Raw genomic sequence first — 57,671 nt, 5'->3', positions numbered from 1 at the left:
TGATCGCCAGGGCTTCAGCGCGACTCCGCCGAGGGCAAGACCGGCAGACTTGATCGTGTTGCCTTCGAGTTCAAGGCCCGCAGCCACTGAAACGAGCGCGAAGGCATAGCTCTGGCGGTCGCGCACCTTGAGGTAATAGGAGTGCTTCGCAAACTTCGGTGCGGGCAGCTCGACGGCGGTGATGAGTTCGTCGGGCTTGAGCGAGGTTTCAATGTGCGGCGTGCTGCCGGGAAGCAGATGGAAGTCGGCAATCGGAATGGCACGCTTGCCGCTCGGCCCTTCCACATGAACCGTGGCTTCAAGCGCGGCAAGGGCCACGTTCATGTCTGAGGGGTTTGTTGCGATGCACGAGTCGCTTGCGCCGAGGATGGCATGGATGCGGTTGAAGCCCTGAATGGCCGCGCAGCCTGAGCCGGGTTCGCGCTTGTTGCAGGCAGGGAAGGCGGTGTCCATGAAGTAGTAGCAGCGGGTGCGCTGCATCAGGTTGCCCGCGGTGGTGGCCATGTTGCGGAGCTGCGGCGACGCGCCGTTGAGCAGCGCCTGCGAGAGCAACGGGTAGTGCGCGCGGATGATCTCGTGGTTGGCGAGGTCGCTGTTGCGCACGCTGGCTCCGACGCGCACGCCGCCGTTGGGCAGGCGCGTGACCTCGTCGAGGTGCAGGTGGTTGACGTCGATGAGCCGGGTCGGGTTCTCCACGCCGTCGCGCATCAGATCGACGAGGTTGGTGCCTCCGCCGAGAAACTTGGCACCGTGCGCAGAGACGGCGCGGACGGCGGCGCTGGAATCGCTGGCGCGTTCATAGCTGAAGGGATTCATGCGCGTGCTCCTTTCGCAACGGCGCGAACAGCGGCGACGATGTTGGGGTAGGCGGCGCAGCGGCAGATGTTGCCGCTCATGCGCTCGCGGATCTCGTTGTCGGTCAGCTCGGGCGTGGTGGTTTGGCCGGTGTTGAACGAGACGGCGCTGAGGTCGTGCCGCTTGTGCTCTTCGAGCAGCGCCGTCGCCGAGCAGATTTGTCCCGGCGTGCAGTAGCCGCACTGGAAGGCGTCGTGTTCGAGGAACGCTTCCTGTACCGGGCTCAGCGTTTCGCCCTGGGCAAAGCCTTCGACCGTTGTAATCTCCGTGCCTTCGACTGTGGCGGCCAGCGTCAGACAGGAGTTGACGCGGCGGCCATCGACCAGCACCGTACAGGCGCCGCACTGGCCGTGGTCGCAGCCTTTCTTGCTGCCGGTCAGGTCGAGGTGTTCGCGTAATGCGTCCAGCAGCGACGTGCGCGTGTCGAGCGCGGGCAGGGAATAGGTGTGCCCGTTGATCTTGAGCGTCAGATCAATCGTGTGGGGTTCGGTGGCGGCTGCCGCCTGCGCGTCTTCGGCGTGGGCCAGACGCGGTAGGCCGGTGACGGCGGCGGCACTCAGAAGTCCAGCAGCCTTAACAAACGAGCGGCGGGAAAATTCACCTTCGGCAAGAGGTGTCGTTTGATCGGAGGATGACGTGGCAAGTTCTTCTTCAGTTTCGATGCAGAGAGGGGAACTCATTGCTGCTCCTCATTTGTTTGGGCTCAAAACATTGGGATGAAAGAACGGCTTGTTGGAATAGACGGATTGGCTCTCTAAAAAGATGCCCTTGACGCTTCTTCGGTTCGGACTGCAATCAGCGTAGAATCCCGGCGGCGCGGATTTTCGATTCCGACGGAAGTGTACAGGAGGAACCCTTGAGGATGTTCACGGTTCAGGTGTCTGGGCAATCTGCATCACGATGGGCGGGTCTGGTTCTGGCGTTGGGAATGGTGGCGCTTTCCGGGGCGATTACGAGGCAGGCGATAGCGCAAACTCCAGCAAATCAGCAAAAAACTCCGGACGACGCCGCGAAGAAGGAAGAGGCGGCCATCCCGATTCCTCCTGAATCCACCGCCGTAACGAAGCATGACCTGACACTGAATGGACAGGTGATCCATTACACGGCCACTGCGGGGAACCTGCTGATTCGGGACGACAAGGACAAACCGAACGCCAGTATCTTCTATGTCGCCTATACGGAGGATGGGGTGGAAGCAAAGACGCGGCCCGTGACATTCTTGTACAACGGCGGGCCAGGGTCGGCGTCGATCTTACTGCACATGGGGTCGTTTGGGCCGGTGCGCGTGGTGACACAAAGCCCGGATGCTACCGCTCCCGCGCCGTTCGAGTACATGCCGAACCAGTACAGTCTGCTGGACAAGAGCGATCTGGTCTTCATCGACGCTCCCATGTGCGGCTTTTCACGGCTGGTCGGCAAGGGAACCATCGAGGACTTTGCCGGGACAGACCCGGACATCAAGGCGTTTGAAAAGTTTATCGTTCGCTATCTCACCGTGAACCAGCGATGGAACTCGCCCAAGTTTTTGATTGGCGAATCGTATGGCACGACCCGGTCGGCAGGTCTGGTGGACGCGCTCCAGAACGGCGGCATCCCGTTCAACGGGGTTGTGCTGCTGTCGTCCATCCTGGACTTCAAGGTATGGGGCGCGGATTACGACTCCGACAGAGCAGTTGGCTACCTTCCTTCGTATGCCGCGATTGCGCTCCACTACGGCAAGGTGAAGACCTCCCTGAGCATGGCTGACTGGGTGCAGCAGGCGCGGGTATTTGCGCGCGGCCCTTATGCTGAAGCGCTGTGGCAAGGGGACAAGTTGCCTCCGGCGGAGTTCGATGCGATGGCGGCGAAGGTGGCGGCCATCACTGGCCTGAGCGTGGGTTATGTAAAAGAGGCGAAGTTGAAGGTTTCGCCCTGGCGATTCAGGAAGGAGTTGCTGCGCGGCGATGAGCGGACGCTGGGGGAGTACGATGCGCGCTCTATGGGTTGGGACCCGGATGCGGCTGGGGAATATCCAGGGTACGATCCATCCATTACTGGCATTATCGGAGCGTATGTTGGCGCCTTCCACGACTACCTCCAGAGAGACCTGAAGTACACCAGCCAGGAGACGTATTATCCCAGGGGGCCAGGGGTCTTCGAGGCTTGGGACTTCAAGCACAAAGCGCCGGGCACCTCAGTCCCACACCGGTCTCCGCAGGCGATGGCCGATGTTGTTCTCGACCTGTCGGATGCGATACGAAAGAATCCCCACCTACGGGTATTTTCGGCGAACGGGTACTTCGATCTGGCGACGCCGTTTTTCAGAACCGAGCATGACCTCGATCATATGGATTTGCCCGCAAAGCTCGTAGGGAACGTGGAATTTGGCTACTACCCGGCAGGTCACATGCTGTACCTGAACGTGGATGCTCTGAAGCAACTCAAGGCGGACCTGGTGAAGTTCTACGCTGAAGCGCAGCATCCCTAAGTTAACGTTGGAGTTACGGCGAGGACGGGGTTTTGAGGCGCAGCGCATTCAAAAGCCCATCCTTGCTTTTGGGCCATAACTGCCTTAGAATGTATGCTGAAGTCTTTCTCCCAGAGTCATCTTCCCCTGAGCATCCGGGGCAGCTTCATGTAAGTCAATCCTTTAGAAGAGGTACAGACCATATATGGCAAAGCGCCGTGGCAATCCCAACTGGGGCAAGCCGGAGCCGATTGGGCCGGTTGTCCCCACGGTAACTTCGTTTGAACAGGTCGTGAAGGAGTACAAGCTGACTCCCGACCAGTATGTGCGCTCGACCAGACTGCGCGAATGGGCGCGTCGGAACAAGAACTCCAAGTACATCCCCGAGGCGCTGCTGGAAGCCTGGGGCTTTGAGATTGAGTCCACGCTATAGCTTTCTGCCTGAATCATGAATCGCCGCCCGACGAGGCGGCGTTTCTTTTTGCACCGCACGTATGATGGAGGTGCATCGAAACAGATGCACCACTGGAGCCGAAAGCCATGTTTGCCGATGTGAAGGAAGCCGTTGCCGAGATACAGGCCGGGCGGATGGTGGTGGTCGTCGATGACGAGGACCGCGAGAACGAAGGCGACCTGACGCTGGCTGCCGAACACGTCACGCCCGAGGCCATCAACTTCATGGCACGGTTCGGCAGGGGACTCATCTGCCTGACGCTCACCGAGGAGCGCGCCGACTATCTGCGGCTGGGCCCGATGACGCAGGAAAATACCTCACGCTTTGGCACCGCCTTCACCGAAAGCATTGAGGCGCGCGAAGGCGTGACGACCGGCATCTCCGCCGCCGACCGCGCCCACACCATCATGGTTGCCATCGATCCGAAGTCCACCTCACGCGACCTGGCGCGGCCGGGACACGTCTTTCCGCTGCGTGCCCGCAAGGGCGGCGTGCTGGTGCGCGCAGGCCAGACGGAGGCTTCGGTCGATCTGGCTCGCATGGCAGGATTGGTTCCGGCGGGCGTCATCTGCGAAGTGATGAACGAAGACGGGACCATGGCCCGCGTTCCCGACCTGGTGAAGTTCTGCGAGACGCACGGCCTGAAGATGGTCACGGTGGCCGACCTGATCCGCTACCGGCTCCAGAACGAGCGGTACATCCACCGCGTGGCCGAGTCGGTGATGCCTACCTCCTATGGTGACTTCCGCATGATCGCCTACGAGAGCGAAGTCGAAGGCGACGAGTCGCATATCGCGCTCGTGCTGGGCGATGTCAGCGGAGACGAGCCGGTGACGGTGCGCGTCCACACGCACTGCCTGGCAGGCGACGTTTTCTCGACCACGCTCTGCGATTGCCGCTCGGTCGTCGAAAACTCGCTCAGGATGATCGCCGAGGCGGGACGTGGAGCCCTGGTCTATTTGCACAATGGGACGAAGGGCTTTGGCCTGGACAAAGGAGTGGCCCCGGCCCGGATTGTCCTCCATCGGGAGCAGCGCGCTCGTGAGGGCAGCGACGACCGCGCCCACAGAACGCTCCGGCAAGTCGGACTGGGCGGACAGATACTGTCCGATCTGGGAATCCACAAGATCAAGCTTCTCTCGAATACTCCAACGCATGTGCCTGCGTTACAAGGGTTTGGTATCGAGATCGTCGAGCAGAAGCCGATCACCTTTCAGCCCGCGACTCAATCGTAAATCCTCCATCATCGAGAGGCAGTGACCGGATTTCAGCCACGCTAGAGCGCCGGAGTGCATAGCCGATAGGGATTTGGACGGAGGATTCAGGTCCATGTCCACAGCTCCCTTTCCTCAGCCGGCACAGCCTTTTCCTGTAACGGCAGCTCGACGCACACCCACCGGTCTCCCGCTCGACGCAGGGCGAGTGAACCTGACGATTCGCCGGATGAGCAAGACTCATCATGGCCGGACCCTGCAGATGCTGGGCCATGCCGCGGAGTATCTGGTCCACAGCCGAGGCTTTCTTGACCGCCCCCCCAGCACTGCCGACGACGAGGCCGTTCATATCCTGATGCGTCTGAGCAGCGAGGTTTTCCGTGATTATGCCGACACCTCCCGAGTGCGGCGGCCTGTCGAAGACTTCGTCATGGGATGCGCCAACTGGCTGTTCGAGTAGAAGTTTTAAGTTGTCAGTTCACAGTTGTCAGTAATCCGTGCGTGGAACATTCTGCGAACAGACAACGGCAAACTGCTACTCTGGATGAGCATGGCGCTTACGATCATTCTGAATGGGCAGTCGCGTTTATTTGAAGGGCTTTCCGATTCTGCCAGTGTGGACGCGCTGGTGGCCGAACTCGGGTTGAAGGGCGACCGCGTCGCCGTCGAACTGAATGGCGAGATCGTGCCCCGCAGTGGGTGGGCCACCACCGGAGTGAATGATTCGGACAGAATCGAAGTCGTTCATTTTGTGGGTGGTGGCACAGTATGTTTAAGCTGATTCTTTAGATGTAATAACCTTCAGAAGTCGCTCCCACTCGTCGCCATAACTGCCCCAGCCGCCGAGCGCACGGACGCGATCCATGGCCGCCTGGCTCATGCGCTGCTGAAGCGCAGGGTCATCGGCAAGCTGCTGCATTCGATCGGTCAGCGCAGCGGCGTCGCGTATGGGAACGATGAAGCCTTCGACGCCATCGGTAAAGAGATCTTCGCCGCCTGTATTGGTCGAGCAGAGCACCGGACAACCGCAGGCCAGTGCCTGTCCTTGTACCAGGGCAAGGCCCTCCTCGATGCTGGGCAGAACCATCACGTGGCTGGAACTCATCAGTTCCGCCAGCCGGGGTTGTGTGACGGACCCCAGAAATTCGACATCTTCGCGCGGCAGCCGCCCGAGAACCGATTGGATGTCGGGATGGACGGCGCCGGCAAAACGAAGACGTTTGGCCGGATGCCGGAGCGCGGCAAACGCCTCAAGCAGATAGGGAACTCCTTTGCGCAGGCCCGCCGATCCGGCGAAGAGCACCTCGAAGCGGCCGTCAGGCGGCTCCACTGTCCGGCGAAAATTTTCCAGCCGGACGCCATACGGGATGACATGAATCTTTTCCGCAGGCACGCCCATTTGAACAAAGGACCTGGCGGCGGCGCGGGAGGGTACGGTGATGGCGTTCGCCGTCTGATAAATCTCTTCTTCGCGGGCAATGTCGCGGGGGTCGGAGATGGGCCGGGACACGCCCCAGCGACGATATTCCTCAGCGACGATTTGCTCCTGATAGCGTTGGTGGGTCGAACCGCGGTCACAGATGAAGATCCCCCCACGTTGCTGAACGCGAACGCCGGTACGAAGACCGGCCCCGGAGATCGCAACAAAGGCGTCGCACGCCGGGATGCGGCGGTCTGTCCAGCGGTCGAAGGAGAGCGCGGTGGTATAGCCGAGGTGGTCGGAGAGCCAGCGTGGGTTTAGGCGGGCGCGATTGAGCAGGTACTCCGTGGTATGGAGCCAGGGAAAGGTCTCGACTTTTTCTCGGGGCAGACCTTCGCGCTTGAGCCGCTGCCACGGCCAGGTGGAATAGATCTTTTCCAGATGGCCCCGGCGGTCGAGTTCACGGGCAAGCTCAAAGTGGTGGAAGACGCCGAAGACGGCCTGGACAATTTTCATTCGCGGACAAGTCAGGAGGACGCTGATGGGATGGTATCAAATGGGCCCGTGTCGCCGGGGAAACGCATGAAGAGCGAAGGCGGGCCGCGCGGCAGCTCTAACTATACATAATATGTGTTATCAGACATAACGGAACTACCTGTACTCTGAACCACTGGGCCACTTTCCCTCCACGCGGTGTCTCACCTCTATAGTGATCGGAGCGTCTCTATGGATGCCCTGACATACGAGGTACGGTCTGTGCTGTCAGCTTCGATGAAGTCGCTCCTGCGGAGTTCCGGTGTGGTATTGGCTCTACTGCTTGCTGTCCTCGTCGGTGTAACGAATCTCCGGGCGCAGCAGGACGTCGGCTTCTCGTTGCACACGCCCTCGATTGCGCACCCGGAACCCATGACCATCTCCGGCGTCGTGGTCAACGCGGTCAGCGGCACTCCGGTCGCCCGCGCGCTGGTGCAGATAGGCGGACGGGCCACGCTGACGGGCCCCGACGGCAAATTCGAGTTCGACCAGTTCACCGCCTCCCGGCCCAATGTTCAGGTGACGAAGCCGGGCTACTACAGCTCGCTCGAAGCGAACGGCTTCGGTGGGTTCAACCTGAATCCGAGCCAGTTGGACAAGCCGCTGCACCTCAGGCTCTACCCCGAGGCCCTGCTGACCGGGACGGTCACGTCAGCGGCGGATGATGAACCCCTTGAACGAATCACAGTGACTGCGATGCGGAGCGTCCCGAACGAGAGCGGCCGCACCTGGCAGCAGGTGGCAATGGCGCAGACTAATGTACGCGGAGAGTTTCGGCTTCCCGTCCCCGCAGGTGAATACAGGCTGGAGACGCAGTATCAGATGCGCAATCTTGATGATGGCGATGTCACGATGCCTCTTATATTTCCAGCTAATACTTCCACTGAACGATTAGATTCCATCACCATCCACAGCGGCGAGCAACAGCACATCGACCTTCACCCTTCTGAGGGGATGGGCTACAAAGTTATCGTGACGCAGGAACCTGCCACAGGGTTCGCCCTCATACGCGCTCGAAAGGCAAACGGTCCCTGGTTTCAGATCAGCGAGATGAGGCTGACTGGGGATGGTCAATATCGACTGAGTCTGCCCAACGGCAGCTACACGCTGGCCGCGACCAGGTACAGTCCAGACGGACAGGAAACAGCGGAGACAAGCGTGACCGTAGCTGGTCATGATGTCTCGGGCATTCTCCTGCGATTCGTGCCAGCGCAGACGGTGCCGGTGGAGCTGCGGATGGACTCCGCAATGTCCGATAATGCGCCAGGCGCCGCGTACCGCCGTGCTGTGATGCCGGCACCCAACCCGCTATCGCTCGGGCTGATGCTGCGCAGTACGGACTCCAGCATGGATCAGCGCGTAGACAATATTGGCCCTACCCGGCAGAAAGACGGATCGATGGTGTTTCGCGTCCACCCCGGGAGCTACCGTCTGTGGGCCCGCAGCTTCGGGACATGGTACGTCGAGTCGGCCACCTACGGCGACCGCGACCTGCTGCGGCAGGAGATGACCATTGCGCCGGGCGGGGGCGGCCTGCCGATTGAGCTGATGGTCAGCAACCAGACGGGGAGCCTCGAAGGCGCAGTGAGCGTGAAGGACGAACCCTGCTCCTGCCTGGTCGCTCTGATTCCCACCACTCCGAGCCTGGCGCCGGTTATCAACTCCGGAAGCGACGATAAGGGCAACTTCTGGCTCACCCTGGCTCCGGGAACGTATCAGGCGGTAGCGTTCGAGCGGTATCACGCGCTCGATTTCAGAGACCCGGCGGCGCTGGCTCCGTTTGCCAGCCACGTGCAGACGGTGGTGATTCATGCAGGAGAGAAGGCTACGCTCCATCTGGATGCCGTGACGGAAGAGGAGATTGCGCCATGATGCGCTCCTGCACCCGACTTGCAGGGTGCTCTTCCCTGCTCTGTCTCGCGCTGTTCCTGTTTCTGGCGTGCGGCGCGATCACGTCCGGCCAGTCCGTTGCATCGAAGCCTGCGCCGCAGCAGTATCGGATTACAGGCGTGCTGGTCAACAGCGTGGACGGCTCGCCAGTAAGAAAGGGGCATCTGGAGGCGGCGCTGTCCGGCAGAGGGAGACAAGCCGGGCAGCGGCTCGGCACCGGCGAGAACACAGCCGACACCGATGACCGGAGCCGATTCGTACTTTCTCTGCCTTCGGCGGGCATGTGGAACGTCACCGCCTGGGCACGCGGGTTTGTACGTCAGGGCTATCAGCAACACGAAGAGTACACGACCGGACTCGTCCTGACCCGCGCAGAACCGTCGATGGACGTCCGTTTCGCGCTAAGCCCCGATGCCGAGATCAGCGGCACCGTGACGAATGAGGCAGGCGAGAGCATCCGCGGGGCGCAGGTATCGCTGGTGCGCGTGCGGACGTCTACGCTGGGGCTCGCCGAGCGTGCAGTCGTGGGAGCGCGAGTCACCATGACAGACGATCGCGGAATCTATGAGTTCGACGATCTGGAACCGGGGAGCTATCGTGTGCGCGTCGTGGCCCAGCCATGGTACGCGGTGGCGGCCAGACAACGACGCTCAACGACGGGGAATGATCCTCCGCTGGATCCGTCGCTCGACGTGGCCTACCAGCCCACGTGGTTCCCGGGAGTCGCTGATCCCGATGCGGCAGAGACGCTGGTCCTGAAGGGCGGCGACTCTCAGGAAGCAGATGTGGGCCTGACGCCCGTTCCGGCAATTCATCTGCTGGTCGATCCTCCTTCGAGCACGACTTCCAACGCGGGACGGAACGCGCAGCCCTGGCCCATCATCCAGCAGGTGAACCAGGCAGCTTTGCCCGGCGGCTTTATGCAGGAGTCGATCCACAGAAACGCACAGGGGCAGTTTGATGTGGATGGACTGACGCCTGGGTTATATCAGGTGCGCATCAACGGGCCCGACGGGCAAGTCCGGATGAGCCTCGTTCACGTGACAGCGGATGGTTCCCCGACCGTGAACTTCGACACAGCTTCGAGCGCGGCCAGAGTCAGCTTTCATGTAGACGGCCTGCGCGATGCCCTGCCGAACCTGCTGATCGCGGCGTTGGTCGACCCGGAGAACCAGCGCGTCGTGGCATCGACTAATCTGGGAGGCGGGCCACGCCCGATCGCCAGGTTGAACAACCCTCCGGGCACCCCCGGCAACGGGGCAACCACTCCGGAGGAGCATGTCCCATCCATCGATGTTCCTGCGGGACAATACGAGGTCGTGATGATGGGGCAGCCCGATCTTTATCTCGCCGGTGTGACGGCACAGGGAGCGCAAGCGACTGGGCGTGCGGTCACATTGCCCGCCGGCGAATCGAGCCTGACGCTGCATGTCGTCAAAGGTCGCGCGACGTTGACGGGCTTCGCCAGCTTCAAGGGCAAACCTGCCGTCGGCGCAGCCATCATGCTGGTGCCTGCAACGCTGGGCCAGACAGGTGCGCTCCAGATGGTGCGACGCGACCAGTCCAACAGCGACGGCAGCTTCAATATCGCGCAGGTTATCCCGGGACAATACATTCTGATCGCAATCAACGATGGCTGGAATATCAACTGGAAAGACAACGAGACACTTGAACGTTATCTGGCGGGCGGCGTAGCGGTCGATCTTTCCGGTGGCAACGCTGTAGCGGAAAACGTTGCTGCGCAGGCGCCGTAATGCCTCCAGCAACGATTTAATCCAGCGTGCAAATGTGTTAGATTCAAATGAGCCTGCAATACCGCGGAGAGATGGCCGAGTGGCTGAAGGCGCACGCTTGGAAAGCGTGTATACCGCAAGGTATCCAGGGTTCGAATCCCTGTCTCTCCGCCAGCAAACCCCACCCTGAAATTCAATGTTGTTGCGGACTGGCCGTTTTCGCGGGACCAGCCGAGACATGACCTGCACCCTCTGTCAGGTCGATGATGCGATCAATCTTTGCAGGAGGGGCAAACGCTTCAGTCACGCCGGAAGGCCAGCGGACCTCGAGACTGGTCAGGTGTGTCTCCTGCCCGAGGCCGAAGTGGATGCGCAGATCATTCGACGAATCATAGCTGGAGCCGCTCCGCACTTCATCCACCCAGATCCGTTTCGCTGAGTGCAGAGTGACGCGCGCGCCGATAGCATCGCGGTTCGAGACTGTGCCGGCGAGATGAAATTCAATCCAGTGATTCTCATTCTTTGCGACGTTGACCAGCAGCATCGGGCGGTCGCTAAGATTGTTGATCACGGCTTCAAGCCGCCCATCATTAAAGAGGTCGCCAATGGCAAGCCCGCGGCTGGAGCGAGGTTCAGTAACCCCGGGGCCGGAGGTCTTCGAGAGATCGCGGAACTTTCCGTTGCCGAGGTTGTAGTAGAGAAGACGCGGCTCGCGGTAGGTCGAGCCGAGCTTCGCTGAATCAACCTCAGGATAAACGTGCCCGTTGACAACAAGCAGGTCGGGCCAGCCGTCGTTATCGACATCGGCAAACATCGTCCCCCAGCCAAGGGCGTCCGTGTTCGTGCCAAGACCCGCCGGAAAGGTCATGTCCGTAAACGAGCCGTCACCGTTGTTGTGGTAGAGGGTGGAGGTGTCGTCGGAGAAGTTGGTCTTGAAGAGATCGAGATGACCGTCGCCATCGTAGTCGGCTGAAGTAGAACCCATGCCCGCCTGCTCGCGTCCGTCTTCGTTGAAGGCCACGCCCGCGTCGGCGGCCACATCGGTGAAGGTGCCGTTGCGATTGTTCCGGTAGAGGATCGCGGGAGTCGAGTCGCATGCAACGTAAAGATCGGGCCAGCCATCGTCGTTGTAGTCGAGCGTGGTGATCGAAAAGCAGTAATGGCCGTAGGTCTTTTGAAAGCCGCTCACTTTGCTGACGTCTTCAAACGTCCCATTGCCGAGATTGTGATAAAGGATGTTGCTGGTGAACGCGAGGCCGCGCGGGCCGCACATCACAGGCACTCCCTTCCAGATGCAGCTCGGATTCTCGCCGGGCGCGGGTGTATTCGCCAAATCGAAGTGAACGTAGTTGGCAACGGCGAGATCGAGTTTGCCGTCGCGGTCGTAGTCGATGAAGGCGCAGCCGGTTCCCCACTCTTTGCCAGTGCCCGCGACTCCCGCCTGCTCGGCCACCTCTTTGAACGTGCCATTGCCCTGATTGTGATAGAGGCGATTTTTTCCATAGCCGGTGACGTAGAGGTCGTCGTAACCGTCGTTGTCGTAGTCGCCCACGCAAGCGCCCTGCCCCCACGCTGTCGAAACGAGCCCAGCCTTCGCGGTCACGTCGGTAAAGGTGCCATCGTGATTATTGTGGAAGAGGTGGCTCGTCGGTGCAGGCCCCGCCGTCTTCTCACCTGGAAGCGTCGTGCCGTTGACGATGAAGATGTCGGGCCAGCCATCGCGGTCATAGTCGAGAAGAGCGACGCCGGAGCCGGTGGACTCGATGATGTAGTGCTTGGCTTCAAAGTTGCCGTTTACATCGAGCACCGTGATGCCAGCCTTCGCCGCGACGTCGACAAACCACGCCGGAGAAGGATGGTCCGTCATCGCCGGATACGGCTGCTGCGCAGCGGCGCACGCGACCAGAAGCACGAGCACGCCTGCGAAGATGAGGACTTGACGTTTCATGGCTTGGTCGCGGACGACGCTGCTTTGGCTGCCGATGATACCTGACTCCCCATCGCCATGGTCTTCAGAATCTTGCCGCCCTCCTGAATCACATAGAGATGGTTCGCCGCGAGGCCGACGAGTTTGTCGGCTGCGCCTGAGGGCCAGTTGATCTCGACATCGGCCTTCGTTGCGCGGTCAAGACCAAAGTGAATCCGAAGGTCACTCTGCGAGTAATAGCTGCCTCCGCTACGCACCTCCTCCACCTGTACAAAGGGCTTGGCCGCGCCGGGCGGCGTTGTCCTCACGCTGATCTTTGCGCCGATTCCGGTTCGGTTCGATTTCGTTCCGACGGTGCGAATCTTGATCCAGTTGCGTCCCGTCGTCGAATCGCAGCGAAGCAGTTGCGGAAGTGCGTTCATGCAGTTGACCACCACGTCGATGTCGCCGTCGTTGTCGTAGTCGCCGAAGGCGCAGCCGCGTGCAGGCGCACGTTCGGTAATGCCCGGCCCGCCCTTCGTCGTCACCTCTTCAAACTGCCCATTGCGCAGATTGCGGTAGAGATACTTATGCTCCGCGTAGGGGGCTTCTACCGGAGTGCCATCGACTTCGGGATAAACATGGCCATTGCAAATCAGAATGTCGAGCCAGCCATCGTTATCCATATCGAAGAAGCCAACGCCCCAGCCAAGCAGGCGCGTGTTGACTCCGAGGCCAGCCTGGTAGGTGCGATCGTCAAAGGTGCCATCGCCTAGATTGAGATAGAGCGAATCGGTGTCGCCTGCAAAGTTTGTCTTCACGATATCGAAGTGACCGTCGCGGTTGTAATCGCCGACGGAGACACCCATCCCGGCCTGCGGCTTGCCGTCAGGCGAATACGCAACACCCGCCTCGATGGCGACATCCTTGAACGTACCGTTCTTCTGATTCTGATACAACGTTGCAGCGGTTGAATCGTCGGCGACGTAGATGTCCGGCCAGCCATCGCCGTCAAAGTCCGAGACGGCGACGGAAAGGCCATACGTTCCAATGGTGTCCCACATGCCGCTCTTCTCCGAGACATCGGTGAACGTACCGTCGCCGTTGTTGTGATAGAGAATGTTCTTCCCGCCCTGCAAACCCGGCGGTCCGCAGGCCACCTGAATGCCCTTGTACTGGCAGCCTGCTGCCTCGGGCAGCGGCGCGGTCTTGATGTCGAAGTCAATATAGTTGGCGACGAAGAGGTCGAGATGGCCGTCGCGGTCGTAGTCAAGAAACGCGCAGCCGGAGTTCCATCGCGTCTTCGGCTGCATTAAACCCGCTTCTTTGGTCACGTCCGTAAAACTGCCGTCGCCGTTGTTGCGATAGAGAACGTTCTGGCCATAGTAGGTGACGAACAGATCGTCCCATCCGTCATTGTTGTAATCGCCGACGCAGCAGCCCTGCCCCCATCCTGAGCGGCCAACTCCAGCCTTCAGCGTCACATCGGTAAACGTGCCGTCGCGATTGTTTTTGAAGAGACGAGAGATCGGCTCACGGCCCTTCGGAAAGCCGCCCAGTCGAGTGCCATTGACAAGAAAGATGTCGAGCCAGTCATCGTGATCGTAGTCGAAGAAGGCAACGCCGCATCCGGTGGTTTCAAGCAGATACCGGTTCTTGTGCTCGCCACCGTAGATTGTTCGTGCGTTCAGGCCGGACTCGCGCGCAACGTTGATAAAGCTGACATCGAGCGGCATTCCCGCGACAGGTGAAGGCAAACCCTTGGGCGCCGGACGCGGGGTGGCATTGTAGGTAGGGCGCGATCCACCCATCGTCTGCGAGTCGGCTTGAGACAGCGGCGCGGCAAGCGCAAGCACATCGTCAAGCGAAAGAACCAGCGCCGTGGTGGACAGCGAGGTGATAAAACTGCGGCGCGACCAGCTCAAACCAGACTCCTCCGGGCCTTGCTCCCGGCGCAGACGCTCGAATCGCTTCGCCCGCCATGCGGTTGTTATATCAAAAGTGCGACGGCCAATCATTGAGGCCGAGGGTTCACCATCAAGTTTTAAGGATGCGCAGGCGAAGCCTCCGTTGACGACGCGATCTGCTCGGCCTTTTGCCGTTCGAGAGCAGCGGCAACATGTTCGCCCTCCCGGTCAAGCGCCTCTGCGAGCGCCCGATGAGCGTCTGCGTAATTCGGATCTGCGGCGACGGCAGTCTGGAGTTGCGCAAGCGCCTCTGCAAGCTTGCCTTTTTTGAGCAGGGCGCGCCCCGAGTCGAGCGCGAAGTTCGCGCGCTGGCGGCTGACCGCGATGCGACTCAGTTCAGCAGCCGTTTTCCGTTCAGCCACAGCGCCCGCGTGGTCTCCCTGCTGGCTGAGGATTGCAGCGAGCGTAATGTGAGGACTGGGCTGCGTGGGCAGTAACTCAATCGCACGTCGCAAGGCTGTCACTGCCTTGTCGAAGTTGTTCGTCTCCTTATAGACACTGCCCAGGATGGCCCAGGCCTGACCATTGTCAGGGCGCAGAGTCGTAGCGCGCTCCAACGCCATCTCTGCATCGGCAAAGCGGCCAAGCTGCATGTACAGAACGCCAAGCGTGTACGGCGGATCAGGTAGCTCCGGGTCCAGCTTCCCTGCCTGTTCAAACTCCGGAATCGCCGCGGCAGGCTCGTCCTTGAGCTTGAGCGCAAGGCCGAGGTCGTAATGAATCTGCGGATTGTCCGGCGCAAGCGCGATGCCCGCGCGAAACTGCTCCATAGCATGGCTCAGGTCGCTCTGTTGCAGATACGCAACGCCGAGGTCCTCGCGCAACGTGGCGCTCTTCGCGTTGAGCGCCAGCGCGCGGTTGTAATACGGAATCGCCTCCTTCGCGTTTCCCGTCTGGACAAGTGCAAGCCCAAGATTGGTCAGCGCGTCAAAGTCCTTCGGCCGCGCGGCAACAACCTGCTTAAACAATGGCTGCGACTCGCGGGCATTGCCGTTCGATTGCAGAGCAAGGGCAAGCTCGTACTTAATGTCGATCGACGACGGAGCAAGCGTCAGTGCATGTCGCAGTACTGCAACTGCCTGCTCATCCTGATTGTCTGCCCGCAACACACGTCCAAGCTGCCTCGCGTAGTCGGCATTGCTCCCTTGCGTCAGCGTGTTCGCTTCGGTCAACTCCTTAACCGCGTCATCCGGACGATTTTGATTGAGCAACACAGAACCGAGATGATAGTGAGCGGAGGCGAGCTTCGGCTCCAGCGTGATGGCAGTCTGAAAGTGCGAGGCCGCTTCGTCGTACTGCTGCTGCTGTGCCAGCAATGTGCCAAGCGCATCGTGCAGCCCAGCGACGTTCGGCGAAGCCGCAAGGGCAGCCTCAATCTGCTTCTGCGCGTCAGCCGTGTGCCCGGTTGCCGAAAGCGACGTTGCATACACGATCGCTGCCTCCGGCGTGAGCGGTGCTCCGGATTTCATTCGGTCGAAAAGCTGAAACATCTCAACCGACTTTGCGTACTCGCGAAGCTGCCCTTCCACCATCGCCAGGCTGAGCACAGCATTGGCGTCGTGTGGGTCAAGCCTGTGCGCCTCCTCAAGCTGACCCGCTGCCGCGCGCGCATCACCTTCTGCAAGCAGCACCGTGCCGTAGGCAGCATGTCCCGCTGCAACGTTCGGGGCAAGCCGCACCAGCTTGGCGAACTCCGCATGAGCAGTGCGCAGATCGTTGCGCTGATAGGCAGCCGAGCCCGCGCGAAAAGCCTCTCCAGCCTCCTTCAGTGTGGCGCCTTCGGCACGCTTTGCCGGAGCCTGTGCGCGCAAGAACGGCACAGCGACAGTGATGATCCCGAGGAGAAACAGCGAACGTACCCGAACAAATTGCATGATGTGCGTGATTGTACTCAGTGAACGTCTTCGAGTTTCGGCTGGCTCGCTGCCTGAAGTTTCTGTGCCGTATTGACCTCGCGGCTCGCATCCGCCGTGCGGCCCAGCGAACGATAGGCCTGGCTGAGCAGGCTGTGAGTCATCGAGTTGCCGGGATCCATGCGCTCGGCGCGCTCCAGATACATCGCCGCGTTGACGGGGTCCTGGCTTCGCAGCAGAGCCTTACCCAGCAAAATGTAGGGTCCGGTCGAGGCCGGCTCCAGAAGCAGCGCACGCTGCAATGACTGCTGCGCCTTGGTGTAATCACCCGCTCGGATATACGCATCGCCCAACCTGTCGTAGATGCTGCCGTCGAGGGGATTGCGTGCGCGTTCTTTCTCGAATTCGGCAATCGCAACGTCGAGATGCTCACCCGCCAGCGCAATCTCTCCCAGCAACTCGTGCGCCAGCGGAAGCTGCGCGTCCAACTCCAGCGCCTTCGTCGCATACTGCTGCGCGATGGGCAGGTACTCGCGCCGGAACAACATCCTTGCAGCTAGAAGATATGCCTGCGCGGAGTCCGGTGCGAAGCCGTACTGTACGGCAAAGGCATGGCGCGCCCCGTCGTAGTTGCGCGTCTCGACATAGCAAAGCGCAAGGACATAGCTTGGATCGACTCGCGTCTGAGCATTCCAGTCATGCGCTGCTTCAAGAAACGGGATCGCCTTCGCAGGCTGCCCGAGACGAAACAATGTCAGGCCGCGCATCTGCGTTGACTCCAGATCGTGTGCATCCTGTTGTAACGCGCTGGCAAAGGCCGCATCGGCTTTCTGAAAGCTGTTCTGCTGATAGAGGGCCACGCCTCGAAGGCGATACACGCCAGCCGGAACGGGCTGTTGCGCGGCAAGAGCATCGAGCTGCTTGAGCGCCTCGTCGGAATGTCCGTGGTCGATCATCTGGCGAAGCTGGGCCAGATTCGCCGTAGAAGAGGCGCCCGGACTTTCCAGTGACTGCCCTCCCGATGCAGCCGCCGCTACAGCGAGTGCGAGAGCAACGAAGGCTGTATGCAGAGCATTCATGGGCAACCTTGACCTGAGTGTAATCGATAGAGAAAGGGGAGCCGAAGCTCCCCTTTCGCCTTCATCGCTCACGGGATCAGAACTGCATGCTCACCGAGAACTGTAGCTGGCGCGGATTCGTGGTGCCATCCTTGCCGGGGCCGTTGCTGATCGTTCCGTCATTTCCGCTGGGCGAGCCGAAATTGATGTAATTGAAGACATTGTAAGCATCCGTGCGGAACTTGATGGAGGCAATCTCACGGATCGGGAAACTCTTCATCAGCGACAAGTCTGTATTGAAGAAATGCGGTCCATAGAGGCTGTTTCTCCCCAGCGTTCCTATCTGGTCAACTCCTGGCGCCGTGAAGGATGAAGACAGGGCGGCTGCATTAAAGTAGCGGAGAGACGTGTACGGGGCCCCGGTGATCTGATGGTGGAAGTTTGCTCGGTCTCCATTCATGTAACAAGGCGCCGAGCCCGGAATCCCCGGACATCCTCCAAGCGTCAGCGTAAACGGCAATCCGCTGGAGAAGTTCAAGATGGGGCTCACTTCCCATCCTCCGATGATCTCGTTCGTAACAGCGTTCACATGGCCGCCGAAGGGCTTGTTTCTTCCGAAGGGAAGTTCGTACAGACCATAGGCGATGAACTGTTGACGGCGAAGGAAGCCATCGTTCCCCTTGGTGGCCGAGTGGCTCCAGGTGTAGTAACTGTTTTGCCAACTGATCGCGTGCTGCCAGGCATAGTTTGCGTTCACTGACAGACCGTGGGCAAACTGTTTGGTGAGCGTGACCTGAAGCGCGTTGTAGTGGGTATTGAAGTCATCGCTGTACTCGGTGATGCCGTTGGTCCAGCCGCACTGACCCTGGCCGATGAGCGGATCACTTACGTGGTAGTTGGAATCTGCACATGCAGGAAGCTTCCCACCGTAGTAGCGCATGAGATAGGTTTGATTGTTTGTTCCTCCTGAAGGAGAAATGCCGGGTACCGGTTGACCGTTCAACGCCTTGACGCCGGGGTACTGTGTGGTCGAACTCACCGTTGGATCGAAGTGCAGTGCCTGGCCGGTAATGCTGTATTGAGCAGGCAGATTGATCGCCGCTTCCATCGGGTTGGTCGTAGTGCCGCTCCCGTCACCTAGCGTGTGGGTGCCTTTGTTGCCCACGTAGGCGACTGTGAGGGAGAGAGTCGGCGTAAGCGACTGCTGGACGCTCAGGTTCCATGCATCGAGAGTCGGGAGACGGAGCGGGTTGGGCCTGGCGCGCGAGTTCACCAATGTGCCAGGATTTGGGAGCAGACCGTTGCTAGGAACGACAAAGGGCGTCGGCGCGGGTGGACCTTGATCCAGAGTGAAGGCTGCGCTATTTGCTCCTCCTGTCTGTGTCACCTGCTGGCTGGAGAGAACAGGAAGATTCTGGGTCGCAGCGTGACCAAAGATCGAACCGAATACGCCGATGTCGAAGCTGCGGCCATAACCGGCTCGAATCACCGTATCCGGACGCACCTGGTACGCTACTCCGATTCTTGGACTCCACGTGTTGGTCGTTCTTTTCCAGTTCATATTGCTGCCAACACCGCCAACACCTGCGACATTGAGGTAGCCGGTAGCCGGATCCAGGAGCGAACCGTTGCCTTTGGAGTTGATGGTCTCCGGGAAGTAAAACTCATAGCGAAGCCCATAGTTGACCGTCAGCTTTGGGGTTGCTCTCCAGGTGTCCTGCGCATAGAAGAAGTCGCGTTTCTGGAACTCCTTCGCGTTGGTCGAGGTGCTGACGTAGCGCAGGAAGTTGGTCACCTTGCCTAGAGCGAACGTCGCAAAGCCCAATCCACCGGGAGTCGCAAGGTTTGGATTAGAGGTGTAGTTGTTGCTGAAATAAAGGATGCCGGTACGGTCGTTATCGCTTGGGACGCGCAGATTACGCGCATAACGAATGTCGGCTCCGAACTTCAGCCCGTGGTTGCCAAGCATCTTGGTCCAGTTGTTTACGATCTGATACTGGTCCTCCCGCTCGGTCAGGGGGCAGTTGCAGCGGTCCACGTTCAGGCCCGCGCCATACTGCGGTCCCTGAGCCTGTGGGTTGGCGGGAGACGCTCCACTCAGTGAGCCAACTTCGGTGAGTTGGAAGCTCGGCGCACCGCTTGTGAACGACGTGCCCGTATTCATACCGGGAATACCAAGCTGGGTGGCCAGGTCGGTGCCCTGGTCATATTTGCTGGTGTTGATGTTGTACCGGAAGTAGCCGAGGCGCACATCGGTCACAAGGTTCGAGTTGATTGCCACGTCGGTTCCAAGCGCAACGCTGTCGTTGGCTCCCTTTGAGGTGCCACCATACCCGCCGAGTCCGAACCCCGCGCCGCCTGCCTTGCCGAACATGACCGTTCCGCTCAGGACATCGGTAAACCGGCTAAACCGGCCAAAGAAGTGAGTCTTCTCATTCATCTGGTAGTCGCCGCGCACGTCCCACTGGTCGCTATTCAAGCCTCCGGTGCCTGCGCCGGCATAGTTGTTTTTAAGCCTGTCGAACGAGCCAGGTGCGTTCGGCTTGTATGGCTCCAGAAGAGCGAAAAAGTTCTTCGCCTGCGTGGATACCTGGGCAGCGGGAATCACGTTATTCGGATAGGGCTGGCCGTTTGCCTGATAGATGATGCCCGCACCGGTCGGCGTCACACCCGCTGCATATTCGCTGAAGTCGCAGCCCGGAATTCCGCTAGGCCCAACCTCTTTGCCGAGACATGTCTCTACCAGCAGGGACGACGGCACTGTCTGGACGTTCGAGGTTCCGACTTTCTGACGCACGCCCTGATAATCGCCAAAGAAAAACAGCTTGTCTTTCAGGATCGGCCCGCCGATGGAGCCGCCAAACTGGCTCTTGAGTTGGCCTGGGAAGATGGCACGCCCGGGTCCCTGCGTGAATGGGTCCTTCGCCAGATTGGCTCCGCTTTGGCGATAGAGAAACGCCGAACCGTGGAAGTTGTTCGATCCCGACTTCGTCTGCGCCGTGATGACTGACGCGACGGCTTTTCCGAACTCCGCATCGTAGTTCTGCGTCGTGATCTTCGTTTCCGAGAGCGAATCAAGATTGGGATTGACGACGATAATCCCGAGAATAGGGTCCTGGTTGTCGGTGCCATCGAGTTCATAGGCGACACCCGCGAACGCCTGGCCATCTACCATGATCTGCTTGCTTCCCTGCGGATTTTCGCTGGCGGCGTGACTCCAACCAAGCTCCTGCGCGCCCGGCAGCAACAACTGCAAGCCGGTAAAGTTTCGGCCCGGAAGCGGGAGGTCCTGAATCTCCTTCGATTGAAAGACGGTGGAGACATCTGCGCGGTCGGTCTTCAGCAGCGGAACGGCGTCGGCGTTCACCTCCACCGTCTGTGTGGACGCGCCCGCAGCCAGCTCCGCCGTCACCTTCACCGAGGTGTCGGCAAACACCTGAATGCCCTTCTGTTCATAGGTCGAAAAGCCCGTGGCCGTGACCTTCAGGTTGTAGGTGTCGGGAATAAGGTGATCCACGGTGAAGTCGCCGCTACCGTTCGACTGGACTGTGCCTGTAGTGCCCTTGGCCACGTCGGTAACGAGGATGGTCGCATTGGGGATTACGGCCCCGGTTGCGTCTGTGACCGTTCCGTAGATGGATCCGTAAACTGCCTGGCCAAACCCAGCCGGCGTCAGCGTCACCAGAAAAACTGCCAGGACTGCCAGGAGCGATCGTGTTGCTCGCACTCTCTGCATAATCGTGCCTCCAAAAGCCGTGCTTGAATCTTGTTCTGTTGACCCCGCCCCAATCTACGGTTGGACATCAGGCGGAGCATGGTGAACTTCCGTTCCCGTTTTCTTTCGGATATGGACGCCGGTACATGGCGTGTCCTGAAAAATACGTGATTGCAATGCGCAATGTCAATACCAATACAATACAAATACGTTTACCAATCGAAGATAATGACATGTCAATCTTATTCTCACCCGGGCAAACTCCAATGCGGTCCGACCTCTTTCCAGTCAGGTTCCAGCAAAGCCCCGCGGTCGCTATCGCTAAGACCATCAATATCAACCCGTTGGAGGATAAACACCTTCAATCAGCCATTCGATGGTAGGAGAAAGAGTTCCACCAAAAGGTTGACCACGTGGCCAAAGAAAATTTTCGCTATCTGTAAAGCGACATACGAAATGTCTATACAATCAGTGGGAGCGTCCGTCGGCGAGGAAGCCGTTTCAGGGATCCGGGGTTTCAGTGAAGAAAACACGAGGCACCAGCGGCGGAAAGCAACGAGCGGCTAAGACCCGCCCGGACACCACACGCATCGAAGCGGTGTCGGAGTTCCCTGCCCCAGACGCTCCGCGTTACCGGCAGATCTACGAAGACCTCCATGCTGCCATCCAGCATGGAGCCTTCCAGCCCGGAGACAAGCTGCCCAGCGAGGCAGAGTTGGGCAAGCGATACAACACCTCGCGCATCACCGTAGCGAAAGCCGTCAACGAACTACAGTTGCAGGGCCTGGTCACGCGACGGCCTGGATCCGGAACGCACGTCCGCGCCCCACTCGTCTCCACCGGACACGTCTTCGGTCTGCTCATACCCGACCTCGGCCGCACGGAAATCTTCGAGCCCATCTGCCATGGCATGATGCAGTCGCCGCTCTCCAAACAGCACTCGCTCCTGTGGGGACACTCCATGCGCGAAGCGACGCAGCAGGAAAAAGAAGCGGAGCAGTTGTGCCATCAATATATCGCGCAAAAAGTCTCCGGCGTCTTCTTTGCACCGCTCGAGTTCACGCCGGAAAAGGACGCAGTAAATCAGCGCATTGCAGCGGCGTTGGACCGCGCAGGAATCGCCGTCGTGCTGCTGGACCGCTGTTTTGCGCCCTATCCCATGCGCTCCAAGTACGATCTTGTCGGCATCGACAACCGCCAGGCCGGGTATCGCATTACCGAACATCTGCTGCTTGATGGAGCGACCCGTGTAGCATTCGTTGCCAAGCCTCAGTCCGCCTCCAACGTCACCGCGCGGATCGCCGGCTACAGAGAGGCGCTCATCGCGCATGGGCTGCGTTCGCAGAAGGACATGGTCTGCTTCGGCGATCCGGACGACCATACTTTGATCGAGAAGATGATTCGCGAGTTCAAACCGGATGGCATCGTCGGCGCAAACGACTTGACGGCGGCGCGTGTCATGGCGAGCCTCACCAAACTAGGCGTGAAGATACCCGAAGAGGTACGTCTGGTAGGCATCGATGACGTGAAGTACGCCGGCATGTTGCCCGTCCCACTGACCACGCAGCATCAGAACTGCGCCGACATCGGCGCCATGGCATTGGCCACCATGCTGCAACGGCTCGACAACCCGAATCTGCCCACCCGCGATGTCCTGCTCCAGACTCATACCGTCGTGCGAAGATCATGCGGAACACACCTTTCGGCGCATCATAAGTCCTTGTAGAGAATGATGGTAGGCATTATTGCTATGTCATTGCTTCGCATTTGTCATGGCTAATGCTATAGTGTTCGGAACTCACGGGAGGCCGAACCACAATGTCAAAACGCTGTCGTACCTCATCTCGTCTTATTGGCTGGATACCGATTGTATTTATGCTCGCTACCCTGACCCTCATGACTCCCGGAAGCGTCGCGCAAGGTCGCGCCGCGCAGCCCGACAGCGGCCCCTGGTGGAGACACGCTGTGATCTACGAGATCTACCCGCGCAGCTTTCAGGACTCCAACGGTGACGGCATCGGCGACCTGAACGGCATCACCTCGCGGCTCGACTATCTCGAATCGCTCGGCGTCAACGCCATCTGGCTCTCGCCTGTCTATCCTTCCCCGCAGGTGGACTTCGGGTACGACATCTCCGACTACGAGAACATCGACCCGCAATACGGCACGCTGGCTGACTTCGACCATCTTGTCCAGGAGGCAAAGAAGCACAACATTCGCATCCTCATGGATATGGTGATGAACCACACGTCCGACAAGCACAAATGGTTCATCGAGTCGGCAAGCTCGAAGACGAACCCGAAGCGCGACTGGTATGTCTGGCGTGACGGCAAAGGCGTGGACGCGAAGGGCAAGCCGATTCCTCCCAACAACTGGGTCAGCCTCTTTGGCGGCTCCGCATGGCAGTACGACCCGAAGACGAAGCAGTTCTACTACCACAAGTTCTACCGGCAGCAGCCGGATCTGAACTGGCGGAATCCCGAGGTCGAAAAAGCCATGTTCGGCGCGGTCAGGTTCTGGCTCGATCGAGGCGTCGCGGGTTTCCGGCTCGACGCGGTTCCAACGCTGTTTGAAGACCCTAAATTGCGCGACGAGCCCGTACTCGGCGGCACCAATGCGCAGGGCGACCCAAACCTCGACGACATCTACACCAACAATCTGCCGGAGGTCCACGACGTCATGCGCCGCCTGCGCGAGGTCGTCAACGAGTATCCCGGAGACCGTGTGCTCATTGGCGAAACGTATCTGCCCAACGTGCAGGAACTCGACAAGTGGTACGGCGGCGCAAAGCATGACGAGTTGCAACTCCCGATGGACATGCAGGTGGGCTTTATCAACAAGCTCAACGCTTCCCTGTTCCGCAAGCGCATCCAGGACGCCGAGACACGCATCGACGGCAATCAGCCTCTCTTCGTCTTCGACAACCACGACAACCGCAGAAGCTGGGACCGCTACGGCGACGGCATCCACAACGAGGCCATCGCCAAAGTTGTCGCGGTCACGCTGCTTACTTCGCACGCGACCGCGCTGATGTATTACGGCGAAGAGATCGGCATGGTCACGTCCACCCCCAAACGTAAGCAGGACGTGAAGGACCCCATCGGTATCACAGGCTGGCCAAAAGAAAAGGGCCGCGATGGCGAGCGCACGCCTATGCAGTGGGACAGCTCCAAAAACGCCGGCTTCAGCACCGCCGATAAAACATGGCTCCCGGTCGCGTCCAACTACCGCACAGTCAACGTGAAGGTGGAAGATAGCGAGCCGAACTCGCTGCTCAACTGGCACAAAAAACTGATTGCCATGCGCAGAAGCGATCCGGCACTGCGCAGCGGCAAACAGATCATGCTCGACGACATCAATCCCTCGGTGCTGTCGTATGTGCGTAAAGGCGTCAATGGCGGCCCGTCGGTTGTGGTTGCGCTCAACTTCACCAACCAAACGCAGACGGTGTCACTGGATCTAACAAGGGCTGGGGTCACGGGCAGCACGGTCAAAACGCTGATGACCGATGCTCCGGCGCTCGAAGGCACATCCAGCCTGCGTCATCTGACGCTTCCGCCGTTTGCATCGTGGATCGGCAGCGTGCAATAGCACTCTCCGCTTGAAGAGGCGCCTGACGCTGGACGAGAGCGTCAGGCGCATTTTTTCTACAGGTTTCGTTTCGCGAGGTGTTTATGGGCCGCTCTCGATGGATGTACGCACTTGTTCTGCTTGTGTTCGCGTGGCCCGCATACTCGCAGGCAGCTAAACAGAACAACGACGCCAATGCGCGCATACTCCAGTACATCGATCAGGGATGGACCACGCTTTCGCGCTCCATGAGCGATTGCAAATCCATGGTCGATCCAAAGGTGACAACGACGCCGATTCTCTACCTGCCGGCGAAGATGCCCATCCCGCCCGCAGTCGAGTCGATGGAGAAGCACTGCAAGGTCGAAGTGCGCAGCCTGCCACGCACCATCGCACGCATGGGCGACGTGCGCGTCTCTGAAATCCCCGACGAGGGACTGCTCTACCTGCCGCATCCCTACGTTGTTCCCGGCGGCCGCTTCAACGAGATGTACGGCTGGGACAGCTACTTCATCGTGCTCGGTCTCGTGCAGGATGGCCGCACCGATCTGGCGCGCAACATGGTGGAGAACTTCTTCTTCGAGATCGCCAACTACGGCGCCATTCTCAACGCGAACCGTACGTACTATCTGACGCGCTCGCAGCCGCCGTTTCTCAGCTCGATGATCCGCGAAGTGTACGAGCACCCGAACGGTCATCCGCTCTCGAAGGCCTGGCTGGCCTCGGCCTACAGTTATGCCTCACGCGACTATGCACTGTGGACGCGCGCTCCGCATCTTGCCGGAGACACCGGCCTGGCCCGGTACGACGACATTGGCTCAGGCCCCGTGCCGGAGATGGCCGATGACAGCAACTACTACTCCGACGTCATCCGCTGGCTGCTCGCACACCCGAACGTCCATACCGACTATCTCATCGATGCGCCGGACAATCCTACTCCTGCACAAGCCGACGAATTAGCAAAGACAAGCTGCGACATCGCTGCTTCCAAAGTCTGCGCCCGCGCGCATGTCAACGGGCACCGCCTGACCAGCGAGTTCTATCGCGGCGACCGCGCCATGCGCGAATCGGGCTTCGACCCCAGCTTCCGCTTTGGCCCGTTCAGCGGTTCAACGAACCACTACGCGCCCGTGTGCCTGAACAGCCTGCTCTACAAATACGCCCGCGACATGGCGCACTTTGCCACCTTGCTGGGTCGCCCGAAAGAAGCTTCCGCGTGGGACCGCCGCGCGGAAGCACGCCGCGTTGCCGCCAACAAATATTTCTGGAACGCCAAAGCGGGAATGTTTTACGACTACAACTTCACCACGCACACGCAATCCACCTACAACTACATCACCGTCTTTTATCCGCTGTGGGCAGGGCTCGCATCGCCACAGCAGGCAGCGGCAGTCGAGCGGCATCTCTCGCTCTTCGAGCACGAGGGCGGCATCGCCATGAGCGACTACGACTCCGGCACGCAGTGGGACCTGCCCTACGGCTGGGCCCCGACAAGCTGGCTCGCCATCCATGGCCTCGACGAATATGGATTCACGCAGGACGCCGCACGTCTCTCCGCAAACTTCTCGCGGACCATCCTACAGAGCTTTGAGCGCGATGGCACCACCCGCGAAAAGTACAACGTCGTCAGTGGCTCCGCCAACATCGACGTAGCGACAGGCTACAAGAGCAACGTCGTTGGCTTCGGCTGGACCAATAGCGTGTATCTGAAGATGCATCAACTCCTGAAAGAACAGCGAGGCAAGGCTGCGGCCGCGTTGCACAGAGACCACGCACCACATGCACTGCTCGCTACCAGCGCACAGTAACAGTCCTCGTCTGATAGCCGCTGCCCGAGGGAAAATCGACTACCAGCGCATCCGCCAAATCAGCACCCCTAGCTTCACGTCCCTTCGCACCATGCGGTGCCGAGACCACGCGAGCGCCCTCAACACGAAGCGTGAGCTTCGCAGCATTCTGACGCAGCGGAAGTTCGACCGACGTCCCACCCATCGCTTCGAGTTCGAGCGTAAGTGAGTGCGGAGTTGTCGTTTCATCAAGCACCTTCATCTGCGACGTGCGCGCCCCGGGCAGCGGCAGCCCATGTGGCACCGCAACCTCCACAGCAGGTAGCGCAAATGTAATCGACGCGCCATCCGCAGCCGCACGCGCACCAGTGGCATCGCTCGCCAGCCGGACAACCGGGCCGGAGACAGTCGAAACACTCACAACCAGCGCCTGACCGCGCCGCTGATAATCCAGCGAACACACCGATTGCCCCACGTGAAGCCGTTCGACCTCAGCATGGTCCCAGTCCGCCGGAAGATGCGGATCGAGCCGCACAACACTCGCCAGCGCGTCTACGTCGATGCCAAACAATCCTCGCAACGCGGGCGTGATAACCATCGCAGAAGACCAGAGCTGATGACTCGTGCTGCGCCCAAAGGGCTGAAAGAACGCGCCCGAGAGCAACTCCGTCACTGCGCCAGGGTCCTGCGTCGTTGTCTGGTCTGCGTTCTGCATCAGGTGCGTGTAGCCTGCAAGCGCATGGCCAGCGCGATACTCCGCCAGCGACGTCCAGCCGGTAAAGAGCGGCCACACCGAACCCTGGTGATAGCTGATGGGGTCGTAAAATGGCACGCTCTCCGCCACATCGCGCAGTCCCCAGTCGGTAGAAAAATCATGCGAAGCCCAGCGCCGGAAGCTCGCATCAGAATGCGCCAGTCCCGCTCCGCCGTTCCACCACGCAATCGTCGGAAAGATCGTGGCGGTGTGGTCGAGCGCACCGTCCGCGTTGCGGCTGAACGCATACGCATCCGCCGTCGGCTCGTAGTACTCAGCCTCAATCTTCTTCGCAACACTTGTTGCACGCGCAGCAGCGGAAGAAGCTGTGGCCGTATCACCCAGCAAATTTGCGAGCTTCGCCATCGCAGCCGAAGCCTGCTGATCGAGCAGCGCAAGATAGATCTCCTGATGCGGCATTCCGCCGGGCCAACTCTCCACCCAGCCCGTGCCCTGCGCGTTGTCGTAGATGCCATCACCATCGCTGTCATGCGTCGTCTCAAACTTCCACGCCTTGTCAACCGCATCACGATGCTGCTGCACAAACGCCACGTCGCCGCTTGCGCGCACATAATCCAACATCGCGGTCAAAAACAGCGGTGTCGAATCAGCCGCGGCGTACATATATGGAAACGACTTCCAATCCACGTAGGCCGCAGTCTGCGAATACTCGTGCATGATCTTGCCGTCGTCGCGTTGACGCTTGATCAGGAATTCCAATTCCTCGCGTGTCAACCCGAAATCGCCAAAGCCATTCACCGCATAGAGCGTATACAGCGAGTCGCGCCCGAAGAACCACCCAAAGCCTGGCCGCGCCGAATCGCCCGAAGAGTAATACCCTGCGACCAGCCCCACTTCGCCGCTCGGCTCAGCCTTCGCGCGCAGTTGTTCAATCGACATCTCCGCCCACGTGAAGTCGCGGTTCAGACCCGTATCAGGCGTGCGGATCGCCGTCAGCGTATTCTGCATCTCCGCATAGCGCGCAGCGTGCTTCGCATAAATCTGCGGAAGCGAATCATCCAACCGTTCGAGCTTCCCTTGCAGCGCCTGCTCCGTTGCAGTTTTCATCGTCTGGCCTACTGCCATCAGCAGCGGAAAGTAGCGATTCGCATCGCGCTTCGGGTCATAGTGCAGCTTCAATTCGAGAGGATGAACCTGTGGCCGTTCCTGATACGGCGCCATGATTCCAGACTGCGCATCCGGCATCCCCACCGCTCCCGTCAAATCAGGAAAATCAGTGTGCAGCAGATAGAACCCACTCTCACCCCGCTTTACCCATTCAGGAGACGGCGTTCCTTTGCCGCGCTCCGGCCACATCGGGCGCATCTCCGGCGTAAAGCTGAACGTCAGGTCCATGGGGCGCGTGGAGTCGAACTGAAACAGCACCACTGCTCCCGTGTCATCTTCCATGTCGTCGGGAGCGAACATAATCTGCCTGACCGTAAACGCAATGTGCGAATACGTAATAACAGTACGATCGGGGTACACCTCAATCTCAGCCGCATCCGGGTTGAGTTCAATCGGAACTGAGTAGCCCTCGACATCAGCGCGAATCGTGAAATGACTCAGCAGTTTGATGGGCAGCACCCACGCCTCGAACGTCCCTTCCTGCTGGCCTGCAAGAAACCCTCGCAGTCCGGCCACGGTAAACGGCTTCCCTGCCTCCACGTGACGCCGAATGGCAAGCCCGCCGTCCTTCATCGGAAACGCATCCAGTGGCCGCAATGCGGGCGTTTGCGCCAGGGTAACTCCGCCAAGCATGACGAACGCGGCAAGAACAGTGCGCATGGTGCTCCTCTCATCCAAAAACCGCGCGGCAAATCACTCAGCCGATCCGCAGATGCCTTTTTACCATGGGTTTGTACCTGCGACGACTGCTATAGTGCTGGTTGCGGCCGCACGGCACAATCCGCCGGCTGCAAAACTCCTGTTGTCACCGTCTGCAGGGCCGCGAGGTTTGGCTCATGACATCCGCTTGGCCTCAAAGCTACTACCTGTTCGGACGCGGCCTCGGTTTCTCCGCGCTCCTCGCCGTGCTCCCGACATTGCTGCTCCTGTTTCTGCTGGCCGTGAAGCGCAGGGCTTCGTGGATCGCGGCGCTTGCAGGGCTCGCTGCAACCATCGTGCTTGCCGTAGGCGCGTATGGCATGTCGTGGCAACACACCATCAGCGCGGCCGCGTATGGCGCGGCATTCGGGCTGTTTCCCATCACGTGGGTCATTTACTGGGCGCTGGTGCTCTACCAGATCACCGTGCGCACAGCAAAGTTCGAGGTCATCAAAGACTCCATCGAATCCATCACGGCCGACGGCCGCCTGCAGGCATTGCTCATCGCCTTTGCCTTTGGAGCCTTCCTCGAAGGCTGCGCCGGCTTCGGAACTCCCGTTGCCGTCGCAGCCGCCATGATGGTTGGCCTGGGATTTGCGCCGCTTTACGCCTCGTCGCTGTGCCTGCTGGCAAACACGGCCCCGGTGGCCTTCGGGTCAATCGGCATTCCCATCATCACGCTGGCCGCCGTAACCGGCCTGCCCATCGCCGCGCTCAGTACAGACGTTGGAAAAATCTGCGCACCGGTATCGTTCTTCATCCCTGCCTATCTCATCCTCGTCACCTGCGGACGCAAAGCCGTCGGCGCCGTATGGCCTGCCGTGCTGGCGTGTGGAGCAGCGTTCGCCGTTGTTCAGTTCACAGTCTCCCGCACCATGGGCCCGCAGTTGACCGACATTCTCGCCTCACTCGCAGCCATGGGCGCACTGATGTTGCTCCTGCGCTTTTGGCAACCTACTGAAGTGGACACAACGCACCTTGCGGCCACAGAACGCCGCGAGATTCGAAAGCACTCTGCGCGCGAAGTCTGGTCTGCGTGGATGCCCTACATGCTTCTGGTCGTCTTCGTCCTCGCCTGGGGCTTTGGCCCGGTCCAGTCCTTCCTCAACCGGGCCACCTATACCTTCGCCTGGCCCGGCTTACACAACGAGATTCTGCGCCAGCCTCCAGTCGTCCGCGAAGCCGCACTCTATGGCGCAATCTTCAAAGGCAACTGGCTCTCGGCCTCGGGCACGGCATGCATGTTCGCTTCGCTTTTCTCCGCGCTGTTGGCGCGTATGCGAATCCGCGCGTTCCTCGAAGAGTGCCTTTACGTAGTTCGAATACTCATCTTCCCCACCATCACCGTCACCGCCATGCTCGCCATGGCATTCGTCATGAACTACTGCGGCGCAACAGGCACGCTGGGCCTGGCATTCGCCGCGACGGGAGCCTCTGTTCCCTTCTTCAGCTCGCTCACCGGCTGGCTCGGCGTCTTCCTCACCGGATCAGACACAGCCTCAAACGCGCTCTTCGGCAATCTTCAAGTCGTCAGCGCATCGCGGCTGGGGCTCAATCCAGTTCTGATGGCAGCGGCAAACTCAGCAGGCGGCGTCATGGGCAAGATGATCAGCCTGCAATCCATCGCGGTTGCCGCCGCAGCCACCGGCCTGTCTGTCCCGGAACAGGCAAAACTGTTCCGTTTCACGCTCCGCCACAGCCTGCTGCTCGCCTCCATCGTTGGCCTTGAGGTACTGATGTACGCCTACCTCTTCCACCACGGAGCATAACCCGGCACAAGCCGAACGCACGCCCGTTTCAGTAAACTAGGACTACCGCACACGGAGGCGGCTGAGACCTGTCATGACCTTCAGGATCATCTCGCGGACCGATGACCGCACGGACACGAAGACACTGGCTATCCCCGCGCTCGATCGCTCCATATCGAGCCCGGTTCTGGACACGCGCCGTCGCGGCCTGCACGACCTCCGCATCTCCGTCACCGACCGCTGCAACTTCCGCTGCACCTACTGCATGCCCCGAAGCGTCTTCAACGAGGCCTACCCATTCCTTCCGCACGACGAGCTGCTGACCTTTGAAGAGATCGTGCGGCTGGCGAAGATCTTCCGCGCACACGGCGTCGAAAAAATCCGTCTCACCGGCGGCGAACCTTTGCTGCGGCACGGCATCGAGAAGCTCGTCGCAATGCTCTCCGCCGCCGTGCCCGACGCAGAACTCACCCTGACCACCAACGGATCGGCCCTCAAAGCAAAAGCGCACGCGCTCAAAGCCGCGGGGCTCAACCGCGTCACCGTCAGCCTCGATTCGCTCGACGACGCCACCTTCCGTGCCATGAACGACGCCGACTTTCCCGTCCAGCGCGTGCTCGATGCAATCCACACTGCCGCCGCGGCGGGACTTGCTCCGCTGAAGATCAACATGGTCGTCCGGCGCGGCATCAACGACGGCCACATCATCGACATGGCGCGCTACTTCCGGGGCTCCGGCAACATCGTCCGCTTCATCGAGTTCATGGACGTTGGCGCCACCAACGGCTGGAAGATGGATGACGTCGTTCCCAGCGCAGAGATCGCGCGGCGCATCTCCGAGGTATTTCCCTGCGCTCCCCTCAATCCAAACTACGCAGGCGAAGTCGCAAAGCGGTGGCGTTATCTCGACGGCGCAGGCGAATTCGGCCTCATCTCCAGTGTCACCGAGGCGTTCTGCGGAGCCTGCACACGCGCACGTCTCTCCACCGACGGCACGCTCTACACCTGCCTCTTTGCGCAAAAAGGTTACAGCCTCAAGTCGCTCCTCCGCTCCGGAATAGACGACACCGAGATCAGCGAGGCCGTCCAATCCATCTGGCACCACCGCGCCGACAACTACTCCGAACTGCGCACCGCCGAAACCGCGAAGCAGAAAAAAGTAGAGATGAGTTACATCGGAGGCTAGAGCATCTGTCCCGGAGATCCGGCCCTCGCGACCTCATCCTCCGAAGCGGGATTTATCTGTCATTCCCGCTTTTGCTGTCATTCCCACTCTTGTTGTCATTCCCACGTTGTTTGTCATTCCCGAAGGGAATCTGCGTTTCGTATCGATCCGCGCCGACCACACCTATATATAGAGAGAGAAAAAATACTCTACCGCGACTTCAGCTTTGTCCGCGCCAATGCCTCCTTCACCAGCGGATCACCCTGGTCCGCCTGGGGCCACAACGCAAGAAACTTAATATAGTTATCCGCGCTCGCCTGCTTATCGCGGCTGTCCCACGCCGCGCGCGCCGCGCCGATCTGCGCCATGGGATACACATCGCTGCCCAGCATCCACGCAACTCCCCGATGATTCAACACGGCCTGAAAGTCCACAATGGCCACCGGCGCCTGATGCACCGCCGCGTGCGCGAGGCCGCGCAGATATGGCGCAAGCGTAACCTGGTCATACTCGCCAATGCCCAGCAGCACGTCGAGCGCCTGTCCAGGCTCGTTGACGCCGATATCAGTTGCCGCCTCCAGCTCTGCCGCTTCGTACTGTTGCACGGCAACGTTCTCGGGATACTTCTGCTGCAAATCCGTAACCGTCTTGTCCGCGTAAGGCTTGTCTCCGCAAAGCGCCGCCGCCATGCCTGCGTCGAACATCGCAACCGGGCCGCGCTCCATGTTGCTCACCTCACCGGCCAGCCGAAGCGCGCTGCTGCAATTCTCGGTCAACGCCCGATCCAGCGCCGCCCGTGCCAGCATCGACGCCTGCGCCGAAGGCAGGGTTGGAGTACTTGCCGCCGCGACCCTCCATGCCGCCTCGCCAGACGTGAACTGGCCGGTATTGTCCAGATAGAGCGCATACGCTGCCAGCCGTGAATTCAGCGTCTGCAAGGACGTCGCCTGCGAAGCAGAAGCCGCCTTGCCAGTCGAGACGCGCGCAGCGTCGAGCTGCTTTGTCAGCAGGTCCTGCTTCCCGCCAAGGTAGGCCGTCGCAAGCGTATTTGCATCCGATGCTGCGCTTGCGCTCCGGGCCTGCGTTTCAAGCTGAAGCGCGGCATCGTAGCGGCCCACACCAATCAGTGCCCGCTCTGCCTCGTCGTAGGCAACAGACTCTGCGGAGTCTTCTCCATAGCTCTGCTGCGCAGCCAGCAACGCCTCGGGCAAATATCCCTGTAGCCGCGACACGAGCGCAAGCTGCGCCAGGCCGCCGGGGTCATGCGGATTCAGCGCTACGTACTGCCGGATGACGCGCCGGGCCTGCGTATAGTCCGCAGTCACATTGATCAGATAGCAGAACTGCGCCAGCAGCTTGATCCTCTCGCTGGCCTGCCCGGCGGCAGTCTGCGCCATGCGCGCCGCATTCGCCGCTTCCACCTCGGCTCCCTGCGAACGGGCCAGCCACGCAAGCTGCATCTGCGCCTCAATGAACCTGGGGTCCAGCCAAACGGCCTGCTGATAGGCAGCCAGCGCATCGCGCGCGCGTCCCGTCCGCAGCGCCGCCTCGCCCAGCGCATACTGGTGCAGCGCGTCGACATTGCCGGTGGCCTCCTGCACCAGCGAGGCCGACTGCCGCGCGCGCCTCCATCCGCCTTCCGCAACCTCAGCCCGCACCTGCTGCGCAAGCCTGCTGATCGCCGCCGGTATCTGTTCTCTGCTCTTCGCCGTCTGCTCCAGGCTCACCACTTTATCGTTCGAGGCCGTATCCAGCACCTCCACGCTGATCGTGTACGACGACCTCGACCGCGTCACCTCGCCGTAAATGTAATCCTTCGCGCCAACCATCTGGGCCGCACGATCAACGGGCGCAGTATTCGATGCGTTGTTGCCTGACCCGATCCGCCGCAGCCCGGCATGATACGTGGCTGCGCCCAGCACCTTCAGCTTCTCCGCCTGACGCAGTTCAATTTCCAGTCCCTGCATCACGGTGTCGCCGTCCAGCGCCTTGTCGCCTGTCCTGTTCTGGATCACCGTCAGCAGAAGGCCATCCTGAGGCCCCAGCACCACGGGACGAAAGTGCCCTCCGCGCGCCAGCAGATAGATCCCCGTGTACAGCACCGCCAGCGCCACGGCGATCTCAGCCGTCTTTCTCATCCGTCGCTCGCGCAGCCTCTTTGCCATGGGAGCAGCAACGACAGGATCGTCCATGTCCCCTGCATCGAAGGGCCTGTACGAATCAAGCTCACGCAGTCCATAGCCTGGATTGATGCCCGCACTGCTGCTCGATTCAAGCGCCACACGGGCACGCTTGTTGCGCTCCTCCGCCTCGTCCGCCAGAGCACGAGCCGCGGCAAATTTGCCCGTGGACGAATCTCTCTCAGCCACCGCGCTCGAATGACCCTTCTGCCGCACAGCCTTGGCAAGCAAGCCAACACGATCACGCAGCGGCGTCTGTCGCGGAGCAGCGGGTTTTCCTGTAGGCGGCGCGCCCGGCAGCGGCGACTGCGCACCCGCCACGCTCACATCGTCGAACATGCGCTCCAATCCCGCCAGTTCCTGCGCCGACGGTCTTGGAGTATGCGGGCCGGAATCACGAGCCGGGGGAGCCGATGGCAATGCCGCCTTGTTCAGCAGCGTGCGTAGCCCTTTCCTGATCACAATCCTCCCCAGCGCGTCGTGCAGCTCCTTCGCCGTCTGATAGCGGTCGCGCCGGTCCTTGGCCAGCAGCTTCAGAATGATCTTTTCCAGATGCCTTGGAACGAGCGTGTTCCAGTTGCGCACCGGGTCAGGCGAGCGATTAAAGAGTTGCTGAAACACCTGCGCGCTGGTTGTGCCCTTGAACGGCACCTGGCAGGTGGCCATCTCATACATCACAATCCCCAGCGAGAACAGGTCCGAACGCACATCAAGCGACTCGCCTCGCCCCTGCTCGGGCGACATATACGCCAGCGTCCCCACTGTCCCGCCCGCCAGCGCCAGGTCTAGCGTGCGCGAGCCCCAGCCGCCGCCCGCCGAGAGCCCAATCCTGGCCAGACCGAAGTCCAGCACCTTCGCCTGACTCTTGCCCGTAGGCAGATTCACCAGAAAAATGTTCGCCGGCTTAATATCGCGGTGGACGATGCCCTTCACGCTGGCCGCCGCCAGCGCATCGGCAATCTCCTGTGAGAAGCGAACGATGTCTTCCACCGGCAGCGCGCCGCGCTCAATCCGATGCTTCAGCGACTCTCCTTCGAGCAGCTCCATCACCAGGTAGGGATTCCCATCCTGATCGCCGATGTCGAAGATCGTGCAAATATTTGGATGGTTCAGCGACGAAGCCGCGCGTGCCTCCAGCAGAAACCGCTCCCGCATGGCCGGCATCTTGTACTCATCGTGCAGCAGCTTCACCGCCACTTCACGGTGCAGACGGGCATCCCAGGCACGGAAGACCAGTCCCATGCCGCCGCCGCCCAGCCTTCCCAGGATTTCGTACGGCCCGAACCTCTGGCCAACCTCCGGCACCATGTCGTACTTGCCTTCCATCTTCGCCTGGGAGAAAACCGTCACCGCAGGCACTATGCAACCTTCACGACGGCCACGGCGCAGCAGCGAATGCTTCGCTTGCAGAAAGCGCGTTTCGACGTAGACAAGCTACCCTTTTCGACGCCTTCCTGCAAAGCGAAGATGTCCACATCACGGCCCGAACCAGCCCAGCAGGCATCGCACCGGGCCGCCGCCCGGTCATCAGTACCCAATTTTTCATATCCACAAGGCCACCTGACATCCCACAAGCGGGTCATCCGAGAGGACTTATAATCCCTTTGTGACTACCGCCCGCCACTCCCGCTACCCCGCCGGCCAGACGCTCCTCATCGATGCCGACGACACCCTTTGGGAGAACAACATCTACTTCGAGCGGGCCATCTCCTCCTTCATCTCCTACCTCAACCACCGCGTCTTCACCGCCGAGCAGGTCCGCGAGCACCTCAACCGCTGCGAACACACCACCATCGCCAAACGCGGCTACGGACTCACCAGTTTTCGCCAGTCGCTCATCGACTGCTTCGAGCAGCTCACCGGCCAGCCCGTTCCTTCCGACAAGCACAAGCGTATCGTCAGCTTCGCCCAGTCCATCGCCGATCAGCAGATCGAGCTGATGCCCAACGTCGAGCCAACGCTCACCGAACTCGCCACCCGCCACCGCCTCATCCTCGTCACCAAAGGCGACCACGACGAGCAGACCGACAAGCTCCGCCGCTCCGGTCTCTCCGCACACTTCAGCGCCGTCGAAGTGCTGCCCGAAAAGCATCACGCCGCCTACCGCAGTCTTGCCAGACACCACGCCTGCGAGGCCGACACCACGTGGATGATCGGCAACAGCCCGAAGTCCGACATCAACCCAGCCTTCGCCGCCGGCCTTAACGCCATCTTCATCCCGCACGACTTCACCTGGGCCCTCGAACGCGAAAACATCAACCATCCACCCGCCAGCCGCAAGCTGCTCGAACTCGCCGCCTTCGCAGAACTCACCCGCCATTTCTAAGCCACGCTCGATCGCAGTACATTGCGCAAGCCAACCCGCCTCCTGAATCTAAAATTCGTGCCACAAACGAGCTTGTCATCCTGAGCGAAGTTTGGCGCGTCTTTTGCGCCGAACCTAGTCGAAGGACCTGCGGTTTGTTCGCCGCGTAAATGCACCCGGTTCAGACTCAGAACACTAATTCGCCGAAGGCCGCTCCGCCTTGTCGATCACCAACGCCTCCACCGGCCCCTTCGTCGCCACCAGCGTCAGGCCAAGCTGCTCCCGAACCGCCGTGCCACTTCAAATGTCTTCGCAGGCCGGGGAGTCGCAGAAGCAGCAGTGGCCTGCCCCATCATCGCTCCGGAAGCCGCAATCACGAGAGCCGCAACCACCACGCGCTGTACCATCGCATCTCCTTGACCGCCGTCCGCCTCACATCCCAACCATTCTCCCACTCCGCAGCCCGCAGCAGAAATTCCTCCGTTCCGCACAGACATATCCACCGCCGAATGCCTGTAACATAGAACCGGAAGTGAGCGAGGTGGGATGAGCGAAGGGCGTTGGGTTTTACTGATTGCGAGCGAGGTTGGCGGCACAGATTCCGTCTCCGACCGCGCCATGGAGCGGCTCGTCGAAGCCATCAAGCTGGAAGGCTACGATCTCGTCCGTACCTCGACACCCGAAGATGGCCTTTCGCTGGTCACGTCGGACCCATCCTATTCGGCGATCCTGCTCGACTGGGACCTCGAAGGCGAGGGCCAGTTCGAGGAATACGCCGCGCTCAAAGTCCTCCGCGCCGTCCGCCATCGCAACAAAAAAATCCCCATCTTCCTCATTGCCGACCGCACCCTTGTCAGCGAGCTTCCCCTCGAAGTCGTCAAGCAGGTCCACGAGTACATCCACCTCTTCGGCGACACTCCCGCCTTCATCGCCAACCGCGTCGACTTCGCCGTCGAGCGGTACCACGAGCAACTGCTCCCGCCCTACTTCCGCGAACTGAAAAAGTACACCGACCAGGGAGCCTACTCGTGGGACGCGCCCGGCCACATGGGCGGCGTCGCCTACCTCAAACACCCCGTCGGCATGGAGTTCCAGCGGTTCTTCGGCGAAAATCTCCTTCGCTCCGACCTCGGCATCTCGACCTCGCAGCTCGGCTCCTGGCTCGACCATCTCGGGCCTCCGGGCGAATCCGAACGCAACGCCGCGCGCATCTTCGGAGCAGACTGGACCTTCTTCGTCCTCGGCGGTTCCTCCACCTCGAACCAGATCATTGGCCACGGCGTCATCGCACAGGACGACATCGTCCTCGCCGACGCCAACTGCCACAAGTCCATCTGCCACTCGCTCACCGTCACCGGCGCCCGCCCCGTCTACATGAAGCCCACGCGCAACGGCTACGGCATGATCGGCCTCGTGCCCATCAAACGCTTCGCGCCCGACTTCATCCGCGGCCTCATCGACAAAAGCCCCATCACCAAAGGCATTGCCAACCAGAACCCAACCTACGCCGTCGTCACCAACTCCACCTACGACGGTCTCTGTTACGACGTAAACCGCGTCGTCGAAGAGCTCTCCAAATCCGTCCCGCGCGTCCACTTCGACGAAGCCTGGTATGCCTACGCCAAGTTCCACAAGATCTATCGCGGACGCTTCGCCATGGACGTACCCGACGACATGCCCGAGCGTCCCACCATCTTCTCCGTGCAGTCCACGCACAAGATGCTCGCCGCCTTCTCCATGGGTTCGATGGTCCACATCAAGCTCAGCCCGCGCGCGCCGCTCGAGTTCGACCAGTTCAACGAGTCGTTCATGATGCACGGCACCACCTCGCCGTTCTATCCCCTCATCGCCTCGCTCGATGTCGCCGCCGCCATGATGGACGAGCCCGCCGGTCCCACCCTCATGGACGAGACCATTCAGGACGCCATCAGCTTCCGCAAGGCCATGTCCTCGGTCGCCCACCGCCTCCGCTCCTCCGGCGACGGCGACGGCTGGTTCTTCCGCCTCTTCCAGCCCGAGCAGGTCACAGACCCCACCGACGGCAAGACACACCTCTTCGAAGAAGCCGGCGACGATCTTCTCGCCAACAGCCCAGGCTGCTGGGCGCTCAAACCCGGCGAAGACTGGCACGGTTTCCAGGACGAGGACATCGCCGACGACTACTGCATGTTGGACCCCACCAAAGTCACCATCCTCATGCCCGGCGTCAACGCCCAGGGCAAGGTCGCCGACTGGGGTATTCCCGCCGCCATCCTCACCGAATTCCTCGACTCACGCCGCGTCGAGATCGCACGCACCGGCGACTACACCGTGCTCGTCCTCTTCTCCGTCGGAACCTCCAAAGGCAAGTGGGGAAGCCTGCTCGAAAACCTCTTCGAGTTCAAGCGCCTCTACGACAGCGAAGCTCCGCTCGAAGAGGCCCTGCCCGAACTCGTCGCCAAATATCCCGTGCGCTACCGCAACGTCACGCTCAAAGATCTCTCTGACCAGATGCACGCCGCCATGGTCGAGCTGAACCTGCCCACCCTCGTCGGCGACGCCTGCGACGAAGACTTCGACCCCGTCCTCACCCCGGCGCAAACCTATCAAAAGCTCCTCCGCAACGAGACCGAAAAGATTCGCTTCACCGAGATGCCCGGCCGCATCGGAGCCGTCATGCTGGTTCCCTACCCTCCCGGCATCCCCATGTGCATGCCCGGCGAACGGCTCGGCGCCCCCGACAGCCCGGTCATCCGCCTCATCCTCGCCACCGAGGAGTTCGGCAAACGGTTCCCCGGCTTCGAGCGCGAGGTCCACGGCATCGAAGTAGACGCCGAAGGCAACTACTGGATGCGCGCCGTCGTCGAAACCGCCGACAAAAAGAGGAATGGCAACGGCAAGCAGCGCCCACCCAGCGCCGCCCCTCCCGTGAAACGCAAAAAGCGCACCGCCGACCAGAAATCCCAGGAGCCCCCCAAATCACCCACCGCCCCATAGCATTTCCACCCCGCAGCTGCATTTCCATTCCGCAGCCTATTTGTGTGTCATTCTTTTTTGTTTGTCATTCCCGAAGGGAATCTGCGTTTCCATTCCACCACAAACGCAGGGTGGGAATGAACACCCTCTGACGGTGGGAAGAACCCCAAAAAACATCTCAAAACTGGCGGTCGAGTTTCCCCAGCCCGCTATACTTAAAACAGAGAGTAAAAAGGCCCGGCAACCGCCGGGCCTTCGCATTGACTTTGGCACGAAACGTGCGCAGATAGTCCAGACCTAAGTCCTTTGTTCAAAGTATTTTGAGTATCTAATAGGGGGAGGGGGGTCAGGGTAGCCGGAAGAGCTGAAACTCCCGAATCCGCGCCGTCCCCACGCTCGACAGAATATGCAGCCTCACCCGCTCCGCAGTCACCGGAGCAAAGTGATCGATCTTCTTGTGACCAATCGCCTCACCGGAGTCCACCGTCTTCCACGCCCCACCCACCCATGCCTCGATGCGGTATCGCTGAACAGCCTGCCCATCGTTCAGCCACTCCATCATCATCGCGCTGTTGAAGGTAATCGGACGAGGCATCCGGACCTCCATCACCGACGAGGCCGCGCCCGCCGGAGCACTCCAGAACGTCGCCTCGTCCCCATCGAGCGCCGCCTCAGTATTCGCATCTTGAAACAGATGCCCGCGCAGCAGATTGTCTGAGTACCGCGCCCGAATCGCCGCCCCCAACTCCTTCAGCCGCGCCACATCGGCATCCGGCAGCAACCCCCGATCATCCGGAGCGACGCCAAGCATCCACTGACCGCCGCGCCCAACCGTGTTCTCATAAATATCCACCAGCTCACTCACGCTCTTCAGCGAAGCCGTATCGTTCGGATGCCAGAACCAGTGCAGCTTGTGCAGCGGAGTGTCCGCCTCCACCGGCCGCCACCGCAGATAGCCGTGCCGGTCGATCACATTCCAGTTCTCGTAATCAATCTTCCCTGCCTCATTGCCCACCCATCGCGCGTCACCATACTCAAACAGCCCCACATCCGCAAAGACGATCGTGTTCGGCTGGTACGTCCGCAGCGTCTCAATGATCTTCGGAAAGTTGTACACATGTCCGCCGCTGCCCGCCCCATCGAGCCAGAACTCGACCAGGTCGCCGTACCGCGTCGCCAGCTCCGTCAGCTCCGCGTTGTAGTACTCGTCATAAGCAGCCGAGTCCTTATACTTCGGCTCGTGCCTGTCCCACGGTGAAAGATACACGCCGAACTTCAGCCCATGCCGCCGAGCCGCAGCCGCAACTTCGCCCACCACGTCGCCCTTGCCGTCCTTCCATGGACTGCTCTTCACACTGTAGTTCGTCTGCTCGGTCGGCCACAGGCAGAACCCATCGTGATGCTTGGCGACCATCACGACATACCGCGCACCCGAAGCCTTGATCGCCTCCATCCACTGGTCCGGATCGAACTGCTTCGGATTGAAGACCGACGGACTCGCCGTGCCGTCGCCCCACTCACGGTTCAGAAACGTATTCGTGCCGAAGTGAATGATGACGCCGAACTCCAGGTCCTGCCACGCAGTCTGCTGCGCCGTCGGCCTGATGTCCGGAAAGTTCTGCGCACAGACGAGCGGCGACACACCACAAGCCAAAGCAGCCGCAAGTGCAGCCTTACCAAGAATGCTTCTCCACATCGAACAACGCTCCTTTGGTTAGCGTGATGCGTGAGTGCGAGCGCGCCACAGCGCACCGAGTACCGGATCGACTACCCCGGGAAAAGTTTCAAGCGACGGAAAATCCTGCTTCAGCACCTCGACAATGCCTTCACGCACAGCGAGAACACGTTCGAGGATGCTGCCCGTAAAAGCGATACGCGGAAGCCACTCAGGCCCCGGAGCATCACGCCGCAACCGATCAATCACCAGATGAACCAGGTGCGCAAGTTCCTCCGCCTCGCGCCGCAAAACGCCTTCTGCAACCGCATCGCCCTGCTCCGCGCACGCAACGACCACCGGCGCAAGCCTGCTGAAGTCGGGTGCGGGAATTCTGTTGGCATAGGCGACCAACCCCTCGACATCGGGCAGGTCCCACAGCTTCAGAATCGCCGGCATCAGTGCCGTATCGCGCCCTTCATCGCGCGCGAGAAAAGCATCGCGCAGCGCCTGATACCCAATGCGATGCCCCGATCCCTGATCGGCGAGCACCGGCCCCCACCCGCCCGCAGTCGTCAGCTTGCCCAGCGGAGAACGTCCCGCCACATTCGATCCCGTTCCCGCCAGCACAAGCACGCCCGCGCCGCCGAAGAATGCTGCGTCCAGCGCAATCTCTACATCACCAACCAGAATCAGCGAGCCGCCCACACGCTTGCCAAACGCCTCGCGCATCCAATCCGTGACCAGCGGCACCGTGATGCCCGCCGCGCCGATGCACGTCCGCGTCACCGACTGCATCGAAACGCCCGCCAGCGACGCCAACTCAGCAAGCGCCCCGTCCAGATTGCGTGTCGTCACCGCCTCATCGGCGCGCATCCGCTTAATCGTGCCGCCCTGCACGCGCGCCAGCTCTTTCTGCTCGTCCGCCAAAACATACTGTGTCTTGGTTCCTCCAGCATCTACGCCGAGATAAAACGCCAACGATCACTCCTCATCCAACAGGTCTCTTGGAAATCATGCGCCCTACAAAGGATTGCGCAGAGCCGGGGCCCTGCGCAATCAGTGTGACAGATTGATGGAGCAATTTGCGAGTTCGAAGCAGCTAGAACAGATAATGCAGAGAAAATTGCAGGTGCCGCTCCGTCGAACGAATCTGATTCTGCGGCCCAATCTGGCCGAAGCCCGTGTCATTGATGCCGGTATCCGGGTTGCCGTAGCTCACGATATTGAACGCATTGAAGGCATCAAAACGGAAGCCGATCGACTGCTCCCGGAAGGTGTGGAAGTCCTTCATCGCGGACGTGTCCACGTTCAGGTATCCCGGGCCGCGAACAGCGCCGTTCCGGGAGTTGCCAAAGGTGTTGTTTGCAGGAGCGCCGAACGCGCAGACACCGTTGTCCACGCCCGGCGTGGTGCAGGGCGTTGCAGACGGATCGGTCCCGAACCAGTTGTTGATCGAACGATGCACGACCTTCAGCCTTCTGTACTGATTTGGCCGCACAGAGCCATAGCTGTTCGAGTTGTTATTGACGCCCGTCGTCAGCGTCTCCGGGAAGCCCGAGTACGCCACCCCGCTTACGCCCAGCCGCCATCCGCCGACAACTTCATCCACGATACGATTAGCGCCGTTCAGATACTCCTTGCCACGGCCCACAGGCAGTGCATAGGTCATATTGCCGGAAACGTTATGAGTTACATCGTAGCCAGCCGGACCATAGTCGGCGCCGCTGTCGTAGTAGTTCTGGAACGCGCCGCTGTAGCCGTTGACAAGCAGCGCATAGTTCCCCAGGCTGTTCGTCATCGCCTTACCGTAGGTATAGTTCAGCGTGTACTCAAGCCCATGGCTCAGCCGCTGCCGCAGAATCGCCTGAAGCGCGTTGTAGTTCATCATCGCGCGCGACTCAGTTACGAGCAGCGAGTTCGAACCGATGCCCAGCACCGAGTTCACGCCGATGTACTTGTTGTTGTAGTACGGCGCCGAGGTCGGGTCGCCGTTCACCCGATACTGATTCAGGTTGCCGTAGTCCTCGATGTGGTCTCCCTTCTCTCCCAGATACCCGACCTGAAGCGAGAGCGTGTTCGACAATGCATACTCCGTCGTCAGGTTCCACTCCTGCACATACGCAGGCTGCATGTTCTTCGGATACACGTTAAACGTGCCGCCATTGCTGCTCGGCGACTGAAACGCCGTCTCAGCTTTCAGCGGGGTCGGAACGTCGGTGAGCGTCGGCTGCGTCAGGTTCACATTGATCGCCTGAATGAACGGCGTAATCGACGTTAGACGCTGATTGGAAGAATTGCCTTCAAAGAAGCTGGTCGCGCCATAGCCGCCGCGCAACACCCACCGTGGCGTCGCCTGATACGCAAATCCGAACCGCGGCATGATCTGACGATAGTTGTTGTCGTAGCATCCACGATTGCTGCACAGCCCCGAGCCCGCAGGGGCTCCCGCCGGCACCGCGTGCGCATACAACACCTGACCGGTGGCCTCGTCGATGTTGCCCGTCTTGTTGTTCGACTCGATCCATGGCTGGTCGAACTCATAGCGAATGCCGAAGTTCAGCGTCAGCGAGGGCAGCATCTTGAAGTCGTCGTTGATGAACCCGGCAACCCGCCACTGGCGCTGTCCCACATTCACGCTGGCCAGGGTCGCGGCCACAGAGCTGACTCGGTCCAGCAGAAAATCCGCTCCGCCATAGCCGGAGTTGGCGTCGTTGGGGCTCTTCGTATAGTTGCCGTTGTAGGTCAGCGATCCAAGGTAGCCGTTGTTGTTTGCTGTCGGATAGTTGTTCTGATACCGCAGCGCCTCTGCGCCGATGCTCAGCAGGTGACGACCCCGCTGCCACGTCAGGTTGTCGATGTAGCTGTAGGTATTGTCAATCAAACCGCCGCCGTACACCGGATTGCCGCCCGCGAAGATACCACCGTTAATGCTCTGGCCGGAGTAGCCCGCAAACGCCTGGTTCGGAAAACTGATCCCCACCTTCGAGTTTCCGGAGTTGCCGAAGATGCCGGTCGAGTCGATCGGGAAGTTCTGCGCCCAGACCGTGCGCGTAAATCCGATCCGGGCCGAGTTAATCAGCGCGGGAGAGAACGTATGCACCCAGCTCACGCCGAACAGCTTCGTTGGATACAGATTCACTCCATTGAAACTGATAGCCAGCACAGGGGTCGTTCCATCATAGGCCGTGGACATGGCATAAAAGCCGGTGAACCTGTCCTCGGGCCGCAGATCATATTCGATCTTCACATCTCCCTGGTTGTTGGCCCGGTAGGTGCGCGTTGCCGCCTGATAATTGCTGTTCACAATTCCATCCGTCGGCGTCGCGTTGGGCAGCGGATACAGCTTGGGATTGCTGAACAGAAACTTCGCTACAGGATTGGTAATCGGAATCCCCGTGTCTCCCGTGTAGGGAGCAAAGTGATTGAGCGCATCGTACAGTTGAATCGAATTTCCACCCTGCAGCAGCACAGAGAAGTCTCCATTGCGCATGGCCTGCGTGAAGACGCTGGCAGACCCAATGCCTCCCTTGTGGTAACGAGAGCCCAGATAATCCACAAAGAAGAACAACTTGTTACGCACGATCGGGCCGCCCAGCGTTCCGCCGAACTGGTCCTGCGAGAACGGATTAATTGCGATGTGCGGAGTCTGGTTGTTGTTCTGCCACGAGTTGGCGTTCATCTTGTAGTCCTGAACATAGCCGTAGGCCGAACCGTGAAAACTGTTCGTGCCGGTCTTAAGCACGCTCACCACACCTGCTCCGTTGACGTTGCCGTAGTCCGCAGGCGAGTTCGCCGTCAGTACCTTGATCTCCTGCAGTGCATCGGGGGCCGGGCTGTACGAGATCAGGTTGTTGAACGTCTCGTTCATGTCGATACCGTCCAGCGTGTAGTTGTTCGCCTGCGCGCGGTTGCCGTTCAGGTTGACTGAGTCCGTAAAATACGTGCTGCGCTCGAAGCTGGTAGTCCCTCCTGTACCAGCCGTGCTCACCGCACCTGGAACGTAGAGCGTGAGCGCAGAGAAGTCGAGCCCGTTCAGCGGGAAGTTCTGGATGGCGTTCGCCGTAAATGTGCCGCTCAGCGTGTCGTCATTGGTATTGAGGATGGGAGCTGCCTCCGCCGAGACCTGCACCGTCGTCGTTACGCTGCCCGCGCTCAACTGCACGTTGAACTTCGCGGTCTGGGCGATCTCCAGTGCAAACGGCGGTAGCGTCTGCGTAGCAAATCCGCTCGCCTCGACCGAAACCTGATACTGGCCGATGGGGAGAAAGCGAATCGTGTAGACGCCCGCGGCGTTCGTCGTCGTCTCCGTCTTCACGCCCGTGGCTGTGTTCTCGGCAATCACGCGGGCATTGGGAATAACGGCTCCGGTGGTATCGGTGACTTCGCCTGTAACGGCTCCGGTGACGGTCTGGGCCCACGCAGCAGGCAAAGCTGCCATCGCCGCCGCCAGCACAACGACCGAAAACCACTTCAAACATCTGCCTTGCATTGCTGTCTTCATACTGCCTCCAAAGATCGTGTGAAGCCGAAGGAACGGAGGGCAGCCCCGGCCGAAAAGCAGAGGTCTACACGTTGGCCCTGGCCGTAGTGCTGTTCGGATTCTGTTGGGCAGCATAAAAACTCAAATGCTCAGTTGTCAATCTAAATTGTCATATTTGTGCAGAAATAATGACTAATTGCTCATAAATCTCGCTGGCAAGCATAAAAAGTTTCACTTTTTCGCCTCCGCTGCACTACAGTACAGGTACAGGAAGCACGTTCATGGCACCCAAAACCCAGGCACGCGAAAACCAGATTCTGCACCTTCTGCTGCAAAAGGGAAAAAGCAGCGTTGACGACCTCTCCGCCACGGTCGGAGCCTCACCGGCCAGCGTCAGACGCGACCTCATCAAGCTCGAACAGCGCGGTCTCGTCCACCGCGCACACGGCAGCGTCGAACTTGCCGGCAAGATGACCTACGAGCCCTTTCGGTTCGACGCCGCGTTTCCCCTCCGCGAAGAGCGGTTCGCCGACGAGAAGCGCCGCATCGCCATCGCCGCCGCCGAGATGGTCGATCAAGGCGACACCATCGCCATCTCTCCCGGCACCACGACTACGCAGGTCGCACGCAGCCTGCGCCACCGCGAAGGCATTCACATCGTCACCAGCGCGGTGAACATCGGCATGGAGTTCTCCAGCCTGCCCAACGCGCGCGTCACGCTCACCGGAGGTTCCATCCGCTGGCCAGGATCGTTCTCCATGGTAGGGGCCACGGCCTACGACTCGCTTCAGCGTCTCTTCTTCGACAAGCTCTTCGTCGGCGCCTGCGGCCTGCATCCGCAACATGGCCTCACGGTCATCGAGTCCGATGAGGCCCTGATTCTCGCTCAGATGGTCAAGCACACCAAGCAGGTCATCGCCGTAGCCGACGCCAGCAAACTCGGCGTGGTCTCACCCACCAGCGTCTGCTCCACCCGGCAGATCGATACCATCGTCACCGACGACAGCATCGATCCCGCCCTCGTCGAGGCCTTCCGCGAACAACAAGTGCGCGTCGTCGTCGTGTAGCGAGGAACTACTCCTCTTGTGTGCGCCGGGAAGCGAGCCTGCTGTCATTCGGCTTATGCAGCATAGCTGTTCTCTGGAACATCCGGCCGCGTATTCACGTACCTCAGAAGGCTTCCTATTTCAAAGACCCAAGGGGCCTTATGAACAAGCTATCCGTGGTGAGAATCCTTTTAATCGTGCCGGCTTTGCTTGCCGCTCCGGTTGTGCGCATGGATGCTCAGGCTGCGACAGCAAAGAGCACACCAGTTCATGACGCACTATTTCAGACGGTGTCGGCACTGGATACTCAATTATTCGATGCCTATAACCACTGCGATCTGGAGACGCTGAGCGCCATGGTGTCGGATGACCTTGAGTTTTATCACGACAAGACGGGTTTATCGGTCGGTAAGGCGGTCTTTATCGAGGCCATCAAGAAGAATATCTGCGGCAAAGTTCACCGCGAACTGGTGCAGGGCACGATGGAGGTGTATCCGCTGCATGGATATGGCGCGGTAGAGATTGGGGTCCATCGCTTTACGCATCCCGGACTGGATGACGAACTCGGCGAAGCAAAGTTCATCACGCTGTGGCAGAACAAGGACGGGGTTTGGAAGGTGACGCGCGCGATCAGCTACGATCATGCCCCTGTGAAAGAGTGAGGTCGCGTTTTATTCCGCAACAGTGCGATTGTGCAGCGACCCCAGTCGCTCAATCGTCACCACCACATCCTCGCCGGGCTTCAGCCATCGCTGCGGCTTGCGCCCCAGCCCCACGCCCTCCGGCGTTCCTGTGCTGATAATGTCTCCCGCCTCGAGCGGAGTCAAATGCGAGAGGTGCTCAATCAGCGCAGGAATCTTAAAGATCAGATCGCTGGTGTTCGAGTCCTGTAGCGTCTCGCCGTTAATGGTGAGCGAGATGCGCAGCGCATGAGGGTCCGGCACCTCATCGGCCGTCGTGATGGCCGGCCCAAGCGGAGTAAACGTGGGGAACGACTTGCCCAGAGTCCACTGCGACGTCGCAAGCTGAATGTCGCGCGCGCTCACGTCGTTGACAATGGTGTAGCCGAAAACGTGATCGAATGCCCGAGCAGCCGGAATCTGATAACCCGGCTTGCCGATCACAACACCAAACTCGGCCTCATAATCAGGCTGCGTGGAGATCTTCGGCAGAACAATCGGATGCTCCGGCCCCACGACAGAGCTGGAGAGCTTCAGAAAGACCGTCGGCACCTTCTGCACCTGCATATTCGATTCCGCCGCGTGCTTCTGATAGTTCAGCCCAATGGCGAAGATGCGCGGCGGCCGCGGAATCGGCGCAACCAGCCGAACGCCTGTCAGTGGAATGCGCGATAGTTTTGCAACATTCGCGCGCGCGTCGATGAGCGCCTGCGGCCCCGCCTCAATCAGCGAGAGAATGGAGGCGTGGCCGAACGCCGTAAGGTCGGCCACAAAGTCTTCCTGAACAAGTGCGCCCGGTGTTGGATTGGGGTTGGTGCTGGTGGTATACGTGACGAGCTTCATGCCTTGCCGTTGCTCCTTAGGACCTGCATCGTCTCCTGCCATGCTTCACCATCAGGATAGGCAAAGCGAGCCAGAGATTCTTCCTTGATTTGGATACTGTAACCCGGCTCGGTGGGTAGAAGATAGTGGCCGTTGCGAATACGGACCGGCGTAACGAAGTGCTCGTGCAGATGATCGACAAACTCGATGACCCTGTCGTCGAGCGAAGCCGACACGGCAAGGTAATCGAAGGCCGACAAATGTTGGACATACTCGCAAAGTCCGACGCCGCCCGCATGTGGGCAGACCGGCACCTTGAATTTCGCGGCCATCAGCAAAATAGCCAGATTCTCGTTCACCCCGCCGACGCGGCAGGAGTCAAGCTGCACCACGTCGATCGCGCCCGCTTGAAGGTACTGCTTGAACATGATCCGGTTGTGAACATGCTCGCCGGTAGCGACGCGCACCTCGGGAACCTCTCGCCGAATGCGCGCGTGCCCCAGAATATCGTCCGGATTCGTAGGCTCTTCCATCCACCAGGGTTTCAGCTCGGCAAGCTGACGTGTGCGATCAATCGCCTCCAGCACGCCCCACTTCTGGTTGGCATCGACCATCAGCTTATTCGTCCACCCAATCTCTTCGCGGACGATATGGCCGCGGCGCAGATCGTCCGCAGGCTCGCCCCCTACCTTGAGCTTGAAGTGCGTCCAGCCTTCCGCCAGTGCCTCTTTCGCAAGCCGCCGTATCTTGTCTTCACTGTAGCCAAACCACCCCGCCGACGTCGTATAAGCCGGGTATCCCTGCCGTTCGAGCACGGCGAGCCTCTCGCGCTGCGTCGAGCGGTGCGAGGCGAGTATCTCGATGGCTTCCCGCTCCGTCAGCGCGTCGTCGATGTAGCGAAAGTCGACGGCCTTGACGACCTCGCAAGGCTCCATCTCCGCCAGCAGTCGCCACAGCGGCTTCTTCTCTGCGCGGGCATACAGGTCCCAGACCGCATTCAGTAACGCACCGGTTGCCAGGTGGATGACACCCTTTTCCGGCCCAAGCCAGCGAAACTGCGTATCGTCCGTCAGAAGGCGTGCAAACGCACGAAGGTCCTCGGTAATCGAATTAAGCGAGCGGTTGACCACGTAGCGCGAGAGATACCGGACCGCCTGCTCGACCAGATCGTTGCCGCGCCCCAGCGTAAAGGTGAGACCGTGGCCCTCCAGGCTCGTATTGGTCTCAAGAACACAGTAGGCTGCCGAATAGTCCGGATCCTTGTTGACCGCGTCGGAGCCGATATGATGGCGTGACGTGGGGAACCGAAGGTCGATGACTCGGACGGCGGTGATGATGATTTCGCTCAACTGCTTCCCTTTCCTGCAAACTACTCGGTTTCCGGCTCAGGCCGCGGTCCAGCCGCCGTCGATGGAGATCACGGCACCGTTGATAAACTCTGCCTCGCGCGAACAGAGGTAACGAACAAGCGAAGCGATGTCCTCCGGCGTGCCCAGCCGCCCGATAGGCTGTCGCGCAACCAGATCCGCGCGTACCTTCTCCTTTTCGTGCGCATGGTACTTCTCCAGATAGCCCTCGACAAAGGGCGTCTGCACCGTGCCCGGCGCAATACAGTTGATGCGCACTTCCTTCGGATAATCGACGGCAATCTGGCGCGTCATGGCGAGCACCGCTCCCTTGCTGGCGCAGTAGGCAAATCGCTGCTTTACCCCAACAAGTCCGGCCACCGAGCCGATATTGACGATGGAGCCGCGCGACGCCAGCAGCAGCGGAAACGCAGCCTGCGTCACCAGGAAGACGCTGTTGACGTTCACCCGCATCACCCGCGCGAAGTCCTCTTCCGAGGTGCGCGTAATGTCTCCCACCAGTCCGATGCCCGCGTTGTTGACCAGGATGTCCAACCGGTTCATCGAACGCAGCGCCGAGGCAATGGAGGCCGCATCGGTCACATCCATGGCAACCGCCTTCGCCTGGGGCAACTCGGATGCGAGAGTCTCGGCCGCAGCAAGATTGAGATCGGCAACCAGAACCTGCGCGCCCGCGCGAGCAAGTTCACGGCAGGTCGCCGCGCCAATCCCGCTTGCGCCGCCGGTCACCAGGGCTGTTTTATTTTCCAGGCAAAAAGCATCTGTCATAGGCTGAAATTACCCGTATCAAAGGTAGCATACCGCGTTTTGGGTCGGACAGCGGAAAGATATTTTTTGAAACATTTTGATGCGCCGCCAACCGGGAAAACGGTCTGCGAAACCACAATGATAGTCTTCCAGATAACGGCGGCCTTGAGGACCTCAACGCCGCGCCGTAAAACAGGAGGGCCGATGCCACGCCATTGTTTAACGCTGGATCTGAAGGACGATCCGGCCGCCATAGCCGAATACAAGCGATATCACATCAAAATATGGCCCGAAATCAGGGACAGCCTCTTCCACGCAGGTGTCGAAGGAATGGAAATCTACCTGCTGGGTACGCGCATGTTCATGATCATGGACGTGAACGACCGGTTCTCCCTGTCGGCCAAGGCCGCCGCCGATGCCGTCAATGTGAAGGTCCAGGAGTGGGAGACCATCATGCACCGCTTTCAGCAGCAACTTCCGCAGTCCGGAACGGACCAGTGGTGGGTCCCCATGGAGCGGGTCTTCAATCTGGCAGACCAATAAGCCACGATGAACACAAAAAGGCCCCGGATGTTCCCGGGGCCTTTCGTCATACGGTGAACGGTTGGTTATGGGACCTGCTGGAAGCGTCCGTTGGAAAGACCCTTCGCATACGGCTGGAAGATCGGCACGCCTGCGCCAACCAGCTCGTCAATCGAGTTGGGCATTCCGTCGCCGATGATCCAGACATTGCCTGCCTGATCAACAACGCTGGCGCGTCCCTTCGACAGATACGCAGTGGGCCGCTGGAAGCCAGTGCTGGTAGGCGAAAGCGCGCTCTCGCCCGCACTCACTTCGCTCAGACCGCCGACAGTGCCCGACGGGTCGGTGTTGTTGGGGACCCAAATGTTGGCGCGACCGTCAAGCGAGATGCCGGTCGGGTTGCTGATACCGGCAAACCCTGCGGCACTGGTCCAGGCCGGAGCGTACGAGTTGGCCTTGCTGAGGTAGACGAGGTAATTGTCTACTCCGCCGGAAGAGACCACCACGTCGTTGTTGGCGGCGACCGCCAGACCATAGGCAGCATTGCCGACGGAGAAGGTTGTCGTCGAATACCCGTTCAGCAGGTTCGGACCCGAGGTTGCCGGTGAAACCCTCGACACAAAACCCGCTCCCGAGGAGACCCAGATATTGACAGGATTGGGAACGCAAACGGGGTTTCCCGTACACCCCTGGTAGTCAGGCATCGTGCGGATCGGGTTCGGACCCACAACGCTCGAGATCTGTACAGGTGCAACCGCGCTGCTCGCCGTTGCTGCCCCGGGGATCATATAGAGCGAGGTGTTCGCGGAGGAGGTGAAGTAGACGTTGCCCAGTCCGTCGGCCGTAACCGCAAGCGGAGTGGACGCCGTGGGGAACGCCGTTACCGCCTGGCTTGAGGGGTTATAGCGATAGAGATTGTTGGACTCCGTCGATGCCTCCCAGACGTTGCCGCTCGAGTCGAGCGTTGCTCCGCCATTGGAAGCGCCGCCGAGCATCACGCAGGTATTCGCCGCGCCTGAAGACAGCAGTTGCGACAAGTTACCCTTCGTCGCCTGCGAGTTTGCAATCCAAACGTTGTTCTGCGCGTCGATGTTGATGTCATACGGGCTGCTGATGAACCCGCCGGAACCGCTGCCGCAGGTGTTGCTGCTCGAGTAGTTGATGGCGATGTTCCAGTCCGTCGGCTGCGCGCTCAGCGTGGGCTGATACGGCGCGCCGGCGCCCGTGGCCAGGTTGTAGATGTTGCTCAGGTTGGTCGTGCCGCCGTTCGTCGGATTGGTCAGGATGTAGTACGTCGCCTGGACCACGTCCGTGGCCGGAGCAAAGACCGTTCCATCGGGCCGGTTGGTAACGTTCGCCGCCGGAGGCTGTGCAGCCGCAAACAAGGTGGTGCAGGCCGTTGCCGAAGCCGACGCATTATTGACGCAGGCCGAGATTGCATCCGCCAGCGTATTGATCTTGTTGGTCTCCGGCGAAGCCGTGACGGAAACACCGCCAACTCCATTGGCTCCGCTTGTACTCGCGGGAATTGTTGTATTGCCCGCCACTGTGCCATTGCTCACGTTCGCCAGCAGGGCGACCGTCTTGGGCAGGTTCAGCATGATGTTGTACTGCTGGCCTGTGCCGTCCGCCGTAATGCTGTAGTTGGAGGGATCAAAGAACTGTTGAACTACGGCCATCGTCGCAACCGTCGTCACTTCGGTCATGTCTACAAAGCTGTTCGCGCCCAGATCATTGCACGATCCGTACAGGGCAATAAACGCTGCGGCGGAATTGTTAACACTCGTATTGCCATCGCCCAGAGTATTTCCGCCCTTCGCCACCACATAGACCAGAGGCGACCCAACGTTGGTCGGGCAGGAGAACGTGTTATCGCTTCCGTTGTCCGCCGAGGTTGTGTTCTGCACAAAGGTGAACGAGCCTGTTCCGTCGTTGGAGGTAGTCGTCGTAGCAACCAACGTGGCGGCCACATTGGTCGCCTGACCGGCAAAGTAGAGGTTCACGGTCGCGCCGGACACGGCCTGATTGCCGCCATGGACCTGGCCTTTGAGTGTTCCGCTCGTCACAAGTGGATTGGCCCCTCCCGACGACGATGTGGCCATATTGGAGCAACCGGCTGTCAACATGGCACCTGAGGCCAGCAGCGCAACCAGAGTTCGTTTCGTGCCCGTTAGCCGGGCGAAGATGTTGCCATTCATGGGTGTTCCCTCCGAAAGGTGGATGCTACGGTTTGCAGAACTGGACAGGTGGCTCGGGTACCAGGGGTCGAGCAGGGGAGAGCGTTTGGAATAGACTCGTGGAGCGATCGGCACTTCTCGGACTCGTGTCGTGATTTCAATGGACGCTACCGCTTCTTCGTGTGGATGACGCATAAAGACTGCGTGCACTGGATTTATGCGTCACCACACCACGTACCGCTACTTTCACTCTGGAGCATAACCGACCTTTGAGTGGATGGCGCATAAATCCTTATGCGACTTTTGAAATCCCACTTAACACTTTTGGGTCATTAATGTGCCAAAGCGGGACCGATGCGCCCGTTTTGGCAGCAGAAAGATTAACCCCTTTGATTCCCTCGGAAGGTTCTGCTAAGGTGGCAACCGCAGCAGAACCATAAGCGGCGAACAAGCAACTCTTGCCGGTGAAAATCAATCTATCCGGTTATCTATTCAATTCCTCTGACCCAACACTTTGTTTTTTTGTGTTTTGACATCCCGCCACCTAGTCTGGAGACGATCTATGCGTATGAATGCGACCACCCTCTCAGCAGCCCTGATGCTAGCTGCCGCCCTCACCATGAGCGGATGCAAAAAGAGCGAACCGGCTGCACCGGCAGCGGCCCCCGCGGCCAGCGCTGCCCAGCCTGCGGCTCCTGCTCAGGAAGGACAATCCGCAGCCCCGGCTTCTTCAGCAGCGGTTCCGGCGGCCACTCCCGCAACCGCGCCTGCTGCTCCCGCTCAAGCGGCGGCAAGGCCCGCCGAGCGCGCAGTTCCAGCCGCGCCTGTTCCCGTCAGGCTCACCGCTCCGGCGGGAACAAGGGTAGCAGTCACCATCACTCAGACGCTGAGCGCGAGCCGTAACAATGCTGGTGACAGCTTCTCCGGAGCGCTGGCACAGCCCGTCACCACTGCCGACGGCACCACCATCTTTCCTCAGGGTGCACGTGTCGAAGGCACCGTTGTCGCGGCCAAGGGACGCGGGCGCTTTAAGGGCGCAGGCGATCTCGGCATTCAGGTCTCGTCCATTAACGGCGTCGCTGTAAGTACCTCCGAGTACGAAAAAGCCGCCAAGGGCAAAGGCAAGCGTTCGGCTGCGATGATCGGCGGAGGCGCAGGTCTTGGCGCGCTCATCGGCGGCCTCGCCGGCGGTGGCAAAGGAGCAGCGATCGGCGCACTGGCCGGCGGCGGCGCCGGTACAGCAGGAGCTGCGTACACCGGCAACAAAGACGTCGTTATTCCATCCGAGTCGCTCATCACCTTCCGCCTCACTGCCCCCGTCACCGTCACCAGGAGATAGCCTGACGCTCGACACAAAAGCGCCTGTCCTCAGCGGCGGGCGCTTTCGTTTGCCGTTTAGACTGAACCTATGCGGCTGAACCCAGTCTTCCTCTTATCCGCGACCGACGTCGCGCACTTCCCTTCCGAGTCGAAGACCTTCGGCGCGCCCGAGATCGCATTCCTCGGTCGCTCCAACGTAGGCAAGTCCTCGCTCATCAATTCCCTGCTCGGCTCAAAGCAGGCGCACACCTCGTCCACACCCGGCCGCACGCGCGCCATCAATTTCTTCGCGCTCTACCAAGGAGCGAAGACTCAACCGGCGCTCATCTTCGCCGACCTGCCCGGCTACGGCTACGCCAAAATCTCGAAATCAATCTCCGCGGAGTGGCCGCAGTTCATCGAACCCTACCTCACCGAGCGCGACACACTGGCGCTCGGCATCTGCCTCGTAGACACCAACATCCCCCCGCAGGCCAGCGACACGCAGCTCATCACCTTCTTCAAGCAGATGCAGCGCCCCTACCTCGTCGTCGGCACCAAAGCCGACCGCCTCTCGAACAACGCCCTGGCCAAATCAGTCGCCGCGCTGAAGAAGGCACACGAGGTCGACGAAATCCTCCCTGTCTCCGCCAAAACCGACGCCGGTACCAAAGCCCTCTGGCAACGCCTGATGCAAGTCGTCGAGTAGAAGCGATCAGTACGCTGCGGGCAGGCCCATCTTGCGGACGAGAGAGCGGTAGCCCGGGTCAGTGTGGAGAGCATCAAACGATGGATCGTTCTGGATTTCGAACAGCTGCGGCGAGTGTTGCGCGACTCCTTCGTTGAGCAGAGCAACCGCCCGCCTCTTGTCGCCCAGTTGCGCATACAGGCCGGAGAGAGTCACAGGCGAAACGTATTGCTTCTGCCCACGCGCCTCAGCGTCACCGATCTGCCATCGGAGCACAGCCTTGTAACCGCCCTCAGCAAAAGCGCGGCCAACAGACTCTGCGGCGGCATCCTTCCTTGAGAGCATCAGAAATCGCTGTTGCGCCTCCACGGCCTGCCGCGGAAGTCCTTTGCCGAGATACGCCAGGGCAAGCACAGCTTCCAGAATTGCGTCATCCGGGCTGGCCTCCAGCCGCTGTCGCGCCTCTGCAATGGAGTCGTCATATCGACGCGCATAGCAGAGCGCAAGAGCCATGGCCCATGGCCGCTCAAAAGGATCAAGCTCCATCGCTTTGCGCTGATCACGGAGAGCCTCGTCCGGACGATTCAACATGCTCAGCAGCTTCCAGCGAAGATGGTAAGCCTCCGCGAATCCCGGATCGAGTTCGATCGCGCGGTTCACCTCGCTGAGGGCCGCATTCAGGTCCCAGTCCACGACCCAGTCGCTTGCCGACATGGCCAGGTGCGCCTCTGCGAGCGAGTCATTCAGCGCGATGGCCTTCTCAGCCGCCGCCTTCTGCAAACCAACGATGCCGCGCGGATCGTTCCTGCCGTCCACGGTCAGAATGCCATAGTAGTTCGCCAGCCCGCTCCACGCTTCAGCATAGTCGGGCTGAATCTCCGTGGCCTTCAGAAAGTACTGGCCGGACGCCTCGCTGTTCTCCGAAAACCAAAGGTACCTTCCATGAAGGTAGGCATCATGAGCGGCCGGATTGACATACTTGTGCGGTGGAGACAAGGCAACCATGCTGCGAGTCACGTGAGCGATCGAACGCGCGGCGTCTTCAGGAAGGGCGACTAGGTCGTCTGCGCCGCGTTCGTAGCTCTCCGCCCACAGATGGGTATCTGTAGGTGCATCGATGAGCTGAAGCGTCACGTGAACGTTCTCGCCCGAGCGCGCCAGGGAACCCTCCACGATGCCGTCCACATTCAGCTCACGCGCAATCTCCGCCACAGGACGGTGCACGCCCTCGTATTGCATGACGGAGGTCCGGGAGATGACGCGCAGCGTGGAATCTTTTGCCAGCATCGTCGTCAGCTCATCGGTCATTCCCTCGGCAAGATAGTTTTGGCCCGGATCACCGGAGAGGTTCTCAATCGGCAGCACAGCCAGCGAGTGGACCGGCGGCCTCGTCGTGTGGTCGAACAGGCTTCCGCCCCGCGCATTCAGTGCCAGTACCGCGACCACGGCCGCAGCAACCGCCCCGCACAAGACAACGACCCACCGCTTGGGCCACGAATGGGCGGGGGCTGCAACTGGCATTCCCTTCCCCGCCTCAGCATCGGGCAGCGTACCTGCTGCTGTCGAAGCGTCAATCTTCGCCGTAGCTCCTTCGAAGCGATAGCCTTTGCCGGGAACGGTATGGAGAAAGCGGGGCGTATCGGGATTGTCCCCAAGGGCCTGACGAACTTTGCGAGCGGCAGTATTAATTCCGTGCTCGGTATCGACGAAGACCTCTCCGTTCCACAGGTGCTGGGCAATCTCGGAACGCATCACCAGCCGTCCTTCGCTCGCCGCCAGCAGGATGAGCATCTCGAGCGGTTTTCGTTCCAGACGTAGTGCGCGACCTCGACGGCGCAGCTCGAATCGCTCGCAATCCAACTCAAAGTCGCCGAATTGATAGACCGTGGCGGCCATACATCCTTCCGTCCGTAGTGAAAAGTCTATACCTGCCCTCACACGGACTCAGCATAAATCGCCCACAATCAATGCAATACACCTTCACCACTTCTTCATCAGAAGTTCACCCGTTCTGCCTTGCGCCTGAGCCCTCATTCGCGCTTTGCTCTATCTCCACAACACATTCGGGCCGACGCGGTGTAAAACATTTCGCCAACCGGACCGGACGGAAGCAGCAACAAGAAATCTCTGTAGTCATCAGGAGGAAGTATGAGAGCTATGCCTTGCACATCGAAGTTATCCATCGGAACCACGAGTCGGACTCGCACGTCTCATTCCCGCTCGCGTCTAATTCCGCGCCTTCCGTTCGTTCTCCCGGCCGCGATTGCCGTCCTTGCTGCCTTGGTGGCTGCGCCGACGGCGCGGGCCGATCAGTTCAGCTTTTCTTTCAACGGCAGCGGCGTCAGCGCCTCCGGCATCATTTCGACCTCGAATGCTGCTGTCGCCGGAAACCCTGGCGCGTCTGAGATCACCGGCATTACCGGGACCTTCTCGGATACGAACGTCGGCGTTTCCGGGGCGATTACAGGGTTGTACACGCCGGTGTCGTATGTGTACAACACGCTGGCTACCCCCAGTATCGCGTTCACGAGCGGCGGCTTGTCCTACGACGATCTGTTCTACCCGGCGGGAAACTCTCCTCTGGTCTGTTTCGACCTTAACCCCATCACCCATCTGCCCGAGGTGACTTATCCATTTTCCGGAGGCCAGTTCGATATTTTTGGCGTCGCGTTCAACATCGGCGGCCCCGGCGGTTACGTCGGCGAGATCTGGAGCAATGGCGACGTAGGCGGAGGGCCGATTCTCTATGCCGCCGGTCTTGCGAATGCGACCGGCCTGGTTGACAATCCGAACTCCGGCCCCAATGCCGAAGGGCTCCCTGGAGAGGCTGGCTTATTCACATCCAGTCCT

General features: G+C 60.2%; 40 protein-coding genes and 1 tRNA gene (1 of these 41 running past the window's edge). 21 read left to right on the top strand and 20 right to left on the bottom strand.

Going from position 1 to position 57,671, the window contains the following annotated elements; translation table 11 throughout:
• Positions 1–816, bottom strand: the 5' portion of a protein-coding gene (locus tag VFU66_RS01300) for an FAD binding domain-containing protein (protein WP_326444418.1). It extends 177 nt beyond the left edge of the window; only the first 816 of its 993 coding nucleotides appear in the window; the start codon lies at positions 814–816; its stop codon lies beyond the left edge, outside the window.
• Positions 813–1,535, bottom strand: a complete 723-nt coding sequence (locus VFU66_RS01295; RefSeq protein ID WP_326444417.1) for a (2Fe-2S)-binding protein — start codon at positions 1,533–1,535, stop codon at positions 813–815. The genes VFU66_RS01300 and VFU66_RS01295 overlap by 4 nt, the downstream gene beginning before the upstream one ends.
• Before the next feature lie 182 nt (positions 1,536–1,717).
• On the opposite strand from VFU66_RS01295, the gene VFU66_RS01290 reads away from it, so the two are divergent.
• From VFU66_RS01290 to thiS, 5 genes are all read left to right on the top strand, one after another.
• Entirely contained in the window at positions 1,718–3,322 is a 1,605-nt protein-coding gene (locus VFU66_RS01290; RefSeq protein WP_326444416.1) for a S10 family peptidase, read from the top strand.
• Between the two features lie 184 nt (positions 3,323–3,506).
• Entirely contained in the window at positions 3,507–3,734 is a 228-nt protein-coding gene (locus VFU66_RS01285; protein ID WP_188757941.1) for a hypothetical protein, read from the top strand.
• A gap of 107 nt (positions 3,735–3,841) precedes the next feature.
• Positions 3,842–4,990 carry a 3,4-dihydroxy-2-butanone-4-phosphate synthase gene (ribB, locus tag VFU66_RS01280; protein WP_326444415.1) on the top strand — a complete coding sequence of 383 codons (1,149 nt, stop codon included), beginning with the start codon at positions 3,842–3,844 and terminating at the stop codon, positions 4,988–4,990.
• Between the two features lie 94 nt (positions 4,991–5,084).
• A complete protein-coding gene (locus tag VFU66_RS01275; protein ID WP_326444414.1) occupies positions 5,085–5,429 on the top strand; it encodes a hypothetical protein in 345 nt (114 codons plus the stop codon).
• A gap of 90 nt (positions 5,430–5,519) precedes the next feature.
• Complete coding sequence (thiS, locus tag VFU66_RS01270; protein ID WP_326444413.1) at positions 5,520–5,750, top strand: sulfur carrier protein ThiS; 231 nt, start codon at positions 5,520–5,522, stop codon at positions 5,748–5,750.
• On the opposite strand, the gene VFU66_RS01265 is transcribed toward thiS, so the two are convergent.
• Complete coding sequence (locus VFU66_RS01265; protein WP_326444412.1) at positions 5,742–6,905, bottom strand: glycosyltransferase family 4 protein; 1,164 nt, start codon at positions 6,903–6,905, stop codon at positions 5,742–5,744. The two genes, thiS and VFU66_RS01265, sit on opposite strands and share 9 nt — an antisense overlap.
• A gap of 210 nt (positions 6,906–7,115) precedes the next feature.
• Between VFU66_RS01265 and VFU66_RS01260 the strand changes: the two genes are divergently transcribed.
• From VFU66_RS01260 to VFU66_RS01250, 3 genes are all read left to right on the top strand, one after another.
• A complete protein-coding gene (locus tag VFU66_RS01260) occupies positions 7,116–8,795 on the top strand; it encodes a carboxypeptidase-like regulatory domain-containing protein (protein WP_326444411.1) in 1,680 nt (559 codons plus the stop codon).
• Complete coding sequence (locus VFU66_RS01255; RefSeq protein ID WP_326444410.1) at positions 8,792–10,567, top strand: carboxypeptidase regulatory-like domain-containing protein; 1,776 nt, start codon at positions 8,792–8,794, stop codon at positions 10,565–10,567. Before VFU66_RS01260 ends, VFU66_RS01255 begins: the two co-directional genes overlap by 4 nt.
• 65 nt (positions 10,568–10,632) lie before the next feature.
• Positions 10,633–10,720, top strand: a tRNA-Ser gene (locus tag VFU66_RS01250).
• Between the two features lie 19 nt (positions 10,721–10,739).
• Here the strand turns inward: VFU66_RS01250 and VFU66_RS01245 are convergent.
• The 5 genes from VFU66_RS01245 to VFU66_RS01225 form a co-directional block, all read right to left on the bottom strand.
• On the bottom strand, positions 10,740–12,494 hold the full coding sequence (locus tag VFU66_RS01245; RefSeq protein WP_326444409.1) for a CRTAC1 family protein: 1,755 nt from the start codon (positions 12,492–12,494) through the stop codon (positions 10,740–10,742).
• A complete protein-coding gene (locus VFU66_RS01240) occupies positions 12,491–14,377 on the bottom strand; it encodes a CRTAC1 family protein (protein WP_326444408.1) in 1,887 nt (628 codons plus the stop codon). The genes VFU66_RS01245 and VFU66_RS01240 overlap by 4 nt, the downstream gene beginning before the upstream one ends.
• Before the next feature lie 119 nt (positions 14,378–14,496).
• Positions 14,497–16,293, bottom strand: a complete 1,797-nt coding sequence (locus tag VFU66_RS01235) for a tetratricopeptide repeat protein (protein WP_326444407.1) — start codon at positions 16,291–16,293, stop codon at positions 14,497–14,499.
• Positions 16,294–16,310: 17 nt separating this feature from the next.
• Entirely contained in the window at positions 16,311–17,351 is a 1,041-nt protein-coding gene (locus VFU66_RS01230) for a tetratricopeptide repeat protein (protein WP_326444406.1), read from the bottom strand.
• Positions 17,352–17,427: 76 nt separating this feature from the next.
• Positions 17,428–21,066 carry a TonB-dependent receptor domain-containing protein gene (locus VFU66_RS01225; protein WP_414649359.1) on the bottom strand — a complete coding sequence of 1,213 codons (3,639 nt, stop codon included), beginning with the start codon at positions 21,064–21,066 and terminating at the stop codon, positions 17,428–17,430.
• Between the two features lie 499 nt (positions 21,067–21,565).
• Here VFU66_RS01225 and VFU66_RS01220 point away from each other — a divergent pair, with 499 nt between their 5' ends.
• The 3 genes from VFU66_RS01220 (at position 21,566) to VFU66_RS01210 (ending at position 26,423) form a co-directional block, all read left to right on the top strand.
• The gene (locus VFU66_RS01220; RefSeq protein ID WP_326444404.1) at positions 21,566–22,771 is read left to right on the top strand and encodes a GntR family transcriptional regulator; all 1,206 of its coding nucleotides are present in this window, start codon (positions 21,566–21,568) and stop codon (positions 22,769–22,771) included.
• 149 nt (positions 22,772–22,920) lie between these two features.
• A complete protein-coding gene (locus tag VFU66_RS01215) occupies positions 22,921–24,636 on the top strand; it encodes an alpha-glucosidase (RefSeq protein WP_414649358.1) in 1,716 nt (571 codons plus the stop codon).
• A gap of 83 nt (positions 24,637–24,719) precedes the next feature.
• Positions 24,720–26,423: a trehalase family glycosidase gene (locus VFU66_RS01210; RefSeq protein WP_326444403.1), complete on the top strand. Its 1,704-nt coding sequence runs from the start codon at positions 24,720–24,722 to the stop codon at positions 26,421–26,423.
• Here VFU66_RS01210 and VFU66_RS01205 read toward each other — a convergent pair.
• Positions 26,407–28,944 carry a glucosylglycerate hydrolase family protein gene (locus VFU66_RS01205; protein ID WP_326444402.1) on the bottom strand — a complete coding sequence of 846 codons (2,538 nt, stop codon included), beginning with the start codon at positions 28,942–28,944 and terminating at the stop codon, positions 26,407–26,409. The two genes, VFU66_RS01210 and VFU66_RS01205, sit on opposite strands and share 17 nt — an antisense overlap.
• Before the next feature lie 176 nt (positions 28,945–29,120).
• On the opposite strand from VFU66_RS01205, the gene VFU66_RS01200 reads away from it, so the two are divergent.
• Positions 29,121–30,752 (top strand): L-lactate permease, encoded by a 1,632-nt coding sequence (locus VFU66_RS01200; protein ID WP_326444401.1) that lies wholly within the window; start codon positions 29,121–29,123, stop codon positions 30,750–30,752.
• A gap of 73 nt (positions 30,753–30,825) precedes the next feature.
• Positions 30,826–31,917 (top strand): GTP 3',8-cyclase MoaA, encoded by a 1,092-nt coding sequence (gene moaA / locus VFU66_RS01195; protein ID WP_326444400.1) that lies wholly within the window; start codon positions 30,826–30,828, stop codon positions 31,915–31,917.
• 188 nt (positions 31,918–32,105) lie between these two features.
• Here moaA and VFU66_RS01190 read toward each other — a convergent pair whose 3' ends face one another.
• Positions 32,106–35,426 carry a protein kinase domain-containing protein gene (locus tag VFU66_RS01190; RefSeq protein WP_326444399.1) on the bottom strand — a complete coding sequence of 1,107 codons (3,321 nt, stop codon included), beginning with the start codon at positions 35,424–35,426 and terminating at the stop codon, positions 32,106–32,108.
• Between the two features lie 256 nt (positions 35,427–35,682).
• Between VFU66_RS01190 and VFU66_RS01185 the strand changes: the two genes are divergently transcribed.
• Positions 35,683–36,402: an HAD family hydrolase gene (locus tag VFU66_RS01185; protein ID WP_326444398.1), complete on the top strand. Its 720-nt coding sequence runs from the start codon at positions 35,683–35,685 to the stop codon at positions 36,400–36,402.
• A 174-nt stretch (positions 36,403–36,576) separates the two neighbouring features.
• Here the strand turns inward: VFU66_RS01185 and VFU66_RS01180 are convergent, their stop codons facing one another.
• Together VFU66_RS01180 and VFU66_RS01175 are read right to left on the bottom strand one after the other, a co-directional pair.
• Positions 36,577–36,642 carry a hypothetical protein gene (locus tag VFU66_RS01180; protein WP_326444439.1) on the bottom strand — a complete coding sequence of 22 codons (66 nt, stop codon included), beginning with the start codon at positions 36,640–36,642 and terminating at the stop codon, positions 36,577–36,579.
• Positions 36,643–36,647: 5 nt separating this feature from the next.
• Entirely contained in the window at positions 36,648–36,788 is a 141-nt protein-coding gene (locus VFU66_RS01175) for a hypothetical protein (RefSeq protein WP_326444397.1), read from the bottom strand.
• Between the two features lie 139 nt (positions 36,789–36,927).
• Here VFU66_RS01175 and VFU66_RS01170 point away from each other — a divergent pair, with 139 nt between their 5' ends.
• A complete protein-coding gene (locus tag VFU66_RS01170; RefSeq protein ID WP_326444396.1) occupies positions 36,928–39,357 on the top strand; it encodes an Orn/Lys/Arg family decarboxylase in 2,430 nt (809 codons plus the stop codon).
• A gap of 325 nt (positions 39,358–39,682) precedes the next feature.
• Here VFU66_RS01170 and VFU66_RS01165 read toward each other — a convergent pair whose 3' ends face one another.
• From VFU66_RS01165 to VFU66_RS01155, 3 genes are all read right to left on the bottom strand, one after another.
• Complete coding sequence (locus VFU66_RS01165; protein WP_326444395.1) at positions 39,683–41,032, bottom strand: alpha-L-fucosidase; 1,350 nt, start codon at positions 41,030–41,032, stop codon at positions 39,683–39,685.
• Between the two features lie 18 nt (positions 41,033–41,050).
• Entirely contained in the window at positions 41,051–41,971 is a 921-nt protein-coding gene (locus VFU66_RS01160) for an N-acetylglucosamine kinase (protein WP_326444394.1), read from the bottom strand.
• Positions 41,972–42,092: 121 nt separating this feature from the next.
• Positions 42,093–45,494: an outer membrane beta-barrel protein gene (locus VFU66_RS01155; protein WP_326444393.1), complete on the bottom strand. Its 3,402-nt coding sequence runs from the start codon at positions 45,492–45,494 to the stop codon at positions 42,093–42,095.
• Positions 45,495–45,754: 260 nt separating this feature from the next.
• Between VFU66_RS01155 and VFU66_RS01150 the strand changes: the two genes are divergently transcribed.
• Both VFU66_RS01150 and VFU66_RS01145 read left to right on the top strand, forming a co-directional pair.
• Entirely contained in the window at positions 45,755–46,540 is a 786-nt protein-coding gene (locus tag VFU66_RS01150) for a DeoR/GlpR family DNA-binding transcription regulator (protein ID WP_326444392.1), read from the top strand.
• A gap of 158 nt (positions 46,541–46,698) precedes the next feature.
• Positions 46,699–47,181, top strand: a complete 483-nt coding sequence (locus VFU66_RS01145) for a nuclear transport factor 2 family protein (protein ID WP_326444391.1) — start codon at positions 46,699–46,701, stop codon at positions 47,179–47,181.
• Between the two features lie 9 nt (positions 47,182–47,190).
• Here the strand turns inward: VFU66_RS01145 and VFU66_RS01140 are convergent, their stop codons facing one another.
• The 3 genes from VFU66_RS01140 to VFU66_RS01130 are packed head-to-tail and all read right to left on the bottom strand — an operon-like array spanning position 47,191 to position 50,156.
• On the bottom strand, positions 47,191–48,042 hold the full coding sequence (locus tag VFU66_RS01140; RefSeq protein WP_326444390.1) for a fumarylacetoacetate hydrolase family protein: 852 nt from the start codon (positions 48,040–48,042) through the stop codon (positions 47,191–47,193).
• On the bottom strand, positions 48,039–49,370 hold the full coding sequence (locus tag VFU66_RS01135) for an enolase C-terminal domain-like protein (RefSeq protein ID WP_326444389.1): 1,332 nt from the start codon (positions 49,368–49,370) through the stop codon (positions 48,039–48,041). The genes VFU66_RS01140 and VFU66_RS01135 overlap by 4 nt, the downstream gene beginning before the upstream one ends.
• Positions 49,371–49,406: 36 nt before the next feature.
• Entirely contained in the window at positions 49,407–50,156 is a 750-nt protein-coding gene (locus tag VFU66_RS01130; RefSeq protein WP_326444388.1) for an SDR family NAD(P)-dependent oxidoreductase, read from the bottom strand.
• 66 nt (positions 50,157–50,222) lie between these two features.
• Between VFU66_RS01130 and VFU66_RS01125 the strand changes: the two genes are divergently transcribed.
• Positions 50,223–50,678, top strand: a complete 456-nt coding sequence (locus tag VFU66_RS01125; protein ID WP_326444387.1) for an L-rhamnose mutarotase — start codon at positions 50,223–50,225, stop codon at positions 50,676–50,678.
• Positions 50,679–50,743: 65 nt separating this feature from the next.
• On the opposite strand, the gene VFU66_RS01120 is transcribed toward VFU66_RS01125, so the two are convergent.
• Positions 50,744–52,855 carry a hypothetical protein gene (locus tag VFU66_RS01120; protein WP_326444386.1) on the bottom strand — a complete coding sequence of 704 codons (2,112 nt, stop codon included), beginning with the start codon at positions 52,853–52,855 and terminating at the stop codon, positions 50,744–50,746.
• Between the two features lie 547 nt (positions 52,856–53,402).
• Between VFU66_RS01120 and VFU66_RS01115 the strand changes: the two genes are divergently transcribed.
• Positions 53,403–54,173 carry a hypothetical protein gene (locus VFU66_RS01115; RefSeq protein WP_326444385.1) on the top strand — a complete coding sequence of 257 codons (771 nt, stop codon included), beginning with the start codon at positions 53,403–53,405 and terminating at the stop codon, positions 54,171–54,173.
• A 69-nt stretch (positions 54,174–54,242) separates the two neighbouring features.
• Entirely contained in the window at positions 54,243–54,842 is a 600-nt protein-coding gene (gene yihA / locus VFU66_RS01110) for a ribosome biogenesis GTP-binding protein YihA/YsxC (protein ID WP_326444384.1), read from the top strand.
• Between the two features lie 6 nt (positions 54,843–54,848).
• On the opposite strand, the gene VFU66_RS01105 is transcribed toward yihA, so the two are convergent.
• A complete protein-coding gene (locus VFU66_RS01105; protein WP_326444383.1) occupies positions 54,849–56,717 on the bottom strand; it encodes a winged helix-turn-helix domain-containing tetratricopeptide repeat protein in 1,869 nt (622 codons plus the stop codon).
• Positions 56,718–57,104: 387 nt separating this feature from the next.
• Between VFU66_RS01105 and VFU66_RS01100 the strand changes: the two genes are divergently transcribed.
• The coding region (locus tag VFU66_RS01100; RefSeq protein WP_326444382.1) for a hypothetical protein at positions 57,105–57,671 on the top strand (567 nt) is incomplete at its 3' end.

This window comes from Edaphobacter sp., from assembly GCF_035763405.1.
GTDB lineage: Bacteria > Acidobacteriota > Terriglobia > Terriglobales > Acidobacteriaceae > Edaphobacter.
Note: the sequence above shows the minus strand (reverse complement) of the source record. Positions and strands in the feature narration are given on the sequence as shown.

Coding starts and splice junctions, on each gene's coding strand:
- VFU66_RS01255 (WP_326444410.1), top strand. CDS start 8,792: ATGATGCGCTCCTGCACCCGACTTGCAGGGTGCTCTTCCCTGCTCTGT.
- yihA (WP_326444384.1), top strand. CDS start 54,243: ATGCGGCTGAACCCAGTCTTCCTCTTATCCGCGACCGACGTCGCGCAC.
- VFU66_RS01105 (WP_326444383.1), bottom strand. CDS start 56,717: ATGGCCGCCACGGTCTATCAATTCGGCGACTTTGAGTTGGATTGCGAG.
- VFU66_RS01235 (WP_326444407.1), bottom strand. CDS start 16,293: ATGCAATTTGTTCGGGTACGTTCGCTGTTTCTCCTCGGGATCATCACT.
- VFU66_RS01215 (WP_414649358.1), top strand. CDS start 22,921: ATGCTCGCTACCCTGACCCTCATGACTCCCGGAAGCGTCGCGCAAGGT.
- VFU66_RS01150 (WP_326444392.1), top strand. CDS start 45,755: ATGGCACCCAAAACCCAGGCACGCGAAAACCAGATTCTGCACCTTCTG.
- VFU66_RS01210 (WP_326444403.1), top strand. CDS start 24,720: ATGGGCCGCTCTCGATGGATGTACGCACTTGTTCTGCTTGTGTTCGCG.
- VFU66_RS01120 (WP_326444386.1), bottom strand. CDS start 52,855: ATGAATGGCAACATCTTCGCCCGGCTAACGGGCACGAAACGAACTCTG.
- VFU66_RS01285 (WP_188757941.1), top strand. CDS start 3,507: ATGGCAAAGCGCCGTGGCAATCCCAACTGGGGCAAGCCGGAGCCGATT.
- VFU66_RS01200 (WP_326444401.1), top strand. CDS start 29,121: ATGACATCCGCTTGGCCTCAAAGCTACTACCTGTTCGGACGCGGCCTC.
- VFU66_RS01175 (WP_326444397.1), bottom strand. CDS start 36,788: ATGGTACAGCGCGTGGTGGTTGCGGCTCTCGTGATTGCGGCTTCCGGA.
- VFU66_RS01265 (WP_326444412.1), bottom strand. CDS start 6,905: ATGAAAATTGTCCAGGCCGTCTTCGGCGTCTTCCACCACTTTGAGCTT.
- VFU66_RS01295 (WP_326444417.1), bottom strand. CDS start 1,535: ATGAGTTCCCCTCTCTGCATCGAAACTGAAGAAGAACTTGCCACGTCA.
- ribB (WP_326444415.1), top strand. CDS start 3,842: ATGTTTGCCGATGTGAAGGAAGCCGTTGCCGAGATACAGGCCGGGCGG.
- VFU66_RS01140 (WP_326444390.1), bottom strand. CDS start 48,042: ATGAAGCTCGTCACGTATACCACCAGCACCAACCCCAATCCAACACCG.
- moaA (WP_326444400.1), top strand. CDS start 30,826: ATGACCTTCAGGATCATCTCGCGGACCGATGACCGCACGGACACGAAG.
- VFU66_RS01130 (WP_326444388.1), bottom strand. CDS start 50,156: ATGACAGATGCTTTTTGCCTGGAAAATAAAACAGCCCTGGTGACCGGC.
- VFU66_RS01245 (WP_326444409.1), bottom strand. CDS start 12,494: ATGAAACGTCAAGTCCTCATCTTCGCAGGCGTGCTCGTGCTTCTGGTC.
- thiS (WP_326444413.1), top strand. CDS start 5,520: ATGGCGCTTACGATCATTCTGAATGGGCAGTCGCGTTTATTTGAAGGG.
- VFU66_RS01165 (WP_326444395.1), bottom strand. CDS start 41,032: ATGTGGAGAAGCATTCTTGGTAAGGCTGCACTTGCGGCTGCTTTGGCT.
- VFU66_RS01260 (WP_326444411.1), top strand. CDS start 7,116: ATGGATGCCCTGACATACGAGGTACGGTCTGTGCTGTCAGCTTCGATG.
- VFU66_RS01155 (WP_326444393.1), bottom strand. CDS start 45,494: ATGAAGACAGCAATGCAAGGCAGATGTTTGAAGTGGTTTTCGGTCGTT.
- VFU66_RS01170 (WP_326444396.1), top strand. CDS start 36,928: ATGAGCGAAGGGCGTTGGGTTTTACTGATTGCGAGCGAGGTTGGCGGC.
- VFU66_RS01275 (WP_326444414.1), top strand. CDS start 5,085: ATGTCCACAGCTCCCTTTCCTCAGCCGGCACAGCCTTTTCCTGTAACG.
- VFU66_RS01230 (WP_326444406.1), bottom strand. CDS start 17,351: ATGAATGCTCTGCATACAGCCTTCGTTGCTCTCGCACTCGCTGTAGCG.
- VFU66_RS01205 (WP_326444402.1), bottom strand. CDS start 28,944: ATGCGCACTGTTCTTGCCGCGTTCGTCATGCTTGGCGGAGTTACCCTG.
- VFU66_RS01290 (WP_326444416.1), top strand. CDS start 1,718: ATGTTCACGGTTCAGGTGTCTGGGCAATCTGCATCACGATGGGCGGGT.
- VFU66_RS01225 (WP_414649359.1), bottom strand. CDS start 21,066: ATGCAGAGAGTGCGAGCAACACGATCGCTCCTGGCAGTCCTGGCAGTT.
- VFU66_RS01115 (WP_326444385.1), top strand. CDS start 53,403: ATGAATGCGACCACCCTCTCAGCAGCCCTGATGCTAGCTGCCGCCCTC.